Consider the following 57,671-nt stretch of genomic DNA (forward strand, 5'->3'; position numbering starts at 1 on the left):
AACAAGACGGTATCTCTCCCACAGGGAGAGGGAGCTTATAGCCCTTGCTCTTTTGCAAGTAAAGAGCTCATCTCAGCAAACTCAATCGGTCCCCTCTTCATGGGGGGGAGAGGGAGCTTATAGCCCTTGCTCTTTTGCAAGTAAAGAGCTCATCTCAGCAAACTCGATCGGTCCCCTCTTTATGGGGGGGAGAGGGAGCTGATAGCCCTGCTCTTTTGCAAGTAAAGAGCTCATCTCAGCAAACTCGATCGCCCCTCATTCAAGGCAAGTCACTACTATTGAAACACACTCGATCGATTCCCTCTCCCTGCGGGAGAGGGTTAGGGTGAGGGGCCGTTATTTCCGGACCAGCAGCGTCAACACTTCGTAATGGGCTGTGTGCGGGAACATATCAAATAGCTGCACGCGTTCAACGCGGTAATCCGGCAGCATCGCCAAATCCTTCGCCATACTTAACGCATTACAGCTGGAATAAAGAATATATCTCGGCGCCATGCGGTTGAGATAATCACACAGCTCATTGCCAATCCCCCGGCGCGGCGGGTTCACCAAGACCAATTCAGGAACCTCTCCCTCGGCGGTGGCAAATCGGGTCGAATCCAGCGCCTGAAAATCCACCTGCTGTAAGCCGAGAGTTTGTGCCGACTGTTTGGCACAGGCAATCGCCTCTGCGCTGATTTCAATGCCAGTCAGCCTGGTTTGCGGCTGTGCACAATGCAACCCGAAACCGCCTACGCCACAGAACAGATCCCACATGCTGGCGATACCCAGCGCCCGAACCCAATCCCGTGCGGTGGCATACAGCTGGCTAGCCACCTGTGGATTGGTTTGAAAAAAGCTCTGTGGGCGAATGTATAACGGCACCTGGTTGAACCGCTCTTCCAGCGCCTGCTGTTCGGTCAGCGGGATTTCATGCTCGCCTTCCATGATCGCCATGTGTACTGGCTGAATATTGGCGGAGATCACCTTCAACTGCGGCAACTGTTCTTGTAACCAAGGCAAGGCCGCACGCAGTTGCGCCAGCTTGCTGTCAGAACGCAGCACAAAGCGCAGCATCAGGCCGCCGCTGAAGGTGCTTTCCGTCAGGAGTAAATATTTCAGTTCGCCACGTTTGCGCGCCACGTTATAAGGCGTTAATCCGGCGCGGGGGATAAAGTCTTTCAAGACCGCGAAAATCGGAGCAAAGCTGGCCGGATACAACGGACAATCACACAGGTCTACCGGTGTGCCATCACGGTGCAACATGCCAAGCAACGGGCGCTCAACGCTACCGCTGACCACCATTTTCGCCTTGTTGCGAAATGCACTCTGTTCACCCGTCACCGGCTCCAACCACTGCGCGACATCGCGATCCGCCAATAAGGATTGCAGATGATGTTGTTTTTCTTCCAGTTGCTGAGGATAAGGCTTTTCCAGCCACTGACAGGAACGGCAGGTGCCCGCCGAGTACAAAGCGCAATACATGAATAGTAACCGTTAAATCAGGATGACCAATGAGGGCGCAGATTGTACCACCCAACGCAGACAAAAACTTATTTACCAAAACAGGAGAAGATAAAACGCCGCCCGGTCAGGCGGCGCTTGAAGCTCAATTAATCGCCAAGTGCATCAGCCACGAGCGGCCCTTTGCAGCTCGCGCGCACGCTGTTTTTCCGCCCGCGCCATAAACCACCAGGCAATAAACCCGATGATCCCCACCACCAGCAAGATCAGCGTCGCCAAGGCGTTGATCTCCGGGTTAACCCCCATACGCACGCTGGAGAATACCAGCATTGGCAAAGTGGTGGCCCCTGGCCCGGCCACGAAGCTGGCAATCACCAGATCGTCCAACGAGAGAGTAAACGCCAGCATCCAGCCCGAGATCAGCGCTGGGGCAATCATCGGTAAGGTGATCACAGAAAACACTTTCAGCGGCGTCGCGCCCAGATCCATCGCGGCCTCTTCGATCGAACGATCCAACTCTCGCAGACGCGAACTGATAACGACCGACACATAAGCGGTACAGAAGGTGACGTGCGCCAACCAGATGGTGAACATCCCGCGCTCAGAAGGCCACCCAAAGGTGTGCCCCATAGCCACAAACAGCAGCAGCAGCGACAAACCGGTGATCACGTCTGGCATAACCAGCGGTGCGGTGAGCATAAAGGCAAACCCGGTCGAACCCCGGAAACGCCCAAAGCGCACCATCACCATCGCGGCAATGGTGCCGAGGATCACCGCCGCCGTGGCGGAAGCCGCCGCAATGGTCAAACTCAAGCCAACCGCACTGATCATCGCCGAATCGTGGAACAGTTCTACATACCAGCGCAATGACCATCCCGCCCAGACGGTAACCAGCTTGGAGCTGTTGAACGAATAGATCACCAGCATCAGCATCGGTGCGTACAGGAAGGTGAAACCAACCACCAGAATCGCTATGCGCCACGGTGAACGCACTACCGGCAAGTTATTCATCCCTGTCCTCCCATTTCCTTGTTCTGGTGCTTGTGGAACCAGAGAATAGGTACAATCAACAGCAGCAGCATCACGGTAGCAACCGCCGAGGCGACCGGCCAGTCACGGTTATTGAAGAACTCCTGCCAAAGCACACGGCCAATCATGATGCTGTCTGGCCCGCCGAGCAGTTCCGGGATCACAAACTCCCCCACCGCCGGGATAAACACCAGCATAGATCCGGCAATAATGCCGCCACGGGTTAACGGCATGATCACGCTGAAGAAGGTTTTCAACGGCTTGGCCCCCAAATCCAGCGAGGCTTCAACCAGCGAGTAATCAAGGCGCGTCAGCGCGGTATAAATTGGCAACACCATAAACGGCAGATAGGAATAAACGATGCCGATATATACCGCCAGATTGGTATGCAGGATCACCAGCGGCTGATCGATTACCCCCAACCACATCAGGAAGTTGTTCAACACCCCGTTGTTCTTCAGTATCCCCATCCAGGCATACACACGGATCAGGAATGACGTCCAGGAAGGCAGGATCACCAACAGCAGCAGTATGTTGCGGGTCGACGGTTTACTGTGCGCCACCGCCCATGCCAGCGGATAGCCGATCACCAGGCAGCACAGCGTTGAAACCGCCGCGATCTGCAAGGATTGCAGATAGGCATCGATGTATAGCGGGTCATCGGTCAGTTGCAGGTAGTTGGCAAAGTTCAACGCAATGTCGAGTTTGCCATCTGCCCAACTCATCAGATCGGTATAAGGCGGTACCGCCAAGGCCAGTTCAGACAGACTGATCTTGAACACGATCAGGAACGGCAGCATAAACAGTAGCAGCAGCCACAGCAGCGGCAGCGCGATCACCAGCTTGCGGCCATGGGCCATCTGCAAACGTTGGATAAACGCCTTAATCGGGCCGGGTACTCTTGCCGGAGGCTCCGGCGAACGTTCAGAAAGCAATGTCATGGTGGTTACTCCTCACTTTCTCAACTACACCGTCAGAACCACACAGCTGTCGGTTTCCCAACACAGGCGCACTTCATCACCCCAAGTCGGCATCCCTTTGCGGAAGCGATGGCCGTTTTGCAACTGCGCACTGATCATCTGCCCGCTGAGCAACTTCACGTGGTAGATAGACAGATCGCCAAGATAGGCGATGTTCACCACCTCACCCACCGCAAAGTTGCAGCCGTCTTCCGGCACTTCCTCACACAGCATGATCTTTTCCGGGCGGAGCGCGACCTGAATAGGCACACCGTCCACCACCGATGAATCAGGATCGACCTTAAGCGCATGGCGTAAACCCGGGCTTTGCAAGATCAATGCATCGTCCCGCCGCTCCTGCAACACGCAATCGAACACGTTGACCGAACCGATAAACTCGGCGCTGAAACGGCTGTTCGGGTGCTCGTAGATCTCTTCCGGCTCACCGATTTGCACAAACTTGCCGCGGTTCATGATGGCGATACGGCCAGCCATGGTCATCGCTTCTTCCTGATCGTGGGTGACCATGACGCAGGTCGCGCCCACGCGCTCCAGGATATCGACCACTTCCAGCTGCATGCGATCGCGCAGTTTTTTATCCAACGCGCCCATCGGTTCATCCAGCAGTAACAGCTTCGGCCGTTTGGCCAAGCTACGCGCCAGTGCCACACGCTGGCGTTGCCCGCCGGAAAGCTGGTGCGGCTTACGCTTGGCGTATTCCTGCATATGCACCAACGTAAGCATTTCGGTGACGCGCTCGTTAATTTCCGCGCGCGGCATTTTGTCCTGCTTGAGGCCAAACGCGATGTTCTGCTCCACCGTCATATGGGGGAAAAGCGCATAGGACTGGAACATCATATTGACCGGGCGCTGGTATGGCGGCACCTGGGACATGTCCTGACCGTCGAGGACAATTTGCCCTTCCGTCGGCTGTTCAAAACCGGCCAACATGCGCAGCAACGTCGATTTTCCGCAGCCAGAAGGCCCCAACAACGCAAAGATTTCGCCCTTGTAGATCGTCAGGCTAACGTCTTCTACCGCGTTCTGGCCGTCAAAGGTTTTGGTGAGGTTACGGATTTCCAGCAGAGGGGTGAAAACCTTCTGCGATTTGGCTAGCGGACGAGGGATAACATCGTTCAATCGGGGTGCTCTCCGGCTAAAGCAGTACGACCAACCACAGCAATTGCCATGGCCCAAAATGGCAATGCAGGCGGGTTAAACCCACATGCTTATCAATACCGGGCTCAGCATGCTGAGCCCCTATACTTATCAAAACCCTATGAATTTCGAGCTGTAGCTAGGCGACAAGCTTGAAAGACGACGGGTCTTTACTTCCCGCTTTTAACTTTAGTCCATGCCCGGGTAATGACACGGTCAAGTTTCGGCGACTGTACGTTCAGCGTGTACAGTTTGGCGCGAATATCTGCCGGTGGGTAAACGTTCGGGTTATCACGCACCTCGGCATTCACCAGCGGCGTGGCGTCTTTTACCGCGTTGGCATAAAACACGTGGTTGCTGATATCCGCGATCACTTCTGGCTTGAGCAGGAAGTTCAGGAACTGGTAGGCCGCATCTTTGTTTTTGGCATCGGCTGGCATCGCAAACATGTCAAAGTAGGTCAGCGCCCCTTCTTTTGGAATGGAGTAGGCCACATTCACGCCGTTTTTGGCTTCCTTGGCACGGTTGGCGGCCTGCATCACATCGCCAGACCAGCCGATAGCCACGCAAATATCCCCATTAGCCAGATCGTTAATGTACTGGGAAGAGTGGAAGTAGCGGATATTCGGGCGCAGCTTCATCAGCAGATCGTTGGCCGCACCGGTGTAATCTTCCGCATTGGTGCTGTTAGGATCTTTGCCGAGATAGTGCAGGATAGTGGCATAGACTTCACTTGGCGCATCCAGGAAGGCGACACCACAACTTTTCAGTTTCTCCAGGTTTTCTGGCTTGAGGATCAGGTCCCAGCTATTGACCGGAGCATCTTTGCCCAGCACCGCTTTGACCTTATCAACGTTATAACCGATGCCGGTGGTCACCATCATGTAAGGGATACCGTACTTATTATCCTTGTCGTTATGCGCGACCAGTTGCAACATTTCGGGATCAAGGTTTTTGTAATTAGGTATCTTGCTCTTGTCCAGCGCTTCAAAAATACCGGCTTTGGACTGGCGCTCAAGGAAGTTGGAGGAAGGAACCACCAAATCATAACCGGTGCTGCCCGCCATCAGTTTGCCTTCCAGAACCTCGTTGGAATCAAAGACGTCATAAACCACTTTGATCCCGGTTTCTTTCTGGAATTTGGCCAGGGTATCCGGCGCAATATAGTCGGACCAATTGTAGATGTGCAGCGTATTGTCTGCGGCCGACGCGGTGAGGCAAGCCGTCATCAGCAAGCCGCCAACCACACCCGATAACCACTTTTTACGTTGGGTGACCATCCGTAACTTCCTCCAAAACCAGGGGTAAATTTGTATCCTGAAAGGATACAACGCCTTTGATTAGCCGAGCGCAATCGTTGCGAACGCGAGTGAATAGCTATGCAGTTGATTGCATGCGATTTTCTCACCTGCCAGCCCACGAGGTCACAAACAGGAGCGTGAGCCTTTAGCAAGATCAGCAGCATAACCGGAGTTGCCAGACGGTGCCAGCCTCCAGGGTAAAAAACGCCGTTTATCGATTAATTATGCACGGGTGCTGTATGTGATGCGGTAATAACGCCCTAAAAGACGATAAATATCTGGCAATCAGGGGAGAAACGCAGGATATCTGTTTGTGGGGAAAAGTTCGGGCTGCGTGCCGCCAGATCTGCGGCACACATAATGTACAGCGAAGATTAATGCAGCATCGGTTGGCTGGCTACGGTAGCCGGGTTCTCTTCTTCATCACCCATAAACAGCAGATCGTTCGCCCTGGCTTCCAGGATCACCATTGAGATCTGTTCTTCGCCCTGTTGCATAAAGTGGGCAAACTGCTCATAGGCCACGCCAACAGCGATGCTCAAAGACTGGCAAACGATCAGCTTTGGCAAGTTATCGTCTTGAATATCCACAAAGGCCTTGATGGTCAGCGAGCTGGCATTGATTTGACTGAGATCGGCCACCAGCGGGATCAGTGCGGTTGGCTTGACTTCGGCCAACGCGGAAAACAGGATCACGTTATCCACCAGATCGAGCTTGGCATCGAATACGCCGTCAAAGTTTTGCATGTGCGGCAGGTGTAACGCCTGGCAAGAGTCACATTCAAAAAACGAGATCCCCAACTGATCCAACCAACGTCGTAATAACGCCAAATCGGGGACGATGAGTGAATCCATAAATTACCAGCCTCACAGGGTTCAATGACATGAAAAGGCGCATAGCTTACGGAATATTCAATCGAGATGCCACGATCAAAGCCGCTTAATTCACTAATGCAACAACATCGCACGGCATATCCGAACCTGCGATCCCCCGTATACGCTTGGCGCGACAGTGGAAAGCGCCATTTATCACCCGCCAGATTTCAGACGAAAGCCAGGCCGGGCTCGTTGCTCAATGTACTCAATCATCATGCCTGCAATATCCAACCCGGTGGTGGTTTCAACGCCTTCCAACCCCGGCGATGCATTCACCTCCATCACCAGTGGGCCACGATCGGCACGTAGGATATCAACCCCGGCAACATCCAGCCCCAGCGTCTCCACGGCCTTGATCGCCGTAGCGCGCTCCTTGCCGGTGATATGCACTTTACGGGCCGTGCCACCCCGGTGCAGGTTCGAACGAAACTCCCCAGGCTTTGCCTGCCGTTCAATCGCGGCAACTACCCTACCGCCAACGACCAGGCAGCGAATGTCACAGCCGTTAGCTTCACGGATATACTCCTGCACCAGAATATGGGCGTTCAGGCCACGAAAGGCGTCGATCACACTCTCCGCCGCCTGGCGAGTTTCGGCCAATACCACGCCGATCCCCTGTGTCCCTTCAACCAGCTTCACCACCAGCGGTGCACCGCCCACCAGTTCGATCAAATCACCGGTATCATCCGGCGAATGCGCAAAGCCGGTAATGGGCAGATCAATCCCCTGACGCGCCAGCAGTTGCAGCGAACGCAACTTGTCACGCGCCCGGGTAATGGCCACGGACTCATTGAGCGGATAGCTGCCGAGCAGTTCAAACTGGCGCAGCACGGCGGTGCCATAAAACGTAATAGCGGAACCAATACGCGGGATCACCGCATCGTAATGTTCCAACTGGCGGCCACGATAATGAATGCTCGGTGCCGCCGGGTTGATATTCATATAGCAAGACTGCGGATCGATAACATCAATACGGTGCCCACGCTGCTCTGCGGCTTCACGCAATCTTTTACATGAGTACAGCGAACCATCGCGTGAAAGAATGGCAATTTTCACTCGTCACCCCTAAAGGCGTTGATCACCTGCATTGGCAGGCATTCCCCATAGCCGCGTTTAGTCTTGCGGTCCCTGGTCTTGTTTATCTTTCGGCGGAGTACGCCGATCGTTCTGCGGCGGCTGGCCACCACGCAGTAGCGGGCCGAACCCTTGAACTACGCGCCAGACCAAAAACGCGGCTGCAGGAACCATCATGAACACGCCTAGAAAGATCATGCCAACCGCCGCCTGTTGCGAAGCCAGCATACCCGGCAAACGGACGTAGTCATGAATACTCAGATAAGAGAGTATCAACAGCACCATGCCCAATCCTTCAAGCACCAGCACAGAACGCGGTAAGTCACCGAATGAACGCATATTTTTTTCTCCAGACTCACTGTGTCCAGTGTAGTAAATTCGCCATCACAGCAACAGCCCTAGTTGATTAATCGGTTCTATAAATCAGACCAAGAGGCAGATCCTGCTTTTTTTTAGCCCAGCCAACGGGCATAGTAAGCGCCATGACGTGAGTGATTGCGCAACTGAAGTCTTTTTATGACGGAAGGAATGTCGTTACAATAACGGTTAATTATTAATAACAGACTAGGAGTGTTACATGTTTGCTGTAATCTTCGGGCGTCCGGGCTGTCCTTACTGTGTCCGTGCTAAAGAGCTGGCAGAGAAATTGACTGAAGAGCGTGACGATTTCAACTTCCGTTATGTTGATATCCACGCCGAAGGTATCACCAAGGCCGATTTGGAAAAAACCGTGGGCAAACCGGTAGAAACCGTGCCGCAGATCTTTATCGATCAGACCCACATTGGCGGCTGCACCGATTTTGAAGCCTACGCCAAAGAAAACCTGAACCTGTTCCAATAAGCTTCAGGCTCGAACAAAAAAAGGCCACCGAACGCAGGTGGCCTTTTTTACGATTAGTGTTTTTGCCGCCGATAGAACTGTTGCAACGCATGCAACACCATGCGCATTAATAAATACAGCATCCCACCCAACACACACCAGAATACGGCGCTGACCGCGTAAGCCAACTCCTGCCAAAACGAATGGCCGGGCGTTAACCAAAAGTGGCGAATGAGCAAACACAGCGGTACCGCACACAGTGCGCCAAGCAAGGGACACAGGATACGCTGCTTGCTCGACAAATAGCTGGCGATAAAACCGGGAATAATAAACAACAGCAGGCCGGTTTCACCATGATGCTCGGATTCTGTCACGCCGACGGCACCGCTCTTCTGGCCAAGAAAAACCAGGCTAAAGAGCAGAAAGCAGCTGAAAATGCCCACCCAGTATCGATAACTCACCATCCACCTCTCCCCTCATACCCGAAAAACGACGGATATCGCGATGTGACCGCTCACTACATCGTAAAAAACAGCCTATCGCACAGACCTTGCGACACACAGCCGAAATCGACAGCGCTGGCTGAACTTTTTCCTTGGTCAAAAGGGTTAAATACGTATACCGACACAGCTTTATGCTGGCTGTCATACGTGATAGCGACTAGAATAAGCGCCGCCATTCGATGGTTCGGATCGCCTTCCGATGGTTGGTTGTTATCTAAGCTTTATCCATATACTCTATGGCTGAATCTAACTCTTATAGTGTTCTTTATCAAGAACTTACTGGTAAACAATAAGTTATCCCCCGTGAACATAAACGTCGCAAGTTTGTTAAACGGTAACTACATCCTGTTACTGTTTGTGGTACTCGCCCTGGGGCTCTGCCTCGGAAAGGTTCGTCTTGGCTCCGTTCAACTCGGTAATTCCATTGGCGTTTTAGTGGTCTCGCTGTTGCTTGGCCAGCAACACTTTGCCATTAACACCGAAGCGTTAAGCCTCGGCTTCATGCTGTTTATTTTTTGCGTCGGCGTTGAAGCTGGCCCCAATTTCTTCTCGATTTTTTTCCGCGACGGCAAAAACTACTTCATGCTGGCGCTGGTGATGGTCGGTTCAGCCATGGTGATCGCCATCGGTCTGGGTAAGCTGTTCCACTGGGATATCGGCCTTACCGCCGGCATGCTCGCCGGTTCGATGACCTCCACACCGGTGTTGGTGGGTGCAGGCGACACGCTGCGTAATACCATCACCAGCGGCCCGGCACTGCTTGCAGCCCAAGACCATCTGAGCCTGGGCTACGCCCTGACCTACCTGATTGGCCTGGTCAGCCTGATTTTCGGTGCTCGTTATCTACCGAAACTGCAGCATCAGGATCTCTCAACCTCTGCCCAACAAATCGCCCGTGAGCGCGGCCTGGATACCGATAGCCAGCGCAAGGTTTATTTGCCGGTGATCCGCGCCTATCGCGTCGGCCAGGAACTGGTTGCCTGGGCAGACGGCAAGAACCTGCGCGAGCTCGGCATTTACCGCCAAACCGGTTGTTACATCGAACGAATTCGCCGCAACGGCATTCTGGCCAACCCAGACGGAGATGCGGTGTTACAGGTCGGCGATGAAATCTCACTGGTCGGCTACCCTGATGCTCACGCACGCTTGGACCCAAGCTTCCGTAACGGTAAGGAAGTATTCGACCGGGATCTCTTGGATATGCGCATCGTGACCGAAGAGATCGTGGTCAAAAACAGCAATGCGGTAGGCAAGCGCCTGAGTCAGTTAAAGCTGACCGATCATGGCTGCTTCCTCAACCGCGTGATCCGCAGCCAGATTGAAATGCCGATCGATGACAGCATCGTGTTGAACAAAGGCGATGTACTGCAGGTCAGCGGCGATGCCCGCCGGGTAAAAAGCGTGGCAGAGAAGATCGGCTTTATCTCCATTCATAGCCAGGTCACCGATCTGCTGGCATTCTGCGCCTTCTTTATCATCGGCCTGCTGATTGGCCAGATCACCATTCAGTTCACCAGCAGCTTCTCCTTTGGTATCGGTAACGCCGCAGGGCTATTGATGTCCGGCATCATGCTGGGCTTCCTGCGAGCCAACCACCCGACCTTTGGTTATATCCCTCAGGGCGCGTTGAACATGGTGAAAGAGTTCGGCCTGATGGTATTTATGGCCGGTGTGGGTCTGAGCGCAGGGGCCGGTATCGGCAATACCCTTGGCGCAGTAGGTGGTCAGATGCTGATCGCAGGCTTGATCGTCAGCCTGGTACCGGTAGTGATCTGCTTCCTGTTCGGTGCCTACATTCTGCGCATGAACCGTGCCCTGCTGTTTGGTGCCATTATGGGAGCACGTACCTGCGCCCCGGCGATGGAAATCATTAGTGACACTGCACGTAGTAATATTCCTGCGTTGGGATATGCGGGCACCTACGCCATCGCTAACGTGTTGTTAACCTTGGCAGGTTCACTCATCGTGGTGATCTGGCCAGGTTTAATGGGGTAGCAAGGCGGTCTGAGAAGTCGTGCCATGGCGAAATATTTTTTGCTTTTTCTAGCAACCGGTAGAACTTTTCGATCGGGACATAGTCTGAATTAGTGCCACTGCTTTTCTTTGATGTCCCCATTTTGTGGAGCCCGTTAGTCCCGCCTTTTTAGGTTCAAGATTAACGGGTTTTTTGTTGCCTGAAATTTACGCCCCTTAAAAACCGTCACTTAGGGAACGTCATTTTACTGGGTGGCGACAAAGTGGCGGCTCACGTTTTACTGCCATAAAAAAACCTGCTTCTTGTCAGTTTGACTTACACCCCATTGATTAACACACCGTGATGTTAGTAATGCCTTCATTATCAACCTGGGAGCCGCTGGAGGCCATTTGGACGCTAGCTGGGGCCACAACGTCAAAAGGCTCAGGCCGAAGGAGGCGCGCGCCAAAGCCCTACTCGGTGTTGCCGGGCTTGAGCGTAGACTCATCCGTATTGATTACGGCTTTGAGGACTGCGACGGCGCCACTCAAACTCTTATGCAAGCTAGCGGCCTGATTTGATGTCCTGAAGAATGCTTTTCGGTACCCAACCAATATCTTGATCTGAGAGTCGCTGGCACCATACCCAGCCATTCAAGAATTTTATCGCCAGCAATTCATCGCCCTCATTAACATCAAGTTCTTTGGCCGTATAGTCATCTTTAGCTATACCAAGACCGGGTTTGTTGCTTCGTTCTATGAGTTGTTCTGGAACCCATCCACCGGCATGATTAGGTATTGTACAGAAATACCAATTATCCCAACCTTCATCGCCCTCATACCTATCCCCTATAATAAGCTGAGTTCCACTTTTGAACGTTATAGGATCTGGATATTCACTTCGATGTTGCCCTATTGCGATAAATTTCATGTTAGTCCTCATAAATGCCATCTACCTTCCTCTGACGCTTACGACAATCTGTATGCATACACAGTATGCAACTATTAATTCTCATCGCGCAACTGATCATCTGAAGCCTACCCAATCCATAGTTTGCTCATACTTCATTGATAGATAGAAAAGTTTTCTTTATAACCACGTGCTACAACTCAACCCGCGGGTGACAAAGTAACGGCACGATATCAGTCTTCCCCCAGTACAGGTCATGTCGACGATGGCCGTCGATACGACACATAAATGCCGAATGCAGCAGTGTATAAAAGCTGGAGGAGACATCTATCACAAATAACGCCAACCGCAATATCATATTTTAAACTGACAGAATTTAACCTATCGAGGTTATTGACAACACTATTCTTTTAATGACAACGTAGTGAAACGCCGAGGTATTGCCGCTCAACGAAGGAAGTCTGACATTGATTCCAAATATCATTTATACCAGGGAGGTAAGCATGTAAAACCAACACAATAACAGCACCAGAAATAAAACACCGATTTTTGGCAGTTTAATGATTTTTTATGTGTCATTTCACAATCCAGAAAGGATTTATAGGATTGCATTATGAAAGTGAGTTTTTTAGGTTACCTTTTTCTGGTTTTAACCAGTTCCTTTTTTTGTGGGAACTTAAGCGCAGTCAGCACAGGTACGCTTACGGTGAAGTTTGGTCAGACAACGGAGGATACTTTTAAGGCGACTCATCCGGAAGCGGTAAATGTAGGTTATAATAACGAACTCAGAGGGAACATTTATAAAGAAACACCCGATAACAACAAGGACAAGCGAAGCAATATTATTTTTGAAAGTATCAAAGATGTCTTTGTCTTGTTTGATCAGAATAAAAATTTATCCGCACTGCAGTTACAATTTAAAAACGATCAGTTTAGTCTTATCAGTGCAATTCTAGCCAGTAAGTACGCCACCGTCGTAAAGAAAACCCCACTTATCGGCAGTGACTATATGGAGCTATACAATGACGGTGTTTCTATTTACTTGATGGATCCTTTTTTCTATTCAAATACGTCACTCTTCTTTATAAAGACCGATATTAGAGATAAAATTCTAAAAAACCTCCCCTCGGAGATGCTCAATGATGATATTAACGTACTGAATTACCTCGTGGAAAGGAGTTTCCCTTCAATAGAGTAATCCGATCCATGCCTCCTGCTATTATGCAGAATAACATAATAGCGGGCGGAGTAAAAACCAGCATCCTATCAATGTTTTTCTATCGGCACCACCAGCATATCAACCGCAATATGGTTGATCGTACGGTGCGTACTGGATACCAAACGACTCCACATATCGTGGTGGTGACCAAAAATCACCAAATCAATGCCTTTTTCACGAATGGCATTGTTCAGTGCTTCGCTTAGATCACCACGGCCAATGATCACTTCACTGATGGGATACTCCGCTTGCTGCTGGATAGCGTTAAGCATATTTTTCACTCGTTCAGAGAAGGTCTTATCGGCATAGTTGAATTCGCCACTACCAAACTCGCTGTAGTGGTTAGCTTGCTCATCGATATAAATCAACGACAGCTTGGCCTGCAGTGCGCCAGCCAATTCAGAACCTTTACGCACCAGTAGTTCGGCATCATCGCTCAGATCGGTTGCAATAACGATATGTTGATAAGTCATATTGTCGGCCCTCCGTATTACCTAATACCCAGCCTGATAACCTACCTATTAATTCTAGTCTAGCCTGAGAGTAGCTGCTTATCCTCTTATCATTCTACTGCTGAAATAACCCATCTCGGCATCAGGCACTACTGCAAAATCTGCAGGCAGATAAACTCTTTCATATGTTGATTTAACGCTATACCAAGGCGCAGGAAGTGGTGCAAAACCAGGTAAAACTGGATTCCCAAGTGTCTTAAGCGCCATAGCAAGCGTGAGCTAACCCATTGTTTACTCAAACGGGCGCAGCATGATACAGCCCCCTATGTTGTCACCTTGGAGAGGGAATGTCTGCAGCCTCGGTGCCGATCCGCATTCAAGCCCTCCGGCCCCATCTTCCATTACAGAAAGGTTCAAAAAATAAAGAAAATATATGATGGTGTGATATGCCCATGAACTCCTTATACTCGGCCCCGTCGATAAGAAAAATCACCAGGCCTCCATCACCCAACCCTTTCCCCCTCCCATTCGACGCTTACTCCCAGATTAATCCAGACTTCGGCTTAATCATTTACCCATGATTGGCCCTGAGTGCCGGAAACGCCACGCGCCATCATCAGGATAACGCAATGTCAATTTCTCCCTCTGCCCGGGTCGCAAGCAACAGCTTGATTGAACCGGGGGCGATTATCGGTGCGCGCGTCAGCATTGGCCCCTTCTGCATCATCGCAGCTGGCGTCGAGGTTGGTGATGACACGGTGATAGCCTCTCATGTCAGTATTAACGGCCTCACCCGTATTGGCTGCAATAACGTTATCGGGCAGTTTTCCACTATCGGCGAAGTGAATCAGGATTTGAAATATGCTGGTGAAGCTACGGACGTGTTGATCGGCGACAGAAACAGGATCGGCAAAAATGCGACCATTCATCGCGGTACTGCTCAAGGCTATCGGCGAACGACTATCGGCAATGACAACCTGTTCTTGAACAATGTCCACATTGGCCATGATTGCATTGTCGGCAATACCACGGTTATTGGTGATAACTCGGGGCTGGCCGGGCATGTTGAACTGGATGATTTTGTGCAGATCGGCAATATGTGCGCGATACATCAGTTTTGTCTGTTGGGTGCTCATGCGCATATCGCCCATCAGTCCGGCGTAGTGCAGGATGTTCCACCTTTTGTCAGCGCCAGTGGCAATCACGCGGCCCCCATCGGTGTTAACGAATCAGCGGCAGCCTTTCAATCACTGGACGCTCAGCAACAGCAAATGATCCAAGCCCTGTACAACAGGCTATATCATCATGCGTTGGCGATCGATAAGGTGAAACAGGAGGTGCAGCTTTTGAGCGAAACCTATCCGCTATTGCAATGGTTTACTTCTTTCTTCTCACGCTCGGCGCGCGGCATTATCCGCTAGTCTTTGCCATTGAATATTCAGATGGGCGCCGCATGCGGCGCCCCTACATGCAGTAGTTTATTTAGTTACCGCACGGCCAGTATTTTCGCTGGCTGACCAGATACGATAGCGCACCTCAACGTCCTTCGGCACGTAAACCACGATCGGCAAGCGGCTGTTATAACGTTGCATTGCGGCATCCCCCAGATGAGCGGCAACGAACTCCTTACGCTTGGTATTATCCGGGCAAGCCATCATGGTAGAGGCCGGAGCCGAGAGCTTCGGCAGTACAAAATAGTTGTAACCCCAACCGGCCAGCGTTTTACTCTCCAGATTGCCGCCCATCATGTGGCGATTGCAATCCACTTCCAGCGTTTGGCCAATCAGCAGTTCAACCTTAAAGTTTTCTTCATTCTCCTGCTTGGGTAAATAAATGACCTGCCGGCTCATGCCCGGCTCTGCTTTCGGGAACGGTGCTACTTTTTCCAACGGCTGCATATTGAGATCGTCAGTACTTGCGGTGGTTGCAGCAACGGCGCTGACAGACGCAGCCATCAGCAGGCTGGTCACTACCATAGAAAGCTTGTTCATTTTTTATCCTTACAATTCATAACCTAATACCCAACTACGCTAGCATACTTTACGCCGTTAAATTATAGGCCAAATCTGGATATCGTCCCCAAGCCTCTTGCCATTCATTAAGGTTTTCTTAAGACGGGATGATTACAGTAGCCTGATCCATTACCGCCTATGAGCCACCGTGTGAACCCATCAAACGCCAAACAATCGTCATTAAATCAATCCTCAACGGCTAGCCAAATTCAGACTGACGCCCTTTACTCCTTGCCCACATCCTTTTACCGTTGGCAAGCCTTTGGGCTGATGGTGGCTGCGCTGTTGTTTATCTGGCTGTCACGCAATGAACAACTGGATTGGGTGGTCAGTAATTATTGGTATGACGCCGCCAGCCAGCGTTTTCCTTGGCAGAACAACTACTGGCTGGATCTGATCAACCATCGGTTGTTAAAGATATCGGTGATCGCCGGAGCGGTGCTGGCGCTGTTTTGGGGAATTTATCGCCGTAACGCGCGGCTGATCGTCACCATGCTGTTGATCGGCATTGGGCCGTTGGTGGTGGGGATCCTAAAAGCCACCAGCGCACACTCATGCCCTTGGGATCTGCTGGAGTACGGTGGCAAAGCGATGTCGTTTCCCCTGTTTGGCAGCACGCCAGCCTTTCCGGGGCCTGGCCGTTGCTTCCCCGGAGGGCACGCCTCCAGCGGCTTCGCCTTGATGGCACTGTTCTTTCTGTTTTATCCGCAACGCCCGCGCCTGGCTTACTGGTGCTGGCTGGGCGGCATCACGCTTGGCATGCTTATGGGTTTTGGCCAGATCATGCGGGGCGCACATTTTCTTTCCCATAACCTGTGGGCCGGGTGGTGGGTTTGGTTCAGCCAGGTGGCTGTTTATTGGTGTATTAGCGGCTATTTCCGCCGTAAAACGAGGTAATACTTAATGGAGCAGTTGAACTATCTTCTTTTCGCCTGGATCAATGCCACTCCGGCCAGCCCGGAATGGTTAATCGATCTTGCCACTTTCATCGCCCGGGATCTGATCGCCATTATCCCTCTGCTGATTGTTGGCCTGTGGTTCTGGGGGGCACATGGCCAACTGGCAACACAGCGAGAAGTGGTAGCTAAAACGACCATTGCCCTGTTATTTGCCATGAGCGCGGCAGCCACCATCGGTGCGCTGTTGCCCCATGAACGCCCGTTTGTCACCGGTATTGGCTATACCTTTCTGGCACATGCACCAGATAGTTCCTTCCCCAGCGATCATGGCACCGCCATCTTCACCTTCGCCCTGGCCTTCCTGTGCTGGCATCGCGCCTGGTCCGGACTTTTGCTGATGGTCGTGGCAATCGCCATTGCCTGGTCCCGGGTATTCCTCGGCGTGCACTGGCCACTGGATATGGTGGGCGGTTTCCTGGTGGGTTGCGTAGGCTGTCTGTTTGCCCAATTGGTGTGGAACCTGTTTGGTGATGCCATCGCCCAGCGTCTGACCCGCCTGTATCATTTTCTGTTCGCCTTCCCGATCCGTAAAGGATGGGTGAAGGAGTAATACCTGCCCGCGGGGGGCTTACCCCCCGCCAGCTATAGCATACCGGTCGTCACGCGGAACTCCCGCATCTCCCCCGCTTTTAACATCACTGCCATTGTTATCGCTGCAACCTCTGGGCTGCAACTGGCTGGCTGGACAAAAGCCGTCGCCCGCGAGTTGGCTCGTGGCCGCTGTAAGACGGCATAGCTGAATTGGCCGGTGGCAAAACGGGTTACAAACCTTCTGCCGCACGGTGCCAGCATAAAGAACTCGGCCTGATCGACATACAGCGAGAGGTCGTCAGAGCAAATGACCCGCTGTGGATTATCACGGATATTGAGCGCACAACCCGGCAGATTTTGGCGGAAAACGGCCCCCTCTTCGCAGGCATAGTTCATATGGCACATATAACTCAATGGCTGGGCCTGCTCGGCCAGGTTGTTGATCACCATTTCAATACTGAACTGTGTGCTGCTGGCGGCTAGCTGAACGGCCGGTTGGATGCGGCAAGGGCCGTCGGCCGTGCTGACTCGTACAGTGATCGCTTTCTCCTCTACCTCCAGCCAGACATCAATCACCGCACCATAATTAGCTGGCAAGCCTTGGTGAGAGGCAAAACAGCCACGGGCATCATTACGTCGAGGCTGCGATCGGCTGGCTTTTGCTTTGAGAGACTGGCCGTCAAACACCGCATCCCAAATCATCAAATCCTGGTAGGGCAACAACGTTAAGGTACCCCGCTGGTTTTGCAGCGCCAACGCGGCGATATCACCAGGAAACATAAACGCGGTCACCGTAAAACCAGCGCCGCGATACACTTCATTCGGCTGTGTGCCGAACAATCCAGGGCTCAGATTAATGATCGTCTTCATCTTCTTTCCTCAGGGGCAGCCGTTGCACCGTGAACGGATTGGTCAAGGTGTAATCTATGTTATTTAAATAACATTTACCAGCCCATTCTGTGGCAGATGATGCTCATCAATTCCGCTAATGACTCAAAAATTAGTGTTAATACAGCTACCAATTGCGATGTGACAATGTTAGGATTATAACATTACTAACATCCAAAGCGTTATTACACCCACTGAGGAATGACCATGACTACTGAACAGATTGATTACGCTCGCTATATCGACCATACCCTGCTGGCTATGGACACCACGGAAAGCCAGATCAACCAACTGTGCGAAGAAGCGCGTCAGCATAATTTCTATGCCGTTTGCGTTAACTCGGGTTATGTCCCGTTGGCCGCTCACCTGCTGCAGGAAAGCAACGTTAAAGTATGCTCGGTTATCGGCTTCCCTCTGGGGGCGGGTTTGACCGTCTCCAAAGCTTTCGAAGCCAAAGCTGCCATTGCCGCCGGTGCCCAGGAAATCGACATGGTGATCAACGTCGGTTGGCTGAAAAGCGGCCTGAATGACGAAGTGAAGGCCGATATCGCCGCGGTGCGTGAAGTTTGCGCGGCTATTCCGTTGAAGGTAATATTGGAAACCTGTCTGCTCAGCGATGAACAAATCGTTGTGGTTTGTGAAATGTGTCGTGAACTGGATGTCGCTTTCGTTAAAACCTCTACCGGTTTCAGCACTGGCGGCGCTCGTGAAGACCACGTCAAACTGATGCGTGCTACCGTGGGCAGCGAGATGGGCGTCAAAGCCTCTGGCGCAGTGCGCGATCGCGTTACCGCAGGGAAAATGATTGCCGCCGGAGCAACACGTATCGGCACCAGCTCGGGCGTTGCGATCGTTTCTGGCGATGCGGCTGACGCAGGTAGCTACTGATTTTCGCTAGCTCTATCTAGTTATAACAACAAAAATACCCTATGGATTTCGAGCTGCAGCCAGGCGACAAGCTTACTCATCTCCAGGCGCTTACTTTTGGGTAAGTGACTGAGGTGAGTAAGCGCAGGTAACAACGTTGTAGCTTGAAAGACGACGGGTATAATGCGGGGTTGTGCCCTCAGTGCGAACTGGGTCTGCACTACTCCGCATTATTGTGTTGGAGCGAACGAAAAAGACTTTTGGCTCCTTTATCCCTTTCGGCCACACTTGAGAAACCTGGGGTATAAACCTGTAGGAATAACTGATGGAAACCCGGCGCGACGAACGTATCAACCGGCTAGTTCAGGCTCTAAAGCGTTCTGACAAGATCCACTTAAAAGAAGCAGCCGCACTGCTCGGCGTCTCGGAAATGACCATCCGGCGCGATCTCAGTGCCGAGCCTGCTGCGGTGGTCTTGCTTGGGGGTTATGTCGTAGCCGATCCGCGAATCAACGGGGTGACCAATTACTTTGTCTCCGATCAGAAAGCCAAACAGGTGGCGGAAAAGCGCCGTATTGGCATGCTGGCAGCTCCGTTGGTCAACGAAAATGACACGGTGTTCTTTGACTGTGGCACCACCACCCCGGCCATTATCGACGCCATTGCCGATGAACTCCCCTTTACCGCCATCTGCCACTCACTCAACACCTTCCTGGCGCTGCAGGACAAACCCAATTGCAAGGTGATCCTGTGCGGCGGCGAATTCAAACCGAGCAACTACATTTTCACCGCTATTGGCCAACATAACGAGTTGGACCACATCTGCCCTAACGTGGCCTTTATCTCCGCAGCAGGCATCACTTTGCAGCACGGCGCAACCTGCTTCAACCTTGACGAGCTGGCGATGAAACACAAAGCGTTGGACAAGGCGCAGCAAAAAATCCTGGTCGCCGACCACAGCAAATTTGCCCAAACCAAGCCAGCCTGCATAGGGCCACTGGCCTTGTTCGATAAAGTCATCACCGATCGCCAACCTGACCCCGAGTTCATCGACTTTTTCAACCAACACGCGGTTACTTTGCGTTTCTGATCTTGGCCTCACGGCCGATTTTATGCCGTGTCCCCGGAGCGACTTCAGGGACACGGTTGCGAATTTTTCGTTAAACTCAGGCTTTTTTTTAAGCAATTAAACTTAAAATATTCCTAATGGCCGATAATTACAGGTTAATGGATTGCAACAACTTGCCAGCGTTATTATTCCGCGCAGAACATTATTGCAGTAATTTGCATCAAATCTCCCCCAGATAACATGTCTCCTTTCTTCCACCAGCCCCGTTAAGCCGCCTTTTGGCAAAAAATTATCGGCTACTTTTAATCAAATTATCAGTATTTAGCCTTATTTATATGATGATTAAAAACGTCTTATTACGGCCATCATCTTCCAGCCACATTGATGGTGAAAATCAGTAAATAATCTTAAAAACAATAAGATAAGATTTTCTTCCTTAATAACCAAACGTGATCTACATCACTAAAACGGCTAAATCCGGCTTTTTAGCTAGATCCAAACCAGCACATAAAATATATTGCTCGCCCTGCCACACAAGACAGGTTTTTATCCGGTTAAACATTACACAAACCGGATAAAGGTTGTGGGATTAGTGAGAGCGGTTGCAGCATGATGTTTCGCACAAACGCGCAACATTTGCATGAAAATTTACAATAAAAGCCTTTAACCGCACACATCACGCATTTTGGAGCGAGATCACGGTTGTTTCTGCTGTAAATCGTTATCTTGCCGCCAACAAAATCGGTGGGCAGTTGCTCCTCCGACAGAAACATCGGCGTTGACACCGTTAACAGCAGAAACCATTTGGACAGGTTAGCAACATCATTAGCCTGATAAACAATTCAGAGGCGCAATTCATCCTCTAGTTGTAACAACTGATTTTACCACTGGTGAGACAGCCACTTATTTCACCAGCGGATTTTAAACTTAAGTTTTTCTTTTTATTTTAAATTATCGTGTTCACCTCGGAGATATTTATGGACACTACACAGACTGGCACTATCGCCTCTGCAGCCTCAGGTTCCAGCACGGCCTGGCGTAAATCAGATACCATGTGGATGTTGGGCCTCTACGGCACCGCCATCGGCGCTGGCGTCTTGTTCTTGCCAATCAACGCCGGTATCGGCGGTTTAATCCCGCTGATCATCATGGCCATCATCGCCTTCCCGATGACTTTCTTTGCCCACCGTGGCCTGTGCCGTTTCGTTTTGTCCGGCAAAAACCCAGGTGAAGACATCACCGAAGTGGTAGAAGAACACTTTGGCATCAGCGCGGGTAAACTCATTACCCTGCTCTACTTCTTCGCTATTTACCCAATCCTGCTGGTTTATAGCGTCGCGATCACCAACACCGTGGACAGCTTCATTACCCACCAATTGGGTATGGCTTCGCCACCGCGTGCCATCCTGTCGCTGATCCTGATCGTTGGCCTGATGGGCATCGTGCGTTTCGGTGAGCAGGCGATCGTGAAGACCATGAGTATCCTGGTATTCCCGTTTGTTGCGGTGCTGATGCTGCTGGCGCTATACCTGATCCCTAACTGGAGCAGTGCCATCTTCGAAAACGTCTCACTGGCCGGTTCTGGCGGCAGCCTGGGCCACGGCCTGGTGATCACCCTGTGGCTGGCAATCCCGGTTATGGTGTTCTCGTTCAACCACTCACCGATCATCTCCGCCTTTGCAGTCGCAAAACGCGAAGAGTACGGCGTGGACGCTGAGAAGAAATGTTCCCGCATCCTGGGCTACGCACACATCATGATGGTGCTGACCGTGATGTTCTTTGTTTTCAGCTGCGTGCTGAGCCTGTCCCCGGCGGATCTGGCCGAAGCCAAAGCGCAAAACATCTCCATCCTGTCTTACCTGGCTAACCACTTTAACAACCCGGTGATCGAGTACATCGCACCAGTCATCGCCTTTATCGCCATCACCAAATCCTTCCTGGGCCACTACCTCGGTGCTCGTGAAGGCTTTAACGGCATGATTGCCAAATCGATGAGAAGCCGTGGCAAAACCATCACCACCCACAAGCTTAACCGCATCACTGCCATCTTCATGCTGGTGACCACCTGGATCGTTGCCACACTGAACCCAAGCATTCTGGGTATGATCGAGAACCTGGGCGGCCCAATCATCGCGATGCTGCTGTTCCTGATGCCGATGTATGCGATCCGTAAAGTGCCTGCCATGCGCAAGTACAGCGGCCACATCAGCAACGTATTTGTGGTCGTGATGGGCCTGATTGCCATCTCTGCCATCCTGTACACCCTGTTCGGTTAATAGCGCTCAGCCGGTGCCTTATGGCACCGGTTATCTCGAATCTCCCCCTCCTGCCCCGCCGCGAACTCAAGCATGACCCCTATGCCCCCTAAACGGCAGGCTGAGGGAATTAACTTCAAGAAGGAAGCGAGACTATGGTCAGCGTTTTCGATATTTTCAAAATTGGCATCGGCCCTTCCAGTTCCCACACCGTCGGCCCGATGAAAGCCGGTAAACAGTTTATTGATGATTTGCAGGCCGCCGGGCAACTCCACGATACAACGCGGGTGGCGGTTGACGTCTACGGTTCACTGTCACTGACGGGTAAAGGGCACCATACCGACATCGCGATTATTATGGGCCTGGCGGGCAATCTGCCCCATGACGTGGACATCGACAGCATCGCCGGCTTTATTCGTGATGTAGAGCAGCGTGGCCGCCTGTTGTTGGCAAAGGGGGTGCACGAGGTCGATTTTCCACAGCTTGGTGGCATGAACTTCCACAGCACTAACCTGCCGCTGCACGAAAACGGCATGTCGATCAGCGCCTATGCTGGCGATCGGTTACTTCACAGCAAAACCTATTACTCCATCGGCGGCGGATTTATCGTTGATGAAGAAAACTTCGGCCAATCGGCCAACAATAGCGTTGCGGTCCCCTACCCTTATCGTTCCGCGCTGGATTTGCAGCAGCACTGCAAAGATACCGGGCTTTCACTTTCCGGTTTGGTGATGCAGAACGAGCTGGCATTGCGCAGCAAAGCAGAGATCGAAGCGCACTTTGCCGACGTCTGGCAGGTGATGCGTGCCGGTATCGAACGCGGTATGAATACCGAAGGGTTGCTCCCCGGCCCGATGAAGGTACAGCGCCGTGCCGCCGCCCTACGCCGCATTCTGGTAACCGGTGACAAGAACAATATCGACCCGATGAACGTAGTTGATTGGATCAATATGTTCGCGTTCGCGGTCAACGAAGAGAACGCAGCGGGTGGCCGAGTGGTCACGGCCCCCACCAACGGTGCCTGCGGTATCATTCCAGCGGTGCTGGCGTATTACGACCAGTTTATCCGCCCAGTGAACACCAACTCCTACAGCCGTTACTTCCTGACTGCCGGTGTGATCGGCACGCTGTACAAGATGAATGCTTCAATCTCCGGCGCTGAAGTGGGCTGCCAAGGGGAAGTCGGCGTTGCCTGCTCAATGGCGGCAGCTGGTCTGGCGGAGCTGATGGGCGGCAGCCCGGCACAGGTTTGTATCGCCGCAGAGATTGCCATGGAGCACCATCTTGGGCTGACCTGCGATCCACTGGCCGGACAGGTTCAGGTGCCTTGTATCGAACGTAACGCGATTTCTGCCGTGAAGGCGGTCAACGCCGCACGTATGGCACTGCGTCGCACCAGCGAGCCGCGCGTTTGCCTGGATAAGGTGATCGAAACCATGTACGAAACCGGCAAGGACATGAATTCCAAATACCGCGAGACCTCTCAGGGCGGATTAGCCATCAAGGTAGTGGCATGTAATTGATCTGGCAGAAGGGGCCACTGTTGGCCCCTTATCAAACAAAGATTAGCCGAAAATACCGCCGAACCACTGGGTCAACTTCATCATCACAAAGTCCCACATGCGGCTAAAGAAGTTCCCTTCTTTCACTTCCTGCATCACCACCAGCGGGTGCTGTTCGATAGTTTTGCCATCCAGTTGGAAATCGATGGTACCTACCACCTGATTTTTCGCCAGCGGCGCTTCCAGCGTCGGTTGATTAAGCTTGTAGCTGGCCTTCAGGTTTTTCATCTGCCCCTTGGGAATAGTGACGGCGGCATCCTTCGCCACGCCCAGCGGCACCTCGCCCACGTCACCAAACCACACTTTCTGCGTCACAAAGGCTTTATCGGCCTTGATTGGCGTTGCGGTTTCATAGAAACGGAAGCCCCAGGTCAGCAACTTCTCGCTTTCGCTAAAGCGCACACGGTCACTCGGAGCCCCTAGCACCACAGAAATCAGGCGCATTGGGCCATCGGTGGCCGAGGCGACCAGGTTATGCCCGGCCCCGCCGGTGTAACCGGTTTTGATACCATCCACATTCAGGTTGGTGCTCCACAGCAGGCGGTTACGGTTTATCTGGCGGATCTTGTTGAAGGTGAACTCTTTTTCTTTATGCAACGCGTACTCATCCGGCACGTCGCGGATCAGCGCCTGGCTCAGCAACGCCATATCGCGTGCGGTGCTGTACTGCCCTTCGGCATCCAGACCATGCACGGTCAGGAAGTGGGTATTTTGCAGGCCGAGGGACTTGCCATAATTGTTCATCAAGCCAACGAACGAATCCTGGCTACCCGCCACGAAGTCCGCCAAGGCGATGCTGGCGTCGTTACCTGACTGGATGACGATGCCTTTATTGAGTTCCGATACCGGTACCTGGTCGCCAGGTTTGATAAACATCAAAGAAGAACCACGAAGCACCGGGTTGCCGGTTGCCCAGGCATCTTTGCCCACGGTGACCAGATCGTCCGGTTTGATTTTACCGGCTTTCATCGCCTGACCAATCACGTAGCTGGACATGATTTTAGTCAGGCTCGCGGGATCCAGGCGGGTATCCGCATTACCTTCTGCCAGGATCTTGCCGCTGTTGTAATCCATCAAGACATAGGCTTTCGCATCGACCTGTGGTGCGGCCGGAGCCTCTGCTGCCTGTACGGTAGGCACAACCAACAACATGACACCTACGCTGAGGGCCAATTTACCAAGAGGAGTGGAACGGTTATTTTTCATCATGACGTCGCCAGAGTGTCCATTCAAACCATTGAAATAGCGTTAACTTTCAAACATGTTCACGTTTTCAGCCAACCAGCGAGAGTGGCACGAGGCCGCGCTGCCAACCGCGAAATACCCAGCGGCTCCCATTTGGGCCAACGCGGCACCAAAAGTGCCCTCGCTGTGAGTTTATTAGATTGCTCTTATTTTTGCAGGGTTTAGGCTGATTTTTCTGCATTTTTACATAACTGTACGTTACCGCAGAGAAATTGGTTGGAAATCAGGCTATGTGCCAGGTTATGCAAACTTTCAACAAACCGTCGCCGCACTGTCATCAAAGTTACTTATGCTCTGCGCATTTCACCGCGGCAACTGGCTCGCAGCCGCGCGTATCCGTTATCCTGTAGCCCGCAGCATTCCTTGCCGGAGAAATATTGATGGATTTAGCCCTGTTCGATCTGGATGAAACCCTGATTGATGATGACAGCGCCAGCCTGTGGGTTCGCTGGCTGGTGGCCGAAGGGTTCGCCCCGGCAGAGTTGGAACGCCAAGAGCAACTGTTGATGCAATCCTACTATCAGGGCCAGCTGTCGATGGAAGATTATATGCAGGCAACGCTGGTTCCGCTGGCGGGCCTGAGTACCCAGACCGTTGCTGGTTGGGTGCAGCGCTATATTCGCCGGGATATTCTGCCCCGTGTCTACCCCGCGGCACGCGAACGCATGCAATGGCATCGTGAACGGGGCGACTGCATTCTGGTGATTTCAGCAACCGGCGAACACCTGGTTGCCCCCATCGCCGAGCAACTGGGCGCTGATGGAGCGCTAGCTATCGGTGTCGAGGTAGCAGAGGGCCGTTTTACCGGCAATACCTACGGCACCATGACCTACCAGCAGGGTAAGGTCATCCGCCTGCAACAGTGGTTGCAGCAACACCCTGAACTGCAATTTGCCCATAGCCACGGCTACAGCGACTCCATTAACGATAAAGCCATGCTGGAATACGTCGACAGCGCCACCGTCATTAACCCGAATAGCGATCTTGGCGCGTTGGCAGAGCTGCACGGTTGGGAAGTCTGCCACTGGGAACGCTGATTTCAAGGTGACAAAAACGGCTTTGTAGCGTAGGTATGAGGGTTACTTTTATCTGTCGATGAAGAGGTGCTTTGTGCTGACCATTTGGGGCCGTGAAAATTCCAACAACGTCAAAAAAGTGCGCTGGTGTGCCGCAGAGTTAGGGCTGAATTACACCCATATCAACGCCGGTGGTGCCTTCGGCAAGGTTAACGAAGAACCTTACCGATCGCTTAACCCCAACGGCCTTGTGCCGCTGTTGCAGGATGGGGATTTCGTGCTGTGGGAATCCAATACCATCGTGCGTTATCTGGCGGCCAAGTTCGGCCAGACGCCATTTTACCCGCAGGATCTCCAGGCTCGCGCTGCGGCAGAAAAATGGATGGACTGGAATACCTCAACCATTGCCGTCCCCTTCCGCACCGTGTTCTGGGGTATGGTTCGCACTCCGCCCGAAAAGCGCGATATGGCCCTGATTCAGGCCGCCATTGCTGAACTGGAGCAACACTTTACTATCATCGAACGCACATTGGCTGAGCAGCCCTATCTCTCAGGCCAAGAGTTCGGCATCGGCGATATTCCGCTCGGCAGCTTTGTTTACGCCTGGTTTTCCATACCGATCGAACGCCAGCCCAGCCCGCATATGGAGCGCTGGTATCAACGGTTGTGCGCACGCCCTGCTTACCAACACTCAGTAATGATCCCACTCACTTGATTGCCATAGTGCCCCTAACGGGGCACTTCGTACAACGGAGGTACGAAGCAGTATGTCATTGTTTTATTTACAGGTACGCCGTAACCATCTGACATTGAAAAGCCTTGATACCCAGAAGAGCGCCGCTAGAGTCGGGCCTTTCAGCACTCAACGGCTGCTGATCGGCCAGTTTTTTATTGCCGAATACTGCCTGCACAATCTGGTACCGCAGTTCTTTCCTGGGTTTATCAACCAGCTTAAACGCCGCCATTTTCGTCATGACATCGTGATCCATGCAATGGAAATGTTGGAAGGCGGCGTTAGCCAGGTAGAGCAGCGGATCCTGCAGGAAATTACCGTTGCAAGCTTCCCCAAAGGATATCACTCAGTTTATGCAGACCCGCATCCCCTGAGTGATGATACGGTAAAACGCATTTTCTTAATGAATTCTGACCAGGTGCTTACCGCCGCCGATCTCAAACTCACCTAAATTTCAATATGTTGCATTTTCCCTGCGCTGTGCTTAAGTTAGTTGAACCATCCAGGAGGCACCATGAAAATCACCGTAACAGATGCTCTACAGCCAGAAGATACCGAAGAGATTCGCAATCATTTGAAGACTTTTAACTACCAATTTGTCGGCGATATCCTGAACAAAAACATCGGGGTTTTTGTCCTGGATGATCAGGGTAATAAACTCGCCGGGTTAACCGGCAGCACCGTAGGCCGCTGGCTGAGCATTGAGCTGCTATGGGTTTCCGATACATTGCGGGGCGAAGGGGTCGGCAGGAAGATAATCCAGACGGCCGAACAGCAGGCGATTGCCGCAGGGTGCCGCTATGCTCGGGTGGATACTTTCAGTTTCCAGGCTCGGCCATTCTACGAAAAACAGGGCTATCAGCTTCAGATGACACTACACGATTATCCGGTAGAGCATGAACGCTATTTCTTCACCAAAACCCTCACAGACTGACAGGTAACGCGATGGATACCCAGGCAATGGTCATCAACTGCGTGGCGTACAAGGCCGGTAAACGGCTGACCGACGTGACGATTGAGGATATCAGCGAAGTGGTCAAGGAGCCGGATACCTTTATCTGGCTGGGCTTGTGGCAACCGGAAGATGCGTTCATGCGCAAGATCCAGGAGGAGTTCGGTCTGCACGATCTGGCGATCGAAGACGCCCTTTGCGCCCACCAGCGGCCAAAAATAGAAACCTACGGTGACTCGCTTTTCATCGTGGTGAAAACCGCACAGTGGATGAAAGAAGAAGTCGAATACGGTGAGACCCACTTTTTCGTTGGTAAAAACTTCCTGATCAGCGTGCGCCACGGTGCCTCTTCCAGCTATGCCCCTATCCGCGCCAAGGCAGAGGAAAACCCCAAGCAGCTGTGCTACGGGCCTGGTTTCGCGCTGTATTCGGTATTGGATTTTATCGTCGACAACTATCGCCATATCGTCGGCAAGTTTGAAACGATGATCGAAGACATCGAGTCCAACATGTTCAGATCGGAGTTTGACGAAACCGCCATCGAAAACGTCTACAGCCTGCGCCGACACCTGCTCGGCCTGCGTAATGCTGCCCTGCCGATGGATGAGATCTGCAACCAACTTATTCATCTGCACGAGGATGTGATCCCCAAAGAGCTGCGGGCCTACGTTCGCGACGTACAGGACCATACTCGGCAGGTCGCCAGCACGCTAGACGATATGCGTGAAATGCTGACCAACGCCATGCACGTCAATCTGGCATTGGTGACCGTCAAACAAAACGAAGTGGTTAAGCGATTGGCTGGCTGGGGGGCGATCCTGGCCATTCCAACGGTGATCTTCAGCCTGTACGGCATGAACTTCGCCGATATGCCCGAATTGAAGTTCCCCTGGGCTTACCACACCACTCTGGGCGTCACCGTCGCCGGTTGCTTCTTCCTGTACCAAAAACTCAAGCGTTCCGGCTGGTTATAGATCGCCAGCAAAACGGCCTATACTGCCAGGGCCGAGACTGCTGCTGGCTATGTTACGTAGGGCGCTGCATGCGCCCGTCTGGCTTTGTCATCAATCTGGGCCATTTTTGTTTACGCCGCCAACATATAACGGTGTAATTTCCCGTTGCCCAAGTGTAAAATCCGCCCGTTTCTATTTTGGATTGAGCTATGTCACAAACTATGACCCCAAAAGCCCCCCGTGTCGGCTTTGTCTCACTAGGTTGCCCGAAAAACCTGGTTGATTCTGAACGGATCCTGACTGAACTGCGTAACGAAGGTTACCAGGTAGTGCCCCGCTATGATGATGCCGAGCTGGTGATCGTGAACACCTGCGGCTTTATCGACAGCGCCGTTCAAGAGTCGCTGGAAGCAATCGGTGAAGCCTTGAACGAGAATGGCAAGGTGATTGTGACCGGCTGCCTCGGTGCCAAGGAAAACCAAATCCGTGAGGTGCATCCGAAGGTCCTGGAAATTACCGGGCCGCACAGCTACGAACAGGTTTTGTCCCACGTTCACCAATATGTGCCGAAACCGGAACATAACCCCTTTACCAGCCTGACCCCGGCGCAGGGCGTGAAGCTGACGCCAAAGCACTACGCCTACCTGAAGATTTCCGAAGGCTGCAACCATCGCTGCACCTTCTGCATCATCCCATCGATGCGTGGCGATCTGGACAGCCGCCCGATCGGCTCCGTGCTGGATGAAGCCAAACGCCTGGTGGAATCTGGGGTGAAAGAGCTGCTGGTGATCTCACAAGACACCTCGGCCTACGGCGTTGATGTCAAACACCGCACCGGTTTCTGGAACGGCCAGCCGGTAAAAACCAGCATGGTCAGCCTGTGTGAACAGCTTTCCAGCCTGGGTGCCTGGGTGCGCCTGCACTACGTTTACCCTTACCCGCACGTGGATGACGTGATCCCGCTGATGGCAGCAGGCAAGATCCTGCCTTATCTGGATATTCCACTGCAGCACGCCAGCCCGAAAATCCTCAAGCTGATGAAACGCCCTGGCGCGGTTGAACGCACGCTGGAGCGCATCAAGCGCTGGCGCGAAATCTGCCCGGAGCTGACGCTGCGCTCCACCTTTATCGTTGGCTTCCCTGGGGAAACCGAAGAAGACTTCCAGATGCTGCTCGACTTCCTGGCCGAAGCCAAGCTGGATCGCGTTGGCTGCTTCAAGTTCAGCCCGGTAGAGGGTGCTGCCGCTAATGAACTGGCCGACCCGGTACCAGAAGAAGTGAAGGAAGAACGCTTCCATCGCTTTATGCAGTTGCAGCAGCAAATCTCCGCCCAACGCTTGCAAGACAAGATTGGCCGCGAAGTGCTGGTGCTGATCGACGAAGTGGATGAGGAAGGTGCCATTGGCCGCAGCATGGCGGACGCACCGGAAATCGACGGCGCGGTTTACCTCAACGGTGAAGCCAATGTCAAAGTCGGCGACATCGTCAAAGTGAAGATTGAGAACGCCGACGAGTACGATCTCTGGGGTTCCAAGGTCTGACTTCGACCACCGCGAAAAACAATAAAGGGGTTAGCAGCAGTGCTAACCCCTTTATTTATTGGTGAACTACCAGCTAGTTACTTTTCGTCTGGCAGAGCATAGGCAATGACATAGTCACCCCGCTCAGCGGCCTGACGAGCACCACCAGCGCTGATGATAATGTATTGCTTGCCGTTCTTCGGCGATACAAAGGTCATTGGGCCGGACTGGCTGCCCACTGGCAGACGCTCTTTCCAGATCTCTTTCCCGGTTGCCGTATCGAAGGCACGCAGGTAGAAATCCTGAGTACCAGCAAAGAACAGCAGACCGGATTGAGTAGACAAGCTAGCACCCAGCGTTGGCATGCCCACTTCCATCGGCATACGCATTTTAATGCCCAGCGGCCCCGTATCCTGCACCGTACCTACTGGAACCTGCCACACCAGTTTGCCCGACTTCAGGTCTACCGCTGACATGGTGCCAAACGGTGGCTTCTGGCATGGAATGCCCAGTGGGGAGAGGAAGCGTTCACGGATCGCACCGAACGGCGTACCGTCCATCGGAACCAGACCCATTTCGATTCCACTGGCGCCAGTCGGCACCTTGCTGCGTGGCACCATCGAGTTGGCCAGCCCCAAACGCATATCGTTAACAAACATGATGGCATTATTCGGATCCACCGAGACGCTGCCCCAGTTCATCCCGCCCAACGAGCCAGGATATTGTAAAGCACGGTCGATACCCGGCGGTGTATAGACGCCCTGGTGACGCATCCCTTTGAACTCGATACGGCACAGCAGTTGATCTAGCGGCGTTGCGCCCCACATGTCGGACTCGGTCAGCGTCTCGTTGCCAATATTCGGCATTCCCACCGAGAACGGCTGGGTTTTGGAGTAACGTTCGCCAGGCACATTGCCCTGCGGGACTTCACGTTCTTCCACTTTCGCCACTGGCTGACCGTTCTCACGGTTGAGCATAAAGATCATGCCCTGCTTACTGGTTTGCACCAGCACGGGTGTCGTGCCACCCTTGCCGTCTGGCAGATCGTACAGTAACGGTTGGGAAGGCAGGTCAAAATCCCACAGGTCATGATGCGTGGTTTGGAAATGCCAACGCACTTTGCCACTGGTGGCATCAACAGCCACAATGGAAGAGCTGTATTTATCATCCAGCTCGGTACGCTCGCCGCCAAAGAAGTCAGGCGTGGCGTTACCGGTCGGCAGATAGATCAGATTCAATTTGGCGTCGTAGGACATTGCGGACCACACGTTCGGCGTACCGCGCGTATAGGTTTCACCCGTTGGCGGCAGCTTGGTAATGGCCGGGTTACCCGGATCCCATGCCCAGGCAAGTTCACCAGTATGCACATCATAAGCACGTACCACACCAGGAGGTTCGCCGGTAGAGAAGTTATCCGCCACGCGGCCACCGACCACCACCAGGTTACCCGCCACCAATGGGGTCGAGGTTTGCTGGTAATAACCCGGTTTAACTTCGCCCATGCCCGCTTTCAGATCGACAGTACCTTTATCACCAAAGTCGGCGCAAGGTTTGCCGGTATCGGCATCAATGGCAATCAAACGCGCATCGATGGTTGGCAGGAACAGACGGCGTTCGCACATGGCCGGTGCCGTAGCGTTAGCGGCAACCACTGGCGATGAGGCTGGCTGAGCCGCATTGTCGTAATAACCCAGGCCACGGCAACGCTGCCAGTTAGGTGCAGAGGCTTTAGGATCGTAGGACCACAACTCTTTGCCGGTATCGGCTTCCAACGACAGCACTTTGCCGTAAGCGGTACAGACATACAGGGTGTTGCCGATCTGCAGCGGGGTATTCTGGTCTTCAGCGCCAGAGCCGTTGCTTTGTGGAATATCGCCGGTATGGGCAATCCACGCCACCTTCAGCTTGCTGACGTTAGACTTGTTGATCTGATCCAGCGCGGCAAAACGGTCACCGTGGGTGGTATTCCCCCAATGTTCCCAGTTTTTCTGCTCACTACCGGCAGCCACAGGTTTAACCGGAATATCTTCCTTAGCCGCCACCAGTGGCGTAGGCACAAAGGTGTAACCAAATCCGGCCACCAGCGCAACCGCCAGCAACCCAGCCAAAGAATAGCTGACAGAGCCGCGAACCGGATGACCGGCACGTTTCTTCAACCATGGATAGGCCAACGCGGCCAGGAAGGCCAGCACGCCGAACATAAACAAGCGTGAGAACAACGGCCAGAAATCCAGGCCAACGTCCCACAACGCCCAAATCAGGGTGAACACAAAGGCCAGCGCATACACCCATATGCCTGCAGGTTTGAGCTTGATCACCAGTACCGCAGCGATCAGCATCACCACGCCCATCAACCCAAAATAGAGGCTCCCTCCCAATGAAGCCAGGTAAACGCCGCCGATTGCCAGCGCGAGGCCGATGACGCCCATCAGCCCCCCCAGCAGCCACATCAAGTAATTCCCTATACTTCGTTTATTGCCTGTCTTTGCCATATTCACTTTCTCCCACCGCTAGCAACGCGCAAATTTTGGCGCACTCACTGGTGTCATAAATAACCATCCCAAGATAACAACTCAACGGGGGTTAGGTTCCCCGCTGTACTCCTGCTTACTACTCAAATGAATAAGCAACACTCATGCCCCCACCCCAGTTTCTGCCTGGAGCGGGTTCGAAATAGCGGCCATTGCCTTCGTTGACAATCACCGAGCCGACGTACTGGCGATCAAACAGATTGTCTACCCGGCCAAAAACGGTAAATTGCCAGTTACCTACCGGGTAGCGATATCCGGTATTCAGCGCCGCCACAGTGTAGGACGGTGCCTGCTGTGAATTCTGATCGTTGGTCTGGATATCGCTCATATAGCGCAGTTCAGCACCGGCGAACCAACCTTGCGGCGGCGACCAGGCCAGCGAGGCGTATCCCATATTGCGGGCAATCCCCGGCAGGCGGTTGCCCTTCGGCACCTGTTTTGCGGCAGAACAGATGCTGTCGCCGCAGACATCATCGCGGTAAGTGGCATCCAGCAGCGTCCAGGCCATTTGCAGACGCCAGTCGTAGTTGAACTGTTGATCCAGCGCTAACTCCACCCCACGGCGACGGGTTTGCCCCGCGTTCTTGTAGCTGGTGCGGCCATTGCTGCTCTCATCGACGACAATTTCGTTTTTGGTATCGGTCTGGAACAGCGCCGCGCTGAACAGGCCGTTGCCGATACGGGTCTTGCTTCCCAGTTCAACGGTATCGCTGGTAGCAGGTTTTAAATCTAGATTGAGCCCCGCCACGCCACCGGGGCGATAAGAGAGTTCATTGATGGTCGGGGTTTCAAAGCCACGCCCGGCGGAAGCGTAGATATTCCAGGCCTTGGTCAACGCATAGTTGAGCGAGCCTACTGGCAGCCACTGGTGATAGCGGGCATCGCCACTGTCATCGCCATTACTGCCGGTAATATAGCGATCGTTGGAGTCGAAATTGACGGTGCTGAAGCGCACGCCGGCATCCAGCGTCAAACGTTGGGTCAGGTTCCAGGAAGTTTGCAGATAGGGATCCACATTCCACATCAGGTTGCGTTCATCCCGCCGAAGATTACCCTTGGTCCCCAATTCGTTAACGCCGTTAACTACCGTGAAATTCTCATAGCCTTTGCGCTGCTCGGTCATGGTTTCGTAGTCGAGCCCACCCGTCACGCTGAAGGGTAAAGTGGCCATTTCGCCACGATGAGTCCAGCGAGTATCGATGCCCTGGTAATGACGAGCCAGAGAGATCACTCCGCCGGGATGTTGTTCACTACGCTGCTGTACGGCTACTGGAATTGACTGATACTGCGTAGTTTCCCGCTCACCGGCGTAAGTCATGATGCTCAGATCGTCATTGGCGCTCATCTGGCGTTCATAGCGCAACCCGGCCTGGGTTTGTGAGATGGTTTTACGCGTGTTGTATTGATCTGCTCTTGGGGCCTGGCGCGGATTGTCGTGCCATTCGGCTTCGGTTAAACCACCGGGATCGTCGGCATTAATATCCACCGAGTTAAATAACAGCGTCAGCGTGCTGACATCATCAATGCGCACACCCAAACGCGCGTTACCCAGGTTCTTGCGTGCCCCACTGTGGTCGCGGAACCCTTCGGTGGTAAAACGGGTCGCGGAGACGGCGTAGTTCACGTCACCGGCGTGCGTACCATCGCCGGTTGCACCGCTGGCTTTCATGCCGTAGCGCCAGGTGCCGTCACTGCCGCTATACATACCCGCTTCAATCTTGTCTGGCTGTTGGCCGGTTTCGGTCTCTACATTGATGACGCCGCCGGAAGCGTTGCCATACAGCGCAGAAAACGGCCCGCGCAAAACCTCCACCTTATCCACTGAATTGAGATCGATATTCGACGTTTGCCCTTGGCCATCCGGCATGGTGGCAGGAATACCATCCACATAAATGCGTACGCCGCGTACGCCGTACATTGAGCGCGAGCCAAACCCACGGATTGACAGTTGCAAATCTTGCGCATAATTCTGGCGATTTTGTATTTGCAGCCCCGGCACGCTGCCCAGCCCTTCAGAGATATTAATCTGCGGCCTGGCCTGACGAAGTTCATCGCCATTAAGCACGCTAACCGCTGCCGGAGTACTCAATTCTGAAAGACCGCTGCGCTTGGCCGTGACCACCATGGAAGATTGGTCCACTGCCCGATCGCTGGCTTGTACGTTTACCGCCATACACAGAGCGCAAGGTAACAGCGCAGAAATGGCGATAGGTGAGATCGCTGTATTTTTTTTATTAAGAAAATTCATGTAAAAACTGCCATTAGACGCTTGAGAGGATAGGTACCTTTTAGAAAAAACCGAGCGTATGTTAATACTTATCGCAACAGTTTGAAAATAGCGGAGAGAAACTCAGACTTCCGTTAACTCGAATTTTACACAAATGATAAATATAAATGATGAGTCTTAAGTGGGGGAATGTGAAGGATTTAGATTATTGCTATCAATATCAATGCGTAAAATTAATTTCCTTATAATTTAGTCATGTTTAATAATCAAACTGAGAGGGTAAAAAAATAAGCAAGATTTTTTGGGGAGTACTGCCCCGCAAGCTGCGGGACAGTTTGATTTGGTTAACCGATCGGCATGCGATTCGGGTCTGGGTATTGATATTCAAACCCCAGCTCGTTACAGATACGGCTACCGTCCACCAGCCGCCCTTCTTGTTCATCTTCTTGCGCAAACTGCGGAGGTTGCAGATGCAGTTGCTCGGCCAGCGCCGGGTAGAAATCACGTTTGAGCGGATGGCCTGGCGCACAAAGATTATAGGTGTGCCCGCCCTTCGGCAGCTTCAGCAGCAGTTGAATGGCCGCAATCACGTCATCCTGATGCACCAGATTGACCCCGTGCGAACCGCCCTTGACGTCAACCTTACCCGCCAGGAAACGGCCTGGATGACGATCTCCACCCACCAGCCCTGCCAAGCGCAAAACGTCCACCAACGTGTTGGGCAATTGATGCAGCCAAAGCTCCAACTCCTCCAGCACTCGGCCAGCCGATGTCACCGGCTTGAGCGGCGAATCTTCCCGAACGGTACCGGTGGTTTCACCGTAAACCGATGTGGAGCTGGTAAAGATAATATGCGGCACGCCAAACGCTATCGCACTGTCTACCAGCATCCGTACGGCATCAAAGTAGCTTGCACTCCCTTCGACGGTACGGCTGGCTGGCAGAGTGATCACCAATGCATCCGTGTACAACAGCTGTTCCAGATCGTGAGCTTCGCAAATCAGCTCCGGCGTCAGTTCCAGGCGATAACATTCGATACCACTCATCCGCGCGGCTTCTACCCCATCCGGCGTAGTTTTACTGCCAACCACTTCATACCCGTGGCCCATTAACGATAAAGCCAGCGGCATCCCTAACCAACCCAGACCCACAATGGCGACTTTTTTCATCAGTATGCCCCTAAGAATCGACTAACAAGCCCAACTTCACCGTTGCGGAAGGCCACCGGCCACACCGCAGGCGATAGTGAGATACTCCTCTAGGCTACGCCACCGCGCTGGTGGTTACAATCGGTTAACCTTAAGGTTGGGTAAAGCCGCGTACGGCTAATAACTCAGCCGCTTTCAATAAATTAAATTCATAACCACAAAAAAGGGTTGCAAGTTATACAACGGATAGTTTAGCTTAATTAGCACCTCAGCACTGGCTGACCCAATTTTAAAGAGAAATGACATGACTCGCGTTCAGTTCAACCACCATCATCACCATCATCCTGACTAGTCTTTCAGGCGATGTGTGCTGGAAGACGATTCTCGAATCTTCCAGTGGCGCGTAGAACGAACTAAACGCAAGAAAGAGCCCTCGGAAGATATCTTCCGAGGGTTTTTTTTTGGCTCCGGACAGACAGAAAAATAATTTTAATAACAAATTCATAAAATTACAGATTAAACAGAGGTTACCATGTTGGACAAAACACGTTTACGTATCGCCATGCAGAAATCAGGCCGCCTGAGCGAAGAGTCTCAGGAATTGCTGGCCCGCTGCGGCATCAAGATCAACCTGCAGCAACAACGCCTGATTGCCTTCGCCGAGAATATGCCGATCGATATCCTGCGCGTACGTGATGACGATATCCCTGGCCTGGTGATGGATGGCGTGGTGGATCTGGGTATCATCGGTGAGAACGTGCTGGAAGAGGAACTGCTCAACCGCCGTGCTCAGGGCGAAGACCCGCGTTACTTCACGCTGCGCCGCCTGGATTTTGGGGGTTGCCGCCTGTCGCTGGCCACCTCGCTGGATAGCGAATACTCTGGCCCGCAAAGCCTGCAAGACTCCCGCATCGCAACCTCTTACCCGCACCTGCTCAAGCAATACCTCGATAAACAAGGCGTTCGTTTTAAATCCTGCCTGCTGAACGGCTCGGTGGAAGTGGCTCCGCGCGCAGGCTTGGCAGACGCTATCTGTGACCTAGTGTCTACCGGTGCCACCCTGGAAGCCAATGGCCTGCGTGAAGTGGAAGTGATTTACCGCTCGAAAGCCTGCCTGATCCAGCGTGACGGCGAAATGCCGGAAGCCAAACAACAGTTGATTGACCGCCTGATGACCCGCATCCAAGGCGTGATCCAGGCGCGCGAATCCAAATACATCATGCTGCACGCGCCAAGCGAACGCCTGGACGAAATCGTCGCGCTGCTGCCGGGAGCAGAACGCCCGACCATTCTGCCGCTGGCAGGCTCTCAGAACCGCGTAGCGATGCACATGGTCAGCAGTGAGACTCTGTTCTGGGAAACCATGGAAAAGCTCAAAGCCCTGGGTGCCAGCTCCATTCTGGTGCTGCCAATTGAGAAGATGATGGAGTAACGCCATGCCAAACTTCAATACCGTCGTCAATTGGGGCAGTTGCAGCGCGGAACAGCGCGCGGAGTTGCTGATGCGCCCGGCCATTTCGGCTTCGGACAGCATCACCCGCACGGTGCGCGAGATCCTCGATAACGTGAAGGCCAACGGGGACAGCGCGCTACGTGAGTACAGCGCCAAGTTTGATAAAACCGAAGTCGCGGCATTACGCGTAACGGCAGAGCAGATTGATCAAGCCTGCGCCCGGCTGGGTGACGAGATCAAACAGGCGATGGCCGTAGCCGTCGCCAACGTGGAAACCTTCCACAATGCACAACAGCTGCCAGCGGTAGACGTTGAAACCCTGCCCGGCGTGCGTTGCCAGCAGGTGACCCGCCCAATCGATTCGGTGGGTCTCTATGTCCCTGGCGGTTCCGCACCGCTGTTCTCCACGGTATTGATGTTGGCTACCCCGGCACGCATTGCCGGTTGCCGCCGCGTGGTGCTGTGTTCCCCACCGCCGATCGCCGATGAGATCCTGTATGCCGCCAAACTCTGTGGCGTGCAGGAAGTATTCCAGGTCGGTGGCGCGCAGGCGATTGCCGCCATGGCGTTTGGCACGGATTCAGTGCCACGGGTAGCGAAAATCTTCGGGCCGGGCAACGCCTTTGTCACCGAAGCCAAACGTCAGATCAGCCAACGGCTGGACGGTGCGGCCATCGATATGCCCGCAGGCCCTTCCGAGGTGCTGGTGATTGCAGACAGCGGCGCAACCCCGCCGTTTGTCGCTTCCGATCTGCTATCTCAGGCCGAACATGGCCCGGATTCACAGGTCATTCTGTTAACCCCAGACGCCGCGATGGCCGAAGCGGTCGCCGTAGCGGTTGAGCAACAGCTGGCACAGCTGCCACGGGCAGAAACCGCTCGCCAAGCGTTAGCCAGCAGCCGCCTGATTGTGGCGAAGGATTTGGCCGAGTGTGTCGCCATCAGCAACCAGTACGGCCCAGAGCACCTGATTATTCAGACCCGCAGCGCGCGCGATCTGGTAGACAGCATTACCAGCGCTGGTTCGGTATTCCTTGGGGACTGGTCGCCGGAATCTGCCGGTGATTATGCTTCCGGCACCAACCACGTGCTGCCAACCTATGGTTATACCGCCACCTGCTCTAGCCTGGGGCTGGCGGATTTCCAAAAGCGCATGACGGTACAGGAACTGACGCCGCAAGGCTTTATGACCCTGGCCCCAACCATTGAGATCCTGGCAGCCGCCGAACAGTTGGTCGCCCACAAAAACGCCGTGACCCTACGCGTCGCCGCACTGAAGGAGCAAGCATGAGCATCGAAGAATTAGCACGCAAAAACGTGCGCGAGCTGACCCCGTATCAGTCGGCACGCCGCCTTGGTGGCAAGGGTGACGTCTGGTTGAACGCCAACGAATACCCGGTTGCGCCAGAGTTTCAACTGACCGCCCAGACCTTTAACCGCTACCCAGAATGCCAACCTGCGCTGGTGATTGAGCGCTACGCCGCCTACGCCGGGGTGAATAAAGACCAGGTGTTGGTCAGCCGTGGCGCAGATGAAGGTATCGAACTGCTGATCCGTGCTTTTTGCGAGCCAGGTAAAGACGCCATCCTGTTTTGCCCACCGACTTACGGCATGTACGCCGTCAGCGCCGAGACTTTTAACGTAGAGCGCCGCACGGTCGCCGCCAAAGCAGATTGGCAGCTCGATCTACCTGCAATTGCTGCCAGCCTGGATAACGTCAAACTGATCTACGCCTGCAGCCCGAATAACCCGACTGGCAACCTGCTCGATCCCAACGATCTGCGTAACCTGCTGGAACTGGCCAAAGGCAAAGCGATCGTCGCCATCGATGAAGCTTATATCGAGTTCTGCCCGCAGGCCTCGGTTGCTAGCTGGCTGAATGATTACCCGCACCTGGTAGTATTGCGCACGCTGTCCAAAGCCTTCGCCCTGGCTGGCCTGCGCTGCGGCTTCACCCTGGCCAATGAGGAAGTGATAGCCCTGCTGCTGAAAGTGATTGCCCCGTATCCGCTCTCGACCCCGGTGGCCGACATCGCCGCCCAGGCGCTGAGCACCGAGGGGATCCGTGTTATGCGCCAGCGCGTCACCGAGATTGCCGCCAACCGCAGTTGGCTTCAGCAGGCGTTACAAGACTGCGCCTGCGTGGAGCAGGTCTTCACCAGTGACAGCAATTATCTGCTGGTTCGCTTTACCGCCTCAAGTCATGTCTTTAAAACCTTATGGGATCAGGGCATTATCTTGCGAGACCAAAATAAACAGCCTGGCCTGTCCGGTTGCCTACGGATCACCATCGGCACCCGTAACGAATGCCAGCGCGTCGTTGACGCACTCAATACTCTGCCCGGCGCATAGGAGCCAACGTGAGCCAAAAATATCTCTTTATTGACCGTGACGGCACGCTGATTGCTGAACCCCCGGAAGATTTCCAGGTCGACCGCCTGGATAAGCTGGCGCTGGAGCCAGAGGTGATCCCTGCCCTGCTGGCCTTGCAGCAAGCCGGTTTCACCCTGGTGATGATCACCAATCAGGACGGCCTCGGCACCGCCAGCTTCCCGCAGGAAACCTTCGATCCACCGCACAACTTGATGATGCAGATCCTCAGCTCCCAGGGCGTCAAATTCGACGATATCCTGATCTGCCCGCACAAGCCGGAAGACCATTGCGAATGCCGTAAACCGAAGGTTGCCATGGTCAAAGGCTATCTGGAGCCGGGCGTGATCGACGTGGCCAACAGCTATGTGATTGGCGATCGCCAAACCGATATCCAACTGGCGGCCAATATGGGTATTCAAGGGCTGCTGTACCAGCGTCAGGCGCTGGGCTGGCAGGCCATCACCCAACAGCTGACCAAACGCGATCGCTATGCGCACGTCAACCGCGTGACCAAAGAGACGCAGATTGACGTCAAGGTCTGGCTGGATCGCGAAGGCGGCAGCAAGATCAAGACCGGCGTCGGCTTCTTCGACCACATGCTGGATCAGATTGCCACCCACGGCGGCTTCCGGATGGATATTCAGGTGAACGGCGATCTGTACATCGACGATCACCACACGGTAGAAGACACCGGATTAGCGCTGGGTGAAGCACTGAGTAAAGCCTTGGGCGACAAACGCGGCATCGCACGTTTCGGCTTCGTGTTGCCGATGGATGAATGCCTGGCCCGTTGCGCACTGGATATCTCTGGCCGCCCACACCTGGAATATAAAGCCGAGTTCAACTATCAGCGCGTAGGCGATCTCAGCACCGAGATGATCGAGCACTTCTTCCGCTCGCTGTCTTACACCATGGGCTGCACCCTGCACCTGCGCACCAAAGGCAAAAACGACCATCACCGTGTCGAAAGCCTGTTCAAGGTGTTTGGCCGCACGCTGCGCCAGGCGATCCGCGTTGAGGGCAATACGCTGCCCAGCTCGAAAGGAGTGCTGTGATGAACGTGGTGATCCTGGATACCGGCTGCGCCAACCTCGCCTCGGTCAACTATGCGGTGCAGCGCCTGGGCTATCAGCCACAGGTGAGCCGCGATCCGGAGATCGTGCTGCGCGCCGACAAACTGTTCCTGCCTGGTGTGGGTACTGCACAGGCAGCAATGGACCAGTTGGAACAGCGCGACCTGATCGATCTGATCAAAGCCTGTACCCAGCCGGTGCTGGGGATCTGCCTGGGCATGCAGTTGCTGGCAGCCAGCAGTGAAGAAAATGGGGGTATCAAGACGCTAGGGATTATCGATACTCCGGTAACACAGATGACCGATTTTGGCCTGCCTTTGCCCCATATGGGCTGGAACCAGGTTACGGCGCAGGCCGGCGATCATCTGTTCCGCGGCATCGAGGATGGTGCTTACTTTTACTTCGTTCACAGTTATGCGATGCCGATATGCTCAAGCACCATCGCTCAGGCGAACTACGGCGAGCCCTTCACCGCCGCCGTACAAAAAGACAACTTCTTTGGCGTGCAGTTTCATCCAGAGCGATCTGGCAACGCCGGGGCGCAACTGTTGAAGAACTTTCTGGAGATGTAGGCAGCATGATTATTCCCGCTTTGGATTTGATCGACGGTAACGTAGTGCGCCTTCATCAGGGCGATTACGGCCAACAGCGCGACTACGGCAACGATCCGCTGCTGCGTCTGCAAGACTATCAGCAGCAAGGGGCGCAAGTTTTACACCTGGTTGATTTGACCGGGGCCAAAGATCCGGCGGCTCGCCAGATCCCACTGTTGCGTAAACTGCTGGCCGGGGTAAGCGTGCCGGTACAGGTTGGCGGCGGTATCCGTAACGAACAAGACGTTGCGGCACTGCTGGAAGCCGGAGCCACGCGCGTGGTCATCGGCTCCACCGCAGTCAAGCAGCCAGAAATGGTACAGGGTTGGTTTGAACGCTACGGTGCCGATGCCATGGTGCTGGCGCTGGACGTCCGCATCGACGCCGCAGGCCGTAAGAACGTGGCTATCAGCGGCTGGCAAGAAGACTCGGAAGCCACGCTGGAACAGGTGGTTGAGCAATATCTGCCGTTTGGCCTGAAACATGTGCTGTGCACCGATATCTCACGCGACGGTACACTAAAAGGCTCCAACGTGGGGCTGTATCAGGAAGTGTGCCAACGTTATCCGCAGATCGCCTTCCAGGCTTCTGGCGGCATCGGCAATCTGGACGATATCGCCCAGCTGCGTGGCAGTGGTGTGGAAGGGGTGATCGTCGGACGCGCCCTGTTGGATGGTAAATTCAGCGTTGAGGAGGCTATCGCATGCTGGCAAAACGGATAATCCCTTGTCTGGACGTCAAGGACGGGCAAGTGGTCAAGGGCGTGCAGTTCCGCAACCACGAAATCATTGGCGACATCGTGCCACTGGCCCAGCGCTACGCGCAGGAAGGTGCCGACGAACTGGTCTTTTACGATATCACCGCCTCCAGCGATGGACGGGTGGTAGACAAAAGCTGGGTTTCACGGGTTGCGGAAGTGATCGATATTCCGTTCTGCGTGGCCGGGGGCATCAAGAGTGCCGAAGACGCCAGCCAGATCCTCTCCTTTGGGGCGGACAAGATCTCCATCAACTCCCCTGCGCTGGCCGACCCAACGCTGATCAGCCGCCTGGCCGATCGCTTTGGCGTACAGTGCATCGTGGTCGGGATCGACACCTGGTATGAAGCCGCAACCGGCAAATACCATGTCAACCAATATACCGGGGATGAAAGCCGCACCCGAGTCACCGAGTGGCAAACCCTCGATTGGGTACAGGAAGTGCAAAAGCGTGGCGCTGGGGAGATTGTGCTCAACATGATGAACCAGGACGGCGTACGCAACGGTTACGATCTGGAACAGTTGAAGCGGGTACGTGAGGTGTGCAAGGTGCCGCTGATCGCCTCCGGCGGTGCCGGTACCATGGAACACTTCCTGGAAGCCTTCCGCGATGCCGATGTTGACGGCGCGCTGGCGGCTTCGGTATTCCATAAGCAAATCATCAATATCGGCGAACTGAAACGGTTCCTGGCGGAGAAAGGCGTGGAGATACGCGTGTGTTAACAGAACAACAGAAAGCTAAGCTGGATTGGGCAAAAACCGACAACCTGATGCCGGCAATCGTACAACATGCCGTTTCCGGCGAAGTATTAATGCTGGGCTATATGGATCAGGCCGCCCTGGACGTGACCGAGCAAACCGGCAAGGTGACGTTCTTCTCACGGACCAAGCAACGCCTGTGGACCAAAGGCGAAAGCTCAGGCAACTTCCTTAACGTGGTCAGCATTACGCCAGACTGCGATAACGATACCCTGCTGATCCTGGCCAACCCGATTGGCCCAACCTGCCATTTGGGTAACGACAGTTGCTTCCATCCGGCAAGCAGCGACTGGGGCTTCCTGTACCAGCTTGAGCAATTGCTGGCTTCGCGTAAAACCGCCAGCCCGGATAGCTCGTACACTGCCAAGCTGTATGCCAGCGGTACCAAGCGCATTGCACAGAAAGTTGGTGAGGAAGGCGTAGAAACTGCCCTGGCCGCCACGGTGAACGATCGCGAAGAACTGACCAACGAAGCTTCCGACCTGATTTACCACCTGCTGGTGCTGTTGCAGGATCAGGAGCTGGATTTAAGCAAGGTGATTGGCCGCCTGCGCGAACGGCACGAGAAGAAATAATCCTGTTTTGCAGGCAATAAAAAAGCCGCCGGGCGTTAACCTCGGCGGCTTTTTTTATCGTTCAACGAGCGGGATTATTCCATCCATTCGGTATGGAATACGCCTTCTTTATCGGTACGCTTATAAGTATGAGCACCGAAGTAGTCACGCTGCGCCTGGATCAGGTTGGCAGGCAGCACCGCAGAGCGGTAGCTGTCGTAGTATGCGATCGCCGCAGAGAAGGTTGGCGTTGGGATACCGTTCTGCACCGCATAGGAAACCACGTCACGCAGCGCCTGCTGATACTCATCGGCGATTTGCTTGAAGTAAGGTGCCAGCAGCAGGTTGGCGATGTCGGCATTCTCAGCGTAGGCATCGGTGATCTTCTGCAGGAACTGAGCGCGGATGATGCAACCGGCACGGAAGATCTTGGCAATTTCGCCGTAGTTCAGATCCCAGTTATTTTCCTTGGAAGCCGCTTTCAACTGAGAGAAGCCCTGTGCATAGGAAACGATTTTACCCAGGTACAGAGCGCGACGAACTTTCTCGACAAACTCGGCTTTCTCGCCGCTGAAGGCTGCAACTTTCGGGCCGGTCAGGACTTTAGAAGCCGCTACACGCTGGTCTTTCAGAGAAGACAGGTAACGTGCGAACACAGACTCGGTGATCAATGACAGTGGCTCACCCAGATCCAGAGAGCTCTGGCTGGTCCATTTGCCGGTGCCTTTGTTGGCCGCTTCATCGAGGATCACATCAACCAGGTATTTACCCTCTTCGTCTTTCTTGGTGAAGATGTCTTTGGTGATGTCGATCAGGTAGCTGTTCAGCTCGCCCTTGTTCCACTCGGCGAAGGTTTCAGCCAACTGCTCGTTGTTCAGATTCAGCGCCTGCTTCATTAAGGAGTAGGCTTCTGCGATCAGCTGCATGTCGCCATATTCGATACCGTTGTGCACCATCTTCACGTAGTGGCCAGCACCGTCGGCACCGATATAGGCCACGCATGGCTCACCTTCAGCCACAGCGGCGATTTTCTTCAGGATGGGTGCCACCAGCTCGTAAGCTTCTTTCTGGCCACCAGGCATGATTGAAGGCCCTTTCAGCGCTCCTTCTTCGCCACCGGAAACGCCGGTGCCAATAAAGTTGAAGCCCTGAGCAGACAGCTCGCGGTTACGACGGATAGTGTCCTGATAGTAGGTGTTACCACCGTCGATCAGGATATCGCCTTTATCCAGGTGCGGAGTCAGCGAGGCAATGGTCTTGTCCGTAGCTTCGCCCGCTTTTACCATCAGCAAAATGCGGCGCGGTGTTTCCAGCGATGCAACAAACTCTTCGACGGTGTAGTGCGGCACCAGGTTTTTGCCTGGGTTCTCTGCAATAACTTCGTCAGTCTTGTCGCCTGAACGGTTAAAGATAGAAACGGTATAGCCACGGCTTTCGATGTTCAAAGCCAGATTGCGGCCCATCACCGCCATGCCGACAACGCCGATTTGCTGTTTGGACATTAGGAACTCCTGTCTGAGGATGACACCTGTATCACGGCTCTTGGCCAACAGGTTTTTGATGTGGCCAACATGTTAACTCAGGATTGTGTTCGCTGGGTAGTGATTGGTGCGATAGGTCACATAATTGCATATCACGGATAGACAATGCGGTTTTTACAAGCGCTTCTCGATCAGCTGCTGGTATAGCTCAATGTAGCTTTCCGCCATACGTGCAGAAGTGAACAGGTCCTGGAAACGCTTTGCAGCATTCTCTCCGTAACGGGCTGCCAACTGCGGATCGTTCCACAGTTGCACCATCGCTTGGCGTAATACATCAGCATCTGACGGAGGTACGACGATGCCGGTTTCCTTATCCAGATTGATGTAGGTTGTACCTGTGCCGATCTCACTGGAAATGAGCGGCTTACCAAACATCGCCCCTTCGAGCAAAGTGATACCAAACGCCTCTGAGCGCAAATGGGACGGGAAAACCACGCTGTAGCACAGTTGTAATAAGGCAGCTTTATCTTCATCCGGCAACGCGCCAAGGAAGTGAATATTGTTTAAACCTAAATCTGCGGCCTGCTGTTTCAACTCTTGCTCGATCGGACCAGCTCCAACGATCACCAACGGGAAGTCGGTGCCTTTTACCGCTTCAAGCAGAATATGGAGACCCTTGTAGTAGCGAAAAGCGCCAACAAACAGGAAGAAGCGATCGCCCACCTTTTGTCGCCAATGGTCGAGGTGCTGTTCATCCGCCATAGGATAAGAGTTCTTATCCAAACCATAAGGGATCACTTTGACTTTTGGCAGGTATTTCTGCAAGGTCACGCTCGTTTCCACATAGTTTGGCGAGGCCGCAACAATACAATCAACCGAATCTAAAAATTTGTTCATCAACGGCGTATAAAATTTTAACGCCAACTTTTGCTTCACTATGTCCGAGTGATAGCTCACAATCGTCGGTTTTTTGACACCCGCGATAAAATGCACCATATCCATAAATGGGTATGGAAAATGATAATGAATAATATCCGCCTGTGCAGCCAACTGTTTAAACTTTTTTACTGCACTGATAGAAAATGGCGTTGACGCTACTTCAAAATTTGTTGCTGAGTAATAGGCTGAGTGCGAGCCGACGCGTTCATTATCAATATCACCACGCGTGCTTAGCGACAGCGTTGTCGATTCGATATCATGACATATGCCAGCTTCGCTTAACTGGTAGATAACCTGTTCAATGCCGCCAAAAGAATCAGGATAATATGTTTTATAAAAATGCAGAACTTTTAACATGAAAGCTATTAAACCTGCTGATATGCGTGAATAGTCTCTGCGGCACAACGCTGCCAAGAGAAGGTTTTTGCCCGACTTAAACCACCAGTGATGGCAGATTCACGCCAAGTCTCATCTTCAATGCTCTGATGAATTAACTGCGTCAAGGTTTCGACATCCAAAGCGGCGCAGGTCAACGCGCACTCTCCAACCACTTCGGGTAACGAAGAACTGTTTGAACACACCACCGGCACGCCCGATGCCATGGCCTCCAGCACCGGCAACCCAAACCCTTCATATAACGATGGGAATAGGAAGCTCCTGGCGCCAGCGAATAGGTAAGGTAAATCTGATGACTTGGTGTAGCCCAGATAACACAACCACCCTTCGCGTTCAGCCTGTTCAAAACGCACGTGCAAAGCCTCACTACGCCAGCCTTTAAAGCCGCTGATAGCTAATGGATAAGCCTTTCTTAAGCTAAGTGGCAACCGTTCGTAGGCGGACAGCAAGGTTTCAATATTCTTGCGCGGCTCAATCGACCCGGTAAATAAACAATATCGCCCTGCCTGCAGCCCATACTGGGATACTACGGCAGTAATAGACTCGGGATCGCGCGGGTAAAATTCCCCACTGCTAGCCAGCCTTGCCGCATATACTTTATTAGCAGGCAAGTTAAAATAATCCATCACCTCTTGCCGTGTAAAATCTGAGTCAGTGATCAAGATATCGGCACGTTTCATCGTCAGCAGTAGTTCTTTCTGCATAAAACGGACGCGCTCTTGAGGATGACATTGTGGCCATGTAAAAACAGAGAGATCGTGAAAGGTGGCTACGCTAGGCCCAACTTTGGGAGGTAAATAGAAATTTGGGCCGTGGTAGATGGCATCTGGGTGTTTCTTTAACGCTAACGTTTTTAACCAGGGAGCCGTCAAACGGTATAGCTCAGAGGCAACTCTGCTTTTTTGCACCATATGACGCAAACCCTGGCTTGAAGAACTACTTTCCCTGGCTTGCGGTATTTGCTTACTTAGCCTACGCCCCTGAAGAAATAGAAGCTCGGATATCTCCGAGCTTTTAGTTAAACAGTTAGCTAACTCATAAGCATATCGGCCAATCCCAGTTAACGGATATTTAATCGGGTCAGTACCAAATATGACTTTCATCGTCAGTTTTCCAGCATCCAGCGCAACGTTTCCTCCAACGGAGGAGTATCCCAATCACCGACAAGACTGCGCAGTCTTGTCGCATCGCCACACAGTATCTTGACTTCGTTAGGACGGACGAAAGCCGGATTTACGCGGATATCCAAGTGGTGCGATGTGATTTTCTCACACAAATCAACCGCATCACGTAAAGAATAAGTTCGCCCAGAGCAGACATTGATCGTTTCGCCGATAGGCTTGACCCGTAACAGTGCCACATAGGCCTTGCTCAAGGCGCGAACATCGGTAAAGTCACGCCAAACGTCGATATTACCGAGCTCGATAACGGCAGCCTTACTCTTGTAGTGCTTGACGATTTTCGGCAACAAGAAATTATCTGCCTGGCCAACACCGGTATAATTAAAGGGCCGCGTAATGAATATCGGCAGTTTATCCACCCACAATCTGGCCATAAACTCCATGGCCAGCTTACTCACCGCATAATCATTCGCTGGGTTGGCAGGGGTCTCTTCACCGAGTTTACCCTCAGTGCTGTTACCATAAACATTGGCACTGCTGGCAATTAACACGGCATCCAATGGATGCCCACTGTCGGAGAGTGCCTGGAGTAAGTTCCGGGTGCCCTGCAGGTTTACGCTATAGAAAGCATTCGCGTCACCATGGCCCACAAACGCAATGGCCGCAAGATGAACAACGACATCTGGCTTAACCTGGCCGATAGCTTCCGCTAATGCCGCTTCGTCTTGCAAGTCTACCTGAAAATAGTCCGCCTGAGCCGAAGGTAATGAACCCAGCCCATAAACCCGATATCCGGCAGCGGATAATTCCGCTGCCACATAACGGCCGGTAAATCCATTGATGCCCGTAACCAAGGCACGTTTGCCGGCGCCGAACATCAGAAGGAGGACCCTTTCTGATTACGTACAAGATCCTGCTCCACCATCATCTGGCACAGCTGCTCCAGAGTGGTCTTAGGCTCCCAACCCAAAATTTCCTTGGCGCGAGCTGGATTACCGATCAACAGTTCCACTTCTGCCGGACGGAAGAATTTCGGGTTAACGCGAACCAGCGTTTTGCCGCTAGCAACGTCAATCCCTACCTCTTGCTCATCTTTACCTTCAAAGCGCAGAGTATAACCGGCGGCTTTGAATGCCATGGCAACGAAGTCACGAACGGTTTCTGTGCGGTTGGTTGCCAGCACGAAGGTATCCGGCTGCTCAGCCTGCAACATACGCCACATGCCTTCGACATATTCTTTGGCAAAACCCCAGTCGCGTTTGGCATCCATGTTACCCAGTTCCAACACGTCCAGTTTGCCCAGTTTGATTTTGGCAACGGAGTCAGTAATTTTACGGGTAACAAACTCGCGACCACGCAGCGGCGACTCATGGTTAAACAGAATACCGCTGGAAGCGAAGATACCGTAGCTTTCACGATAGTTGATAGTCATCCAGTGGGCATACAGTTTAGCAACGCCATACGGGCTACGCGGGTAGAATGGCGTATCTTCTTTCTGAGGAACAGCTTGTACTAAACCGAACATTTCAGAGGTTGATGCCTGATAGAAACGGATTTTAGGATTAACGATGCGGATCGCTTCCAACAGATTAACCGGGCCAATGCCAGTGATTTCCGCTGTGGTAATAGGTTGTTCAAATGAAACACCAACAAAACTTTGCGCTGCCAAGTTATAAACTTCTGTTGCACCTGTTTGTTGCAACAGACGAATACTGGCAGACAGATCGGTCAGATCATATTCAACCAAATGCAGATTGGAGTGTTGCGCAATGCCCAATTCCTCAATACGCCAGAAATTGACAGAGCTGGTACGGCGGTATGTTCCATATACTTTATACCCTTTATCCAGCAGCAACTCTGCCAGATAAGCGCCATCTTGACCCGTAATACCAGTAACAATCGCTATATTCATAATAATTCGTCAACTCTAATCAATAATTAATGACAATGCTAAGTAAAGTCTCATTGGACCACATTACGACAAACACTAACAAATTCGTCTTCGACCATTTTCCAGCTAAATTTCTGTGCTGTTTCAAAGCCATTGAGGCCCAGTCGTTCACGCAAAACAGGTTCATTCAGAAGCTGTGTCAAAGCCACTGGCAATTCCTCAGCCCCAACCATCAGAGCGTTTTCCTGATCGACAGCCATATCATGAAAAGCCACACAGGATTTATTGGCAATAACTGGTTTTTTTGCCAGCCACGCTTCGAGCAACACTATACCAAAGCTTTCACTAGAACTCATATTTACCAGAGCAAGACATGACATCAGAGCTCCTCGTACTACGGAACGAGGCTGTCTCTCTAAGTAAGAAACATAAGGTGAGTTGATGGCGACACCATCATCATCCGGCCCAATCATCACCAAACGGAGTTTCTTGCCAGACTGATTAATAGACTCAACTGCCTGGATCACCGCTCGATACCCTTTGGCACCAGACTTGCGCCCCAAGACAAGAACAAAATCCTCATCACTAGCGTAAACCCGGTTAAACTCGGCACGATCGCTTTCCAGAAACTCTTCTTCAGTATCCGCACCACCAGGCAGATACTCAGAACGACAGCCCTTCTCGGCATAGAAAGCACTGGCTGCTTTAGGTACCGTAAGCACTTTTGTCGCATTACGAGCAGCATTAAGTAGGTCTGGGAAATGATAGTAATCATCATCCAGATGAGCATGTGGTATCAACAGAGAAGGCACATTGTTTTGTTTTGCTACTTCAAGGGCAAAAGTGGCCGGTTTGAACACAATGTTATGTGTGACTAATAGGTCATATTTATCGATATTTGAGGCAATGTAGCTCTCCATTGAAGAAGAGTGTGGTCCTCTTATATCCGTCAGAGCCACATTTAGCGGGAAGCGAGTCTGCTCGGCTGCACTAGATAGGACATTAAACACGTTCTCTGCCGGAATACGTTTGGCATCCGCCAACGGTGTTTGAGCAAGATCCAGTGGAACATCATCAATGTGCAACTCGTTAAGAATAAAACCTAATGGCCGAGGATCCTGTCGCCCGATGAACTTGTTTGACGTGAAAATTTCAAGCAATCCACCTTCAACAGTCAGTTCAATGGCAAAATTATTTTCAATTTCTTGACTGAGGTATACGGCTCCACTTGAAGACTGCAGGGTGACCAGTGATTTTTCTGGAGAGTATCCCGTTAACTTTAGCTTGCTGGCTTTTGCGACATTTACCGCACAGGATGAATAACTCCACCGAGAATAGTTCGGAGCCTCTCCCTCTAAATCTGCCCATCCCCACGCAAGCCCATCCTGAAGAGACTTTCCAGCTTGCTGAACAATGGCCTTTTCAAATGCCGGCTGGACTCGCCACGCTAAATTCATTGCCTCGTGCTGGGCAGGTGTAGGCACATGATCTACCGGGAAGCGGGCAAAGCGCAGGTTGGACATTTCGATTGGCGCCCCCATTTCAGCATCAAAATCATAGCGTTCCATAAAGCGAGCATGATTGTTTATTCTGCTAACTTCTGTCGTCACGACATCGATCTCAAAGTCTTGGGTATCTCCAAGGGCTTTCAAGAAGCGTTTTAAATTCGACTCTGCGCCCCCAAGCTCTGGGTAAGTATAACGGTAGGTAACAAAGAGTACCTTGCGTTTCGGCTTTTCCAGGTTTACTAATAAATCGACAAATTTTTTGGCAATACCCACCATAGAAAGGTTGGCAAGGAAGATATTTTTTCGCTCTTGTCTCATTTCGTCGGAGAAAATATTATCAGACGTTGACAAGGCATTTATCACACTTGAGAACGCCTCAGGCTCGGCCAAAGCGATATGCTTTTGGATATTCTCAGGGTAACCACGCAAACCAAACTTAGTGCTGACAACAAACAAACCATTCGCAAAAAAATCCGCCAACTTGATGTTAGAGCCGCTACCTGAAATCACCGGATTTACTGCAAACAAACTATTCTGAAGAATGGCACATTTAGTTTCCTCATCGACCATGCCCCACAAAATGACGTTTTTCGCAGGTTTAACACCGATCGAGTCACAAACAGAACCAACAATATTAAATTGAACGTCGGGGCATTTAGGCACAACTTCCTTTAATAGATAGTTAATAGCATCTACGTTTGGCATATGTGCCGAACCAAGGAATACCGCTGATTTTTTTTGTACCTTTTTCGCTACTTGCTGGTTTAAGCTTTCACTAATAGCAACAGGCAACTGTGAGCCGTTACGAACAACGACCATAGGCCCGGCGGTTTTTTTACCTACTAACAGACTATAGGCATCATCATCGGAGACCGCGATCGTAGCTGCAGATTTTTCGACCGCATTCTTTTCAACCGCAGTAGCCATATCAATCAGATAGTCTTTTTTAGGGTGCCATTCTAATAATGAAGATTTTAGCTTTGTTTCATCATTTTGCGATGAGTATATAAACCGATCGTGATAAGCAATCGGCAATGGTGTCATATAAGGGTGCTCTACCACGATGAAACGTGCGGATTTTTTAAGGATATTATAGACAGCAACCAATAGATTGTTTTTTGCGCAATGGTTGCTTGCGATGATATCATCACAAGAAATATGGAACTGTGAATTTAACTCATCAACTTCTTTGCGGTGATCTATTGATTTAGGAATACTGATTACATGTGTTTTATCATTATATTTTCTTGAAGATAATTTTTCATCATCTGAAAAACAAACGAAAACGACAGAAGAAATATCATTAACTGCCTGATACAGTCCTCTAGTTCGCGTAGCGCCGCCCCCCACACCGGAGAAAGAATTGTAATCATTGAGAACTAAGGTATAAGTATTAGGCTCTTTGACTAAACGCTCCAATTCAGGGAGAAGATTCGCAACTATGGCATCCCAAGTATAGTTTTTACTGGCCAGATGCTTACCAGCAAAACCTATCTCGACGGTATTTTCAAAGTTTTCATCAGCAAGATGATGGTTTAACAGCGCAGGAAAATCAGCAAGCGCACCTTCAATAAAATGTGTACCTGGTTCAATATTAAACCCTCGCATACCGAACGAAGTAGACAGAATAGGTAAAGCATAAGAGAAATAATCCAAAGCTTTGATGTTAGAACCGCTGCCAGACTCCATCGGATTAAGGGCTATACTTGCATTTTCAAATAGCCGAATTTTCTCCGCATCTGAAACTCGCCCATGCCTAATAACATTCTTGGCATATTTTCCTTCAGGCAAGCACCCCCCTATAATATCAAACAGAATATTAGGGCATTTCGGGGCGATTTCTTTGGCAATGTAGGATGCCGCTTTCACATTGGGTAAATGAGCACTGCCGACAAAAACAACCGAGTGGTTACTCTTTTTGCTACGCAAAGGGACAACACGGTGTTGTTCAATCATGCCATTAGGCGAGTAGAACATCACAGACTCTTTATGCGGCGCGATTTTTTTAAATGATTCATAATCACTTTCGCCACAGTACAGAATCAAATCTGAATTATTCAACAGTTTTTCTTCAGCTTTCGCCACCAACTCAACGATAGGTCGTGATTTTTCTGCTGGATGAAGGGTTTGATACAGTTCTGTTTCACAGTTGTGTGAGTTGTAGATTCTTGGTTTACTGTCCGTACCCATGAAAATATCGTAATCAACAGTAAATGGGAAGTCATGAATAATAATATCTGCGGAATCATACTCACTTAGGTATGCCGCTAACATGGCGGTTGGGTATAGCGCACTAGCCGCTATGGTGGGAGCAGAGAGATCTCCATGTCCATCGGCAAGATGGCCCGACAACGCCCCCCAGCATCGGTTAAAGTGGTTATCTTTCGGGATCCGACGCTCCACAAATGTTGCTGTGTGATATATCGTTTCCTCATTAACATCAGGATGAGTAGAGGTAAGCAATGTTATATGATGATATTTACTCAAAATCTTATAGAAATTATAAAGTTTAGACTCACCACCATTGGATACCGGAACAAAGGCCGGAAAGAAATTAAGAGCTAGTATTCTTTTCATTATCTACACATACCATCCATTAATAGAACCATGACTCAAGCACTGATTTTTGCTTCTCATGCATGCCGGTTTTTTTAACAGCGCAAACCGATTCTTGCTCTGTTTTCCCATAATGGTTTTCAGATAAAGTTACGTTAGTAAAAACCGATACAGAAGGTGCATCATCATAATCTCGTGGCAAATTTCTTTTTAATTTATATTTTAGCCCAGGATAACGATTCAACAAGCGCACCACCCGCTGCCTCAACTGCGGGCGGCTTGACACAAAGGTACTAGCCGCAGAGACTAAACCTTTACTTTTTTTTTTAGCTACCGATTTGATGCCTGAAAGCAATCTCCGAGGTTGGAAGACCAATTTGATAGACTTTGACGCCAGACGCAAAGGATAAGTTAACTTCCAAGAGTTACAAGCATAAACCAAATCAAGTTCATTACGTAAGCCGTCTGCAACTCTCTTCTGTGCGTCTATCTCTACAGTCAAGTTCGCACAAGTTTCCGCATGAATTTTGCTGTTTGTATCACTGTCAGACAAACTCCGAGCATGCTGCTCGCCCGCAATTTTCTCGATAGCGGCATCAACTTTCGCTGAAAGTTGCTTGATTAAGTTAAGATGCTCATCTTCTTTCTTTTTAAATTCTGCAACCAGAGTCTGGTTTTCTGCACGCACATCACTGGCTAACGTATCTATTCTACTGACCATAACGTTCTGTAACTGCTTAACCTGCCAGTCCATGTGGTTTGTTGCGGTCGACAGATGGCTCTCAAGAATGGCGGAAACCGGAATATCTCCGATAATATCATCTTGATCAAGATAAGTAGCATAAATACTCTTAAAGCTCCATTGCTGGCTTGGCATCATCCATACCTTTGTCATCCATTTCTGATATTTCTCGGGAAAATCATGAGGCGAGATAAAACGTGGCCGCTGACTTCCTTGTTCCCTAATCGTATGCTGCGCAATCTCTTTTATAAGAATAAAGAATGACAGCATCTGGCCATAAAGATCGTCACCATCGCTGACGGAACTAGTGATCGAACCATAATCAATAATATAGACCTGCGAGTCATCACCGATCAAAATATTCCAAGGTCTAAGATCGTTATGGTATAAGCCCTGAGCCTCAAGAATAGTTATTTGGCCAAGGATGCCTTCGATAATTTTTTCATCATCGTACTCATCGCCAGCCAAGACAATATCAAGCAATAGACGCCCTGGAACCACAGTTCTTACAAGCCATGACTCGCTATCATTGCTGCCATAGCAAAACAACTCAGAAGAACGGAATCCAGGGATCTCCTTTTTCAAAAAGACAGATTCATTCATTAACTCTGAGTAATTAGAGTTCGTGCTATTTTTCAAAAAGATCTTAATGATTTTATCATCTGAAAAATAATAACGTCTGTTGTTACCATGATAGAAATTATCGAGTTGATGAGAACGGCGTGTGAAATGGTCAATAACGCCGTAATGCTCATCAATGTTCCAATATTTATTGCTGGCAAAGAACAATGGCCGTTCGACCGCGGATAAATGAGTGCCATACATCGAAAGATGATGGCTGAATGCATAAGACTCAATCAGTTGACGCGGGTCTTCTGGTTGAGATGCGGCCCAATACAAGGGTTCTGTATTTAATGCAAATTCAAAGATGCCGGTTTCGACTTTCTTGGAGAGCATTTTGAATAAATCAAAAACATACTCTGCACCATGTTCATAGACCAGATGATGGAACACGCTTAACCCGAGAACTAAATCGTACTCCTGCTCTTTCACTCTTTCTTGAATAATAGTTTCTATGCTGCCCAACAAAAACTCTACGTTAAAACTGCTATTTTCTGCTGCCAATTTTTTGCATACATCGACATTTGGCTGACTGTAGTCCACAGCAGTGACAATCGCACCACGCTCAGCCAAGCTGAGGCTAAAGAAACCTTGTGCACAACCTAAATCCAGAACTTTTAGAGGGCGCCCTTTCTCTCTAGAAATGTAGTCGTATGCAGAGGCGATGGTTTCTAATCGATCAAGGCAACTACGTGATGCCTGCGCTGTAAATTCCGGATGCTTAAAAATCGGTTGATAAACTTCAGGTAATTGTTTTACCAACGCTGCAATTGATTGTTCTTGATGTGTCATTAGAAAAACTCCTCAACCTGTACAAAATCAGCCTGCATATCGACTAAGCCCCACATATGGACGTTATTGGTAACTTTCAACAGGACAGAATCATATCTTCTGTCCACCGGATCTGTCGTCTGTGTGGGATCTCCAGCAGAAAGCCCAAGAGAAAGCAAATAAGCCCCCTCATTTAGGCAAAGATTCAGGCTAAACTTATAGATTACAACATGCCCAGACTTTCCATCAGGTAATATTTTACCTTTACTTGAAAGGTATGAATTACTTCCATAGATAAACACCCCTTCAAGACTCTTGATTAAGATACCTGGAGTGATATGTTCAAAATCATGCTCAAAAAATACTTTAACATAGACATCCAACTTATCGTTGGTATTGATGACAGACGGATACTCAACACCACCGCAAACCGTCATATAATCGATAATTTTAGCGCCACCCTGCCCCCAGCGGTGTTCCTCTTTAAGATACCCTGGCCGAGTATGGTAGAGATCTTCCGAATTCTGGTTGAGCGTTATAGCTTTGTTTTTTTCAGTCTCAACTTTCTTCTTACCAAACAAGTCATCCATATACATATTGACAACTTCTCTAGAAGGTCCATCGGCATATATTTTTCCAGACTTTAAAAATATAGCTCGATCGCACTGCTTGGATATATCCATTACCGCATGGGATACTAACAGTAGTGTCATCCCCTGTTTCTTATACTCAGCAATCCTTGAATAACACTTGGCTTGAAAGTAAACATCACCAACTGACAAAGCCTCATCGACAATTAGAATATCAGGTTTTGTTGCTGTTGCTACTGCGAACGCAAGGCGAGCTTGCATACCGGAAGAATACATTCTCAAGGGTTGCTCAATGTATTCACCAATCTCAGCAAAAGCCTCAATTTCAGGGAACAACGTTTCGATTTCTTCTGTGGAATACCCTAACAACTGGCCTGCCATATGCACATTCTGACGTCCGGTAAAGTCAGGATGAAAACCAATACCTAACTCGAGCAATGCTGCAATGCGACCATTTACTTTGATTTCACCGGTTGTCGGTTGCGTGGTACCTGTAATTAATTTTAATAATGTACTCTTGCCCGCGCCGTTAACACCAATGATGCCAACAGACTCACCCGCTTCAATAGTAAAATTGATATCGTTAAGTACAGACTTGACATTATGCCTTTTTTTATTACTAAGCCCCCACCATTCAATCAGGCGGCTCCATTTATTAGGATAACTTTTATATACTTTGCATAGCTGATTGACAATAATGCTTCCCATTATAATTCATCCACCATTTCGCCAATATGTTTCCTGAACAAGCTCAAGCCAATGATACAGAGTATAACGCCCAAAATAAGAGGGTAGAGTAACCCTGTCCAATTTGGAAAAATGCCATTAACCAGGATCTTCTGGCATGCCTCAACAACGCTAGCCATAGGATTGTATTTCATCAATGGGTGGAGACGCTCAGGAAGAATTGTGGCTGGATAAATAATAGGGGTCAGCCAGAACCAAAACTGTAGAACGATGCCAAAGAATTGACCAACATCACGGAAAAATACATTCAAGACACCAACAATGATCCCAAGCCCTACAGCCAGGATCATCATGATGGTCAAGACAGGAATAAGCGCAAAATAAGGTAATCCAGGAAAATCATTACTGATAATCAAAAAAACCGTAAACAATGAGAAAATAATTGAAAAATTGACTAGTGCACTGCCTATCACAGTAATCGGCAGGCATATTTTGGGGAAATTCAATTTTTTAATCAGATTAGCATTATCTAAAAATACGTTTTGCGATCTTACAATGATATCTGCAAATAATCCCCAAGTCAGGATCCCTGCACAAATATAGATACTATAAGCATATTGGGAATCTACGCCAGGTAGCTTC

General features: G+C 51.5%; 51 protein-coding genes and 1 other annotated feature (1 of these 52 running past the window's edge). Of the genes, 25 read left to right on the forward strand and 26 right to left on the reverse strand.

Going from position 1 to position 57,671, the window contains the following annotated elements:
* Positions 1-336: 336 nt before the first annotated feature.
* The 8 genes from rlmC to N6G83_RS49510 all read right to left on the reverse strand — a co-directional run bounded on the left by rlmC (position 337) and on the right by N6G83_RS49510 (position 8,178).
* Positions 337-1,464: a 23S rRNA (uracil(747)-C(5))-methyltransferase RlmC gene (gene rlmC / locus N6G83_RS49475; RefSeq protein WP_211136448.1), complete on the reverse strand. Its 1,128-nt coding sequence runs from the start codon at positions 1,462-1,464 to the stop codon at positions 337-339.
* Between the two features lie 144 nt (positions 1,465-1,608).
* Positions 1,609-2,454, reverse strand: coding sequence for a putrescine ABC transporter permease PotI (potI, locus tag N6G83_RS49480; RefSeq protein WP_074028914.1), 846 nt, complete (start codon positions 2,452-2,454; stop codon positions 1,609-1,611).
* The gene (gene potH, locus N6G83_RS49485; RefSeq protein WP_021804975.1) at positions 2,451-3,413 is read right to left on the reverse strand and encodes a putrescine ABC transporter permease PotH; all 963 of its coding nucleotides are present in this window, start codon (positions 3,411-3,413) and stop codon (positions 2,451-2,453) included. Before potH ends, potI begins: the two co-directional genes overlap by 4 nt.
* Positions 3,414-3,437: 24 nt before the next feature.
* The gene (potG, locus tag N6G83_RS49490; protein ID WP_211136449.1) at positions 3,438-4,571 is read right to left on the reverse strand and encodes a putrescine ABC transporter ATP-binding subunit PotG; all 1,134 of its coding nucleotides are present in this window, start codon (positions 4,569-4,571) and stop codon (positions 3,438-3,440) included.
* A 188-nt stretch (positions 4,572-4,759) separates the two neighbouring features.
* The gene (gene potF, locus N6G83_RS49495) at positions 4,760-5,869 is read right to left on the reverse strand and encodes a spermidine/putrescine ABC transporter substrate-binding protein PotF (protein WP_199063597.1); all 1,110 of its coding nucleotides are present in this window, start codon (positions 5,867-5,869) and stop codon (positions 4,760-4,762) included.
* A 395-nt stretch (positions 5,870-6,264) separates the two neighbouring features.
* Positions 6,265-6,744 carry a YbjN domain-containing protein gene (locus N6G83_RS49500; protein ID WP_024528635.1) on the reverse strand — a complete coding sequence of 160 codons (480 nt, stop codon included), beginning with the start codon at positions 6,742-6,744 and terminating at the stop codon, positions 6,265-6,267.
* Positions 6,745-6,918: 174 nt separating this feature from the next.
* Positions 6,919-7,821, reverse strand: coding sequence for a 30S ribosomal protein S6--L-glutamate ligase (gene rimK / locus N6G83_RS49505; protein ID WP_059200358.1), 903 nt, complete (start codon positions 7,819-7,821; stop codon positions 6,919-6,921).
* Between the two features lie 57 nt (positions 7,822-7,878).
* Positions 7,879-8,178 (reverse strand): YbjC family protein, encoded by a 300-nt coding sequence (locus N6G83_RS49510; RefSeq protein WP_021804980.1) that lies wholly within the window; start codon positions 8,176-8,178, stop codon positions 7,879-7,881.
* Between the two features lie 238 nt (positions 8,179-8,416).
* Here N6G83_RS49510 and N6G83_RS49515 point away from each other — a divergent pair, with 238 nt between their 5' ends.
* On the forward strand, positions 8,417-8,680 hold the full coding sequence (locus N6G83_RS49515) for a GrxA family glutaredoxin (protein WP_021804981.1): 264 nt from the start codon (positions 8,417-8,419) through the stop codon (positions 8,678-8,680).
* A gap of 53 nt (positions 8,681-8,733) precedes the next feature.
* On the opposite strand, the gene N6G83_RS49520 is transcribed toward N6G83_RS49515, so the two are convergent.
* On the reverse strand, positions 8,734-9,123 hold the full coding sequence (locus N6G83_RS49520; RefSeq protein ID WP_065685365.1) for an inner membrane protein YbjM: 390 nt from the start codon (positions 9,121-9,123) through the stop codon (positions 8,734-8,736).
* A gap of 342 nt (positions 9,124-9,465) precedes the next feature.
* Between N6G83_RS49520 and N6G83_RS49525 the strand changes: the two genes are divergently transcribed.
* The gene (locus N6G83_RS49525; RefSeq protein WP_037375189.1) at positions 9,466-11,157 is read left to right on the forward strand and encodes an aspartate:alanine antiporter; all 1,692 of its coding nucleotides are present in this window, start codon (positions 9,466-9,468) and stop codon (positions 11,155-11,157) included.
* Between the two features lie 523 nt (positions 11,158-11,680).
* Here the strand turns inward: N6G83_RS49525 and N6G83_RS49530 are convergent.
* On the reverse strand, positions 11,681-12,046 hold the full coding sequence (locus N6G83_RS49530; RefSeq protein WP_024528630.1) for an SH3 domain-containing protein: 366 nt from the start codon (positions 12,044-12,046) through the stop codon (positions 11,681-11,683).
* Between the two features lie 592 nt (positions 12,047-12,638).
* Between N6G83_RS49530 and N6G83_RS49535 the strand changes: the two genes are divergently transcribed.
* Entirely contained in the window at positions 12,639-13,223 is a 585-nt protein-coding gene (locus tag N6G83_RS49535; RefSeq protein WP_211135843.1) for a hypothetical protein, read from the forward strand.
* 68 nt (positions 13,224-13,291) lie between these two features.
* Here the strand turns inward: N6G83_RS49535 and N6G83_RS49540 are convergent, their stop codons facing one another.
* The gene (locus N6G83_RS49540; protein WP_211135842.1) at positions 13,292-13,717 is read right to left on the reverse strand and encodes a universal stress protein; all 426 of its coding nucleotides are present in this window, start codon (positions 13,715-13,717) and stop codon (positions 13,292-13,294) included.
* A 608-nt stretch (positions 13,718-14,325) separates the two neighbouring features.
* Here N6G83_RS49540 and lpxA point away from each other — a divergent pair.
* Positions 14,326-15,117, forward strand: a complete 792-nt coding sequence (lpxA, locus tag N6G83_RS49545) for an acyl-ACP--UDP-N-acetylglucosamine O-acyltransferase (RefSeq protein ID WP_199063777.1) — start codon at positions 14,326-14,328, stop codon at positions 15,115-15,117.
* Between the two features lie 57 nt (positions 15,118-15,174).
* Here the strand turns inward: lpxA and eco are convergent, their stop codons facing one another.
* On the reverse strand, positions 15,175-15,687 hold the full coding sequence (gene eco, locus N6G83_RS49550; protein WP_024528626.1) for a serine protease inhibitor ecotin: 513 nt from the start codon (positions 15,685-15,687) through the stop codon (positions 15,175-15,177).
* A 159-nt stretch (positions 15,688-15,846) separates the two neighbouring features.
* Here eco and N6G83_RS49555 point away from each other — a divergent pair, with 159 nt between their 5' ends.
* Positions 15,847-16,605 (forward strand): phosphatase PAP2 family protein, encoded by a 759-nt coding sequence (locus tag N6G83_RS49555; protein ID WP_211135841.1) that lies wholly within the window; start codon positions 15,847-15,849, stop codon positions 16,603-16,605.
* Between the two features lie 6 nt (positions 16,606-16,611).
* Positions 16,612-17,217 (forward strand): undecaprenyl-diphosphate phosphatase, encoded by a 606-nt coding sequence (ybjG, locus tag N6G83_RS49560; protein WP_211135840.1) that lies wholly within the window; start codon positions 16,612-16,614, stop codon positions 17,215-17,217.
* Positions 17,218-17,249: 32 nt separating this feature from the next.
* On the opposite strand, the gene N6G83_RS49565 is transcribed toward ybjG, so the two are convergent.
* Positions 17,250-18,068 (reverse strand): hypothetical protein, encoded by an 819-nt coding sequence (locus N6G83_RS49565; RefSeq protein ID WP_248006636.1) that lies wholly within the window; start codon positions 18,066-18,068, stop codon positions 17,250-17,252.
* 225 nt (positions 18,069-18,293) lie between these two features.
* Here N6G83_RS49565 and deoC point away from each other — a divergent pair, with 225 nt between their 5' ends.
* From deoC to N6G83_RS49585, 4 genes are all read left to right on the forward strand, one after another.
* Entirely contained in the window at positions 18,294-18,974 is a 681-nt protein-coding gene (gene deoC, locus N6G83_RS49570) for a deoxyribose-phosphate aldolase (protein WP_074028902.1), read from the forward strand.
* Between the two features lie 304 nt (positions 18,975-19,278).
* Positions 19,279-20,043 (forward strand): DNA-binding transcriptional repressor DeoR, encoded by a 765-nt coding sequence (gene deoR, locus N6G83_RS49575; RefSeq protein WP_074028900.1) that lies wholly within the window; start codon positions 19,279-19,281, stop codon positions 20,041-20,043.
* Between the two features lie 956 nt (positions 20,044-20,999).
* The gene (locus N6G83_RS49580) at positions 21,000-22,298 is read left to right on the forward strand and encodes an HAAAP family serine/threonine permease (protein WP_065685373.1); all 1,299 of its coding nucleotides are present in this window, start codon (positions 21,000-21,002) and stop codon (positions 22,296-22,298) included.
* A 134-nt stretch (positions 22,299-22,432) separates the two neighbouring features.
* The gene (locus N6G83_RS49585) at positions 22,433-23,800 is read left to right on the forward strand and encodes an L-serine ammonia-lyase (protein WP_024528619.1); all 1,368 of its coding nucleotides are present in this window, start codon (positions 22,433-22,435) and stop codon (positions 23,798-23,800) included.
* Positions 23,801-23,842: 42 nt separating this feature from the next.
* Here N6G83_RS49585 and N6G83_RS49590 read toward each other — a convergent pair whose 3' ends face one another.
* Complete coding sequence (locus N6G83_RS49590; RefSeq protein WP_039995706.1) at positions 23,843-25,048, reverse strand: serine hydrolase; 1,206 nt, start codon at positions 25,046-25,048, stop codon at positions 23,843-23,845.
* A gap of 416 nt (positions 25,049-25,464) precedes the next feature.
* Here N6G83_RS49590 and N6G83_RS49595 point away from each other — a divergent pair, with 416 nt between their 5' ends.
* The 6 genes from N6G83_RS49595 to rimO all read left to right on the forward strand — a co-directional run bounded on the left by N6G83_RS49595 (position 25,465) and on the right by rimO (position 30,279).
* Positions 25,465-26,121: an HAD family hydrolase gene (locus tag N6G83_RS49595; protein ID WP_211134800.1), complete on the forward strand. Its 657-nt coding sequence runs from the start codon at positions 25,465-25,467 to the stop codon at positions 26,119-26,121.
* Between the two features lie 73 nt (positions 26,122-26,194).
* Complete coding sequence (locus tag N6G83_RS49600) at positions 26,195-26,815, forward strand: glutathione S-transferase family protein (RefSeq protein ID WP_211134799.1); 621 nt, start codon at positions 26,195-26,197, stop codon at positions 26,813-26,815.
* Between the two features lie 52 nt (positions 26,816-26,867).
* Complete coding sequence (locus tag N6G83_RS49605; protein ID WP_024528615.1) at positions 26,868-27,284, forward strand: YjaA family stress response protein; 417 nt, start codon at positions 26,868-26,870, stop codon at positions 27,282-27,284.
* Positions 27,285-27,347: 63 nt separating this feature from the next.
* Complete coding sequence (locus N6G83_RS49610) at positions 27,348-27,767, forward strand: GNAT family N-acetyltransferase (RefSeq protein ID WP_024528614.1); 420 nt, start codon at positions 27,348-27,350, stop codon at positions 27,765-27,767.
* Positions 27,768-27,778: 11 nt separating this feature from the next.
* Positions 27,779-28,759: a magnesium and cobalt transport protein CorA gene (locus N6G83_RS49615; protein ID WP_211134798.1), complete on the forward strand. Its 981-nt coding sequence runs from the start codon at positions 27,779-27,781 to the stop codon at positions 28,757-28,759.
* A 188-nt stretch (positions 28,760-28,947) separates the two neighbouring features.
* On the forward strand, positions 28,948-30,279 hold the full coding sequence (rimO, locus tag N6G83_RS49620) for a 30S ribosomal protein S12 methylthiotransferase RimO (RefSeq protein WP_211134797.1): 1,332 nt from the start codon (positions 28,948-28,950) through the stop codon (positions 30,277-30,279).
* 77 nt (positions 30,280-30,356) lie between these two features.
* Here the strand turns inward: rimO and N6G83_RS49625 are convergent, their stop codons facing one another.
* The 3 genes from N6G83_RS49625 to N6G83_RS49635 form a co-directional block, all read right to left on the reverse strand.
* The gene (locus N6G83_RS49625) at positions 30,357-32,750 is read right to left on the reverse strand and encodes a glucose/quinate/shikimate family membrane-bound PQQ-dependent dehydrogenase (protein ID WP_211134796.1); all 2,394 of its coding nucleotides are present in this window, start codon (positions 32,748-32,750) and stop codon (positions 30,357-30,359) included.
* A 118-nt stretch (positions 32,751-32,868) separates the two neighbouring features.
* Positions 32,869-34,962, reverse strand: a complete 2,094-nt coding sequence (pqqU, locus tag N6G83_RS49630; RefSeq protein ID WP_409529740.1) for a TonB-dependent receptor PqqU — start codon at positions 34,960-34,962, stop codon at positions 32,869-32,871.
* A 398-nt stretch (positions 34,963-35,360) separates the two neighbouring features.
* Positions 35,361-36,185 (reverse strand): SDR family oxidoreductase, encoded by an 825-nt coding sequence (locus N6G83_RS49635; RefSeq protein WP_211134794.1) that lies wholly within the window; start codon positions 36,183-36,185, stop codon positions 35,361-35,363.
* A gap of 283 nt (positions 36,186-36,468) precedes the next feature.
* Between N6G83_RS49635 and hisL the strand changes: the two genes are divergently transcribed.
* The 9 genes from hisL to hisIE all read left to right on the forward strand — a co-directional run bounded on the left by hisL (position 36,469) and on the right by hisIE (position 43,747).
* Positions 36,469-36,516 carry a his operon leader peptide gene (hisL, locus tag N6G83_RS49640; RefSeq protein ID WP_100396937.1) on the forward strand — a complete coding sequence of 16 codons (48 nt, stop codon included), beginning with the start codon at positions 36,469-36,471 and terminating at the stop codon, positions 36,514-36,516.
* Positions 36,492-36,627: a sequence feature (His leader region), on the forward strand. Its footprint overlaps the gene before it by 25 nt.
* A gap of 69 nt (positions 36,628-36,696) precedes the next feature.
* Positions 36,697-37,596 carry an ATP phosphoribosyltransferase gene (gene hisG / locus N6G83_RS49645; RefSeq protein WP_021179966.1) on the forward strand — a complete coding sequence of 300 codons (900 nt, stop codon included), beginning with the start codon at positions 36,697-36,699 and terminating at the stop codon, positions 37,594-37,596.
* 4 nt (positions 37,597-37,600) lie between these two features.
* Positions 37,601-38,908 (forward strand): histidinol dehydrogenase, encoded by a 1,308-nt coding sequence (gene hisD / locus N6G83_RS49650; RefSeq protein ID WP_211134793.1) that lies wholly within the window; start codon positions 37,601-37,603, stop codon positions 38,906-38,908.
* Positions 38,905-39,969 carry a histidinol-phosphate transaminase gene (hisC, locus tag N6G83_RS49655; protein WP_024528606.1) on the forward strand — a complete coding sequence of 355 codons (1,065 nt, stop codon included), beginning with the start codon at positions 38,905-38,907 and terminating at the stop codon, positions 39,967-39,969. The genes hisD and hisC overlap by 4 nt, the downstream gene beginning before the upstream one ends.
* 8 nt (positions 39,970-39,977) lie before the next feature.
* Positions 39,978-41,045, forward strand: a complete 1,068-nt coding sequence (gene hisB, locus N6G83_RS49660; protein WP_021179969.1) for a bifunctional histidinol-phosphatase/imidazoleglycerol-phosphate dehydratase HisB — start codon at positions 39,978-39,980, stop codon at positions 41,043-41,045.
* Positions 41,045-41,635 (forward strand): imidazole glycerol phosphate synthase subunit HisH, encoded by a 591-nt coding sequence (gene hisH / locus N6G83_RS49665; protein WP_021179970.1) that lies wholly within the window; start codon positions 41,045-41,047, stop codon positions 41,633-41,635. The genes hisB and hisH overlap by 1 nt, the downstream gene beginning before the upstream one ends.
* 5 nt (positions 41,636-41,640) lie before the next feature.
* Positions 41,641-42,378 carry a 1-(5-phosphoribosyl)-5-[(5-phosphoribosylamino)methylideneamino]imidazole-4-carboxamide isomerase gene (gene hisA, locus N6G83_RS49670; protein WP_021179971.1) on the forward strand — a complete coding sequence of 246 codons (738 nt, stop codon included), beginning with the start codon at positions 41,641-41,643 and terminating at the stop codon, positions 42,376-42,378.
* Positions 42,360-43,136, forward strand: coding sequence for an imidazole glycerol phosphate synthase subunit HisF (gene hisF / locus N6G83_RS49675; RefSeq protein WP_021179972.1), 777 nt, complete (start codon positions 42,360-42,362; stop codon positions 43,134-43,136). The genes hisA and hisF overlap by 19 nt, the downstream gene beginning before the upstream one ends.
* Positions 43,130-43,747, forward strand: a complete 618-nt coding sequence (hisIE, locus tag N6G83_RS49680; RefSeq protein WP_021805010.1) for a bifunctional phosphoribosyl-AMP cyclohydrolase/phosphoribosyl-ATP diphosphatase HisIE — start codon at positions 43,130-43,132, stop codon at positions 43,745-43,747. Before hisF ends, hisIE begins: the two co-directional genes overlap by 7 nt.
* 74 nt (positions 43,748-43,821) lie before the next feature.
* Here the strand turns inward: hisIE and gndA are convergent, their stop codons facing one another.
* From gndA to N6G83_RS49725, 9 genes are all read right to left on the reverse strand, one after another.
* Entirely contained in the window at positions 43,822-45,228 is a 1,407-nt protein-coding gene (gene gndA / locus N6G83_RS49685) for an NADP-dependent phosphogluconate dehydrogenase (RefSeq protein WP_211134792.1), read from the reverse strand.
* A 153-nt stretch (positions 45,229-45,381) separates the two neighbouring features.
* Positions 45,382-46,503, reverse strand: coding sequence for a glycosyltransferase family 4 protein (locus tag N6G83_RS49690; RefSeq protein WP_211134791.1), 1,122 nt, complete (start codon positions 46,501-46,503; stop codon positions 45,382-45,384).
* Between the two features lie 8 nt (positions 46,504-46,511).
* Entirely contained in the window at positions 46,512-47,645 is a 1,134-nt protein-coding gene (locus tag N6G83_RS49695; RefSeq protein WP_199063735.1) for a glycosyltransferase family 1 protein, read from the reverse strand.
* Positions 47,646-47,647: 2 nt separating this feature from the next.
* Positions 47,648-48,541, reverse strand: coding sequence for a GDP-mannose 4,6-dehydratase (locus N6G83_RS49700; protein WP_199063734.1), 894 nt, complete (start codon positions 48,539-48,541; stop codon positions 47,648-47,650).
* On the reverse strand, positions 48,541-49,575 hold the full coding sequence (gmd, locus tag N6G83_RS49705; protein WP_211134790.1) for a GDP-mannose 4,6-dehydratase: 1,035 nt from the start codon (positions 49,573-49,575) through the stop codon (positions 48,541-48,543). Before gmd ends, N6G83_RS49700 begins: the two co-directional genes overlap by 1 nt.
* Positions 49,576-49,625: 50 nt before the next feature.
* A complete protein-coding gene (locus tag N6G83_RS49710) occupies positions 49,626-53,639 on the reverse strand; it encodes a glycosyltransferase (RefSeq protein ID WP_260524235.1) in 4,014 nt (1,337 codons plus the stop codon).
* Between the two features lie 19 nt (positions 53,640-53,658).
* Positions 53,659-55,773, reverse strand: a complete 2,115-nt coding sequence (locus N6G83_RS49715) for a methyltransferase domain-containing protein (RefSeq protein WP_211134788.1) — start codon at positions 55,771-55,773, stop codon at positions 53,659-53,661.
* Positions 55,773-57,050: an ABC transporter ATP-binding protein gene (locus tag N6G83_RS49720; RefSeq protein WP_211134787.1), complete on the reverse strand. Its 1,278-nt coding sequence runs from the start codon at positions 57,048-57,050 to the stop codon at positions 55,773-55,775. Before N6G83_RS49720 ends, N6G83_RS49715 begins: the two co-directional genes overlap by 1 nt.
* Positions 57,050-57,671 carry the 3' portion of an ABC transporter permease gene (locus tag N6G83_RS49725; RefSeq protein WP_039995732.1) on the reverse strand. 173 nt of this gene lie beyond the right edge of the window, so only the last 622 of its 795 coding nucleotides appear in the window; its start codon lies off the right edge, out of view — the gene reads right to left on this strand; the stop codon is at positions 57,050-57,052. Before N6G83_RS49725 ends, N6G83_RS49720 begins: the two co-directional genes overlap by 1 nt.

The organism is Serratia sp. PL7 (assembly GCF_945957435.1).

What these genes read in the sequence shown, in the direction of transcription:
- rlmC (WP_211136448.1), bottom strand. Translation starts at nt 1,464, where the DNA reads ATGTATTGCGCTTTGTACTCGGCGGGCACCTGCCGTTCCTGTCAGTGG.
- potI (WP_074028914.1), bottom strand. Translation starts at nt 2,454, where the DNA reads ATGAATAACTTGCCGGTAGTGCGTTCACCGTGGCGCATAGCGATTCTG.
- potH (WP_021804975.1), bottom strand. Translation starts at nt 3,413, where the DNA reads ATGACATTGCTTTCTGAACGTTCGCCGGAGCCTCCGGCAAGAGTACCC.
- potF (WP_199063597.1), bottom strand. Translation starts at nt 5,869, where the DNA reads ATGGTCACCCAACGTAAAAAGTGGTTATCGGGTGTGGTTGGCGGCTTG.
- N6G83_RS49500 (WP_024528635.1), bottom strand. Translation starts at nt 6,744, where the DNA reads ATGGATTCACTCATCGTCCCCGATTTGGCGTTATTACGACGTTGGTTG.
- N6G83_RS49510 (WP_021804980.1), bottom strand. Translation starts at nt 8,178, where the DNA reads ATGCGTTCATTCGGTGACTTACCGCGTTCTGTGCTGGTGCTTGAAGGA.
- N6G83_RS49515 (WP_021804981.1), top strand. Translation starts at nt 8,417, where the DNA reads ATGTTTGCTGTAATCTTCGGGCGTCCGGGCTGTCCTTACTGTGTCCGT.
- N6G83_RS49520 (WP_065685365.1), bottom strand. Translation starts at nt 9,123, where the DNA reads ATGGTGAGTTATCGATACTGGGTGGGCATTTTCAGCTGCTTTCTGCTC.
- N6G83_RS49530 (WP_024528630.1), bottom strand. Translation starts at nt 12,046, where the DNA reads ATGAAATTTATCGCAATAGGGCAACATCGAAGTGAATATCCAGATCCT.
- N6G83_RS49535 (WP_211135843.1), top strand. Translation starts at nt 12,639, where the DNA reads ATGAAAGTGAGTTTTTTAGGTTACCTTTTTCTGGTTTTAACCAGTTCC.
- N6G83_RS49540 (WP_211135842.1), bottom strand. Translation starts at nt 13,717, where the DNA reads ATGACTTATCAACATATCGTTATTGCAACCGATCTGAGCGATGATGCC.
- lpxA (WP_199063777.1), top strand. Translation starts at nt 14,326, where the DNA reads ATGTCAATTTCTCCCTCTGCCCGGGTCGCAAGCAACAGCTTGATTGAA.
- eco (WP_024528626.1), bottom strand. Translation starts at nt 15,687, where the DNA reads ATGAACAAGCTTTCTATGGTAGTGACCAGCCTGCTGATGGCTGCGTCT.
- N6G83_RS49555 (WP_211135841.1), top strand. Translation starts at nt 15,847, where the DNA reads ATGAGCCACCGTGTGAACCCATCAAACGCCAAACAATCGTCATTAAAT.
- ybjG (WP_211135840.1), top strand. Translation starts at nt 16,612, where the DNA reads ATGGAGCAGTTGAACTATCTTCTTTTCGCCTGGATCAATGCCACTCCG.
- N6G83_RS49565 (WP_248006636.1), bottom strand. Translation starts at nt 18,068, where the DNA reads ATGAAGACGATCATTAATCTGAGCCCTGGATTGTTCGGCACACAGCCG.
- deoC (WP_074028902.1), top strand. Translation starts at nt 18,294, where the DNA reads ATGACTACTGAACAGATTGATTACGCTCGCTATATCGACCATACCCTG.
- deoR (WP_074028900.1), top strand. Translation starts at nt 19,279, where the DNA reads ATGGAAACCCGGCGCGACGAACGTATCAACCGGCTAGTTCAGGCTCTA.
- N6G83_RS49580 (WP_065685373.1), top strand. Translation starts at nt 21,000, where the DNA reads ATGGACACTACACAGACTGGCACTATCGCCTCTGCAGCCTCAGGTTCC.
- N6G83_RS49585 (WP_024528619.1), top strand. Translation starts at nt 22,433, where the DNA reads ATGGTCAGCGTTTTCGATATTTTCAAAATTGGCATCGGCCCTTCCAGT.
- N6G83_RS49590 (WP_039995706.1), bottom strand. Translation starts at nt 25,048, where the DNA reads ATGATGAAAAATAACCGTTCCACTCCTCTTGGTAAATTGGCCCTCAGC.
- N6G83_RS49595 (WP_211134800.1), top strand. Translation starts at nt 25,465, where the DNA reads ATGGATTTAGCCCTGTTCGATCTGGATGAAACCCTGATTGATGATGAC.
- N6G83_RS49605 (WP_024528615.1), top strand. Translation starts at nt 26,868, where the DNA reads ATGTCATTGTTTTATTTACAGGTACGCCGTAACCATCTGACATTGAAA.
- N6G83_RS49610 (WP_024528614.1), top strand. Translation starts at nt 27,348, where the DNA reads ATGAAAATCACCGTAACAGATGCTCTACAGCCAGAAGATACCGAAGAG.
- N6G83_RS49615 (WP_211134798.1), top strand. Translation starts at nt 27,779, where the DNA reads ATGGATACCCAGGCAATGGTCATCAACTGCGTGGCGTACAAGGCCGGT.
- rimO (WP_211134797.1), top strand. Translation starts at nt 28,948, where the DNA reads ATGTCACAAACTATGACCCCAAAAGCCCCCCGTGTCGGCTTTGTCTCA.
- N6G83_RS49625 (WP_211134796.1), bottom strand. Translation starts at nt 32,750, where the DNA reads ATGGCAAAGACAGGCAATAAACGAAGTATAGGGAATTACTTGATGTGG.
- pqqU (WP_409529740.1), bottom strand. Translation starts at nt 34,962, where the DNA reads ATGGCGGTAAACGTACAAGCCAGCGATCGGGCAGTGGACCAATCTTCC.
- N6G83_RS49635 (WP_211134794.1), bottom strand. Translation starts at nt 36,185, where the DNA reads ATGAAAAAAGTCGCCATTGTGGGTCTGGGTTGGTTAGGGATGCCGCTG.
- hisG (WP_021179966.1), top strand. Translation starts at nt 36,697, where the DNA reads ATGTTGGACAAAACACGTTTACGTATCGCCATGCAGAAATCAGGCCGC.
- hisD (WP_211134793.1), top strand. Translation starts at nt 37,601, where the DNA reads ATGCCAAACTTCAATACCGTCGTCAATTGGGGCAGTTGCAGCGCGGAA.
- hisC (WP_024528606.1), top strand. Translation starts at nt 38,905, where the DNA reads ATGAGCATCGAAGAATTAGCACGCAAAAACGTGCGCGAGCTGACCCCG.
- hisH (WP_021179970.1), top strand. Translation starts at nt 41,045, where the DNA reads ATGAACGTGGTGATCCTGGATACCGGCTGCGCCAACCTCGCCTCGGTC.
- hisA (WP_021179971.1), top strand. Translation starts at nt 41,641, where the DNA reads ATGATTATTCCCGCTTTGGATTTGATCGACGGTAACGTAGTGCGCCTT.
- hisF (WP_021179972.1), top strand. Translation starts at nt 42,360, where the DNA reads ATGCTGGCAAAACGGATAATCCCTTGTCTGGACGTCAAGGACGGGCAA.
- gndA (WP_211134792.1), bottom strand. Translation starts at nt 45,228, where the DNA reads ATGTCCAAACAGCAAATCGGCGTTGTCGGCATGGCGGTGATGGGCCGC.
- N6G83_RS49690 (WP_211134791.1), bottom strand. Translation starts at nt 46,503, where the DNA reads ATGTTAAAAGTTCTGCATTTTTATAAAACATATTATCCTGATTCTTTT.
- N6G83_RS49695 (WP_199063735.1), bottom strand. Translation starts at nt 47,645, where the DNA reads ATGAAAGTCATATTTGGTACTGACCCGATTAAATATCCGTTAACTGGG.
- N6G83_RS49700 (WP_199063734.1), bottom strand. Translation starts at nt 48,541, where the DNA reads ATGTTCGGCGCCGGCAAACGTGCCTTGGTTACGGGCATCAATGGATTT.
- gmd (WP_211134790.1), bottom strand. Translation starts at nt 49,575, where the DNA reads ATGAATATAGCGATTGTTACTGGTATTACGGGTCAAGATGGCGCTTAT.
- N6G83_RS49710 (WP_260524235.1), bottom strand. Translation starts at nt 53,639, where the DNA reads ATGAAAAGAATACTAGCTCTTAATTTCTTTCCGGCCTTTGTTCCGGTA.
- N6G83_RS49715 (WP_211134788.1), bottom strand. Translation starts at nt 55,773, where the DNA reads ATGACACATCAAGAACAATCAATTGCAGCGTTGGTAAAACAATTACCT.
- N6G83_RS49720 (WP_211134787.1), bottom strand. Translation starts at nt 57,050, where the DNA reads ATGGGAAGCATTATTGTCAATCAGCTATGCAAAGTATATAAAAGTTAT.